Origin of the sequence: Streptomyces sp. NPDC047002 (assembly GCF_040704505.1) — a bacterium.
Lineage (GTDB): Bacteria > Actinomycetota > Actinomycetes > Streptomycetales > Streptomycetaceae > Streptomyces.
The window spans coordinates 1-57,062 of record NZ_JBEYWC010000036.1 but is presented as its reverse complement, the minus strand read 5'-3'; the positions used below and the strand labels follow the sequence as shown (position 1 = coordinate 57,062).

47 protein-coding genes (1 of these 47 running past the window's edge) are annotated in these 57,062 nt (G+C 75.2%); 31 read left to right on the top strand and 16 right to left on the bottom strand.

Going from position 1 to position 57,062, the window contains the following annotated elements; genetic code table 11:
- The 8 genes from AB0910_RS26620 to AB0910_RS26585 form a co-directional block, all read left to right on the top strand.
- On the top strand, nt 1-22 hold the 3' end of the coding sequence (locus AB0910_RS26620; protein WP_366747182.1) for a nicotinamide mononucleotide transporter family protein. It extends 641 nt beyond the left edge of the window; the window shows 22 of its 663 coding nt (coding positions 642-663); the start codon falls outside the window, past its left edge; its stop codon occupies nt 20-22.
- Nucleotides 19-1,317, top strand: coding sequence for a bifunctional 3,4-dihydroxy-2-butanone-4-phosphate synthase/GTP cyclohydrolase II (locus tag AB0910_RS26615; RefSeq protein ID WP_366747181.1), 1,299 nt, complete (start codon nt 19-21; stop codon nt 1,315-1,317). The genes AB0910_RS26620 and AB0910_RS26615 overlap by 4 nt, the downstream gene beginning before the upstream one ends.
- 61 nt (nt 1,318-1,378) lie before the next feature.
- On the top strand, nt 1,379-1,885 hold the full coding sequence (ribH, locus tag AB0910_RS26610; RefSeq protein WP_366747180.1) for a 6,7-dimethyl-8-ribityllumazine synthase: 507 nt from the start codon (nt 1,379-1,381) through the stop codon (nt 1,883-1,885).
- A 12-nt stretch (nt 1,886-1,897) separates the two neighbouring features.
- Nucleotides 1,898-2,170 (top strand): phosphoribosyl-ATP diphosphatase, encoded by a 273-nt coding sequence (locus AB0910_RS26605; RefSeq protein WP_345646486.1) that lies wholly within the window; start codon nt 1,898-1,900, stop codon nt 2,168-2,170.
- Between the two features lie 237 nt (nt 2,171-2,407).
- Nucleotides 2,408-3,253, top strand: coding sequence for an ATP phosphoribosyltransferase (gene hisG, locus AB0910_RS26600; protein ID WP_366747179.1), 846 nt, complete (start codon nt 2,408-2,410; stop codon nt 3,251-3,253).
- A 39-nt stretch (nt 3,254-3,292) separates the two neighbouring features.
- On the top strand, nt 3,293-3,817 hold the full coding sequence (locus tag AB0910_RS26595; RefSeq protein ID WP_366747178.1) for a PH domain-containing protein: 525 nt from the start codon (nt 3,293-3,295) through the stop codon (nt 3,815-3,817).
- Between the two features lie 182 nt (nt 3,818-3,999).
- Nucleotides 4,000-5,361, top strand: coding sequence for a hemolysin family protein (locus AB0910_RS26590; protein ID WP_366747177.1), 1,362 nt, complete (start codon nt 4,000-4,002; stop codon nt 5,359-5,361).
- Complete coding sequence (locus AB0910_RS26585) at nt 5,358-6,464, top strand: hemolysin family protein (RefSeq protein WP_366747176.1); 1,107 nt, start codon at nt 5,358-5,360, stop codon at nt 6,462-6,464. Before AB0910_RS26590 ends, AB0910_RS26585 begins: the two co-directional genes overlap by 4 nt.
- Nucleotides 6,465-6,533: 69 nt before the next feature.
- Here the strand turns inward: AB0910_RS26585 and AB0910_RS26580 are convergent, their stop codons facing one another.
- Complete coding sequence (locus tag AB0910_RS26580) at nt 6,534-8,435, bottom strand: AAA family ATPase (RefSeq protein WP_366747175.1); 1,902 nt, start codon at nt 8,433-8,435, stop codon at nt 6,534-6,536.
- Nucleotides 8,436-8,828: 393 nt separating this feature from the next.
- Nucleotides 8,829-9,458, bottom strand: coding sequence for a hypothetical protein (locus AB0910_RS26575; RefSeq protein WP_366747174.1), 630 nt, complete (start codon nt 9,456-9,458; stop codon nt 8,829-8,831).
- 220 nt (nt 9,459-9,678) lie between these two features.
- Here AB0910_RS26575 and AB0910_RS26570 point away from each other — a divergent pair, with 220 nt between their 5' ends.
- Together AB0910_RS26570 and AB0910_RS26565 are read left to right on the top strand one after the other, a co-directional pair.
- Nucleotides 9,679-11,043, top strand: a complete 1,365-nt coding sequence (locus AB0910_RS26570; RefSeq protein WP_366747173.1) for a C39 family peptidase — start codon at nt 9,679-9,681, stop codon at nt 11,041-11,043.
- A gap of 141 nt (nt 11,044-11,184) precedes the next feature.
- On the top strand, nt 11,185-11,967 hold the full coding sequence (locus AB0910_RS26565) for a TetR/AcrR family transcriptional regulator (protein WP_366747172.1): 783 nt from the start codon (nt 11,185-11,187) through the stop codon (nt 11,965-11,967).
- A 54-nt stretch (nt 11,968-12,021) separates the two neighbouring features.
- On the opposite strand, the gene AB0910_RS26560 is transcribed toward AB0910_RS26565, so the two are convergent.
- Nucleotides 12,022-12,462: a hypothetical protein gene (locus tag AB0910_RS26560; protein ID WP_366747171.1), complete on the bottom strand. Its 441-nt coding sequence runs from the start codon at nt 12,460-12,462 to the stop codon at nt 12,022-12,024.
- Nucleotides 12,463-12,669: 207 nt separating this feature from the next.
- Between AB0910_RS26560 and AB0910_RS26555 the strand changes: the two genes are divergently transcribed.
- From AB0910_RS26555 to fxsA, 4 genes are all read left to right on the top strand, one after another.
- Nucleotides 12,670-13,110: an Lrp/AsnC family transcriptional regulator gene (locus tag AB0910_RS26555; protein ID WP_366747170.1), complete on the top strand. Its 441-nt coding sequence runs from the start codon at nt 12,670-12,672 to the stop codon at nt 13,108-13,110.
- Between the two features lie 31 nt (nt 13,111-13,141).
- Nucleotides 13,142-14,782, top strand: coding sequence for an amidohydrolase family protein (locus AB0910_RS26550; protein WP_366747169.1), 1,641 nt, complete (start codon nt 13,142-13,144; stop codon nt 14,780-14,782).
- A 546-nt stretch (nt 14,783-15,328) separates the two neighbouring features.
- Nucleotides 15,329-16,153, top strand: a complete 825-nt coding sequence (locus AB0910_RS26545; RefSeq protein ID WP_366747168.1) for a polyprenol monophosphomannose synthase — start codon at nt 15,329-15,331, stop codon at nt 16,151-16,153.
- 72 nt (nt 16,154-16,225) lie between these two features.
- Nucleotides 16,226-16,816, top strand: coding sequence for an FxsA family membrane protein (gene fxsA, locus AB0910_RS26540; protein ID WP_366747167.1), 591 nt, complete (start codon nt 16,226-16,228; stop codon nt 16,814-16,816).
- 121 nt (nt 16,817-16,937) lie between these two features.
- Here fxsA and AB0910_RS26535 read toward each other — a convergent pair whose 3' ends face one another.
- The 4 genes from AB0910_RS26535 to AB0910_RS26520 all read right to left on the bottom strand — a co-directional run bounded on the left by AB0910_RS26535 (nt 16,938) and on the right by AB0910_RS26520 (nt 20,446).
- Complete coding sequence (locus AB0910_RS26535) at nt 16,938-17,312, bottom strand: RNA polymerase-binding protein RbpA (protein ID WP_030757047.1); 375 nt, start codon at nt 17,310-17,312, stop codon at nt 16,938-16,940.
- 268 nt (nt 17,313-17,580) lie between these two features.
- Nucleotides 17,581-18,975 carry an MFS transporter gene (locus tag AB0910_RS26530; RefSeq protein ID WP_366747166.1) on the bottom strand — a complete coding sequence of 465 codons (1,395 nt, stop codon included), beginning with the start codon at nt 18,973-18,975 and terminating at the stop codon, nt 17,581-17,583.
- A gap of 38 nt (nt 18,976-19,013) precedes the next feature.
- Nucleotides 19,014-19,775: a glycerophosphodiester phosphodiesterase gene (locus tag AB0910_RS26525; protein WP_366747197.1), complete on the bottom strand. Its 762-nt coding sequence runs from the start codon at nt 19,773-19,775 to the stop codon at nt 19,014-19,016.
- A 26-nt stretch (nt 19,776-19,801) separates the two neighbouring features.
- Nucleotides 19,802-20,446: a hypothetical protein gene (locus AB0910_RS26520; RefSeq protein WP_366747165.1), complete on the bottom strand. Its 645-nt coding sequence runs from the start codon at nt 20,444-20,446 to the stop codon at nt 19,802-19,804.
- Between the two features lie 100 nt (nt 20,447-20,546).
- On the opposite strand from AB0910_RS26520, the gene AB0910_RS26515 reads away from it, so the two are divergent.
- Nucleotides 20,547-22,046: a PLP-dependent aminotransferase family protein gene (locus AB0910_RS26515; protein WP_366747164.1), complete on the top strand. Its 1,500-nt coding sequence runs from the start codon at nt 20,547-20,549 to the stop codon at nt 22,044-22,046.
- Nucleotides 22,047-22,106: 60 nt separating this feature from the next.
- On the opposite strand, the gene AB0910_RS26510 is transcribed toward AB0910_RS26515, so the two are convergent.
- Nucleotides 22,107-23,777, bottom strand: a complete 1,671-nt coding sequence (locus AB0910_RS26510) for a hypothetical protein (protein WP_366747163.1) — start codon at nt 23,775-23,777, stop codon at nt 22,107-22,109.
- A 64-nt stretch (nt 23,778-23,841) separates the two neighbouring features.
- On the bottom strand, nt 23,842-24,036 hold the full coding sequence (locus AB0910_RS26505) for a hypothetical protein (protein ID WP_345655603.1): 195 nt from the start codon (nt 24,034-24,036) through the stop codon (nt 23,842-23,844).
- Between the two features lie 242 nt (nt 24,037-24,278).
- Here AB0910_RS26505 and AB0910_RS26500 point away from each other — a divergent pair, with 242 nt between their 5' ends.
- The 5 genes from AB0910_RS26500 (at nt 24,279) to AB0910_RS26480 (ending at nt 29,892) form a co-directional block, all read left to right on the top strand.
- Complete coding sequence (locus tag AB0910_RS26500) at nt 24,279-24,686, top strand: ankyrin repeat domain-containing protein (RefSeq protein WP_366747162.1); 408 nt, start codon at nt 24,279-24,281, stop codon at nt 24,684-24,686.
- Nucleotides 24,687-24,947: 261 nt separating this feature from the next.
- Nucleotides 24,948-26,363, top strand: a complete 1,416-nt coding sequence (locus AB0910_RS26495) for a HEAT repeat domain-containing protein (protein WP_366747161.1) — start codon at nt 24,948-24,950, stop codon at nt 26,361-26,363.
- 201 nt (nt 26,364-26,564) lie between these two features.
- A complete protein-coding gene (locus AB0910_RS26490) occupies nt 26,565-27,683 on the top strand; it encodes a glycosyltransferase family 1 protein (protein WP_366747160.1) in 1,119 nt (372 codons plus the stop codon).
- Nucleotides 27,680-28,921, top strand: coding sequence for a glycosyltransferase (locus AB0910_RS26485; RefSeq protein ID WP_366747159.1), 1,242 nt, complete (start codon nt 27,680-27,682; stop codon nt 28,919-28,921). Before AB0910_RS26490 ends, AB0910_RS26485 begins: the two co-directional genes overlap by 4 nt.
- A complete protein-coding gene (locus AB0910_RS26480) occupies nt 28,918-29,892 on the top strand; it encodes an SGNH/GDSL hydrolase family protein (protein WP_366747158.1) in 975 nt (324 codons plus the stop codon). The genes AB0910_RS26485 and AB0910_RS26480 overlap by 4 nt, the downstream gene beginning before the upstream one ends.
- A 38-nt stretch (nt 29,893-29,930) precedes the next feature.
- Here the strand turns inward: AB0910_RS26480 and AB0910_RS26475 are convergent, their stop codons facing one another.
- Genes AB0910_RS26475 through AB0910_RS26465 form a run of 3 tightly spaced genes read right to left on the bottom strand, consistent with a single transcriptional unit; the run spans nt 29,931 to nt 32,190 of the window.
- Entirely contained in the window at nt 29,931-30,785 is an 855-nt protein-coding gene (locus tag AB0910_RS26475) for a biotin-dependent carboxyltransferase family protein (protein WP_366747196.1), read from the bottom strand.
- A gap of 20 nt (nt 30,786-30,805) precedes the next feature.
- Nucleotides 30,806-31,429, bottom strand: coding sequence for an allophanate hydrolase subunit 1 (locus AB0910_RS26470; RefSeq protein WP_366747157.1), 624 nt, complete (start codon nt 31,427-31,429; stop codon nt 30,806-30,808).
- Entirely contained in the window at nt 31,426-32,190 is a 765-nt protein-coding gene (locus AB0910_RS26465; protein ID WP_366747156.1) for a 5-oxoprolinase subunit PxpA, read from the bottom strand. Before AB0910_RS26465 ends, AB0910_RS26470 begins: the two co-directional genes overlap by 4 nt.
- 154 nt (nt 32,191-32,344) lie before the next feature.
- Between AB0910_RS26465 and AB0910_RS26460 the strand changes: the two genes are divergently transcribed.
- The 3 genes from AB0910_RS26460 to AB0910_RS26450 all read left to right on the top strand — a co-directional run bounded on the left by AB0910_RS26460 (nt 32,345) and on the right by AB0910_RS26450 (nt 39,816).
- The gene (locus tag AB0910_RS26460; RefSeq protein WP_366747155.1) at nt 32,345-33,895 is read left to right on the top strand and encodes a hypothetical protein; all 1,551 of its coding nucleotides are present in this window, start codon (nt 32,345-32,347) and stop codon (nt 33,893-33,895) included.
- Between the two features lie 115 nt (nt 33,896-34,010).
- Nucleotides 34,011-34,916, top strand: a complete 906-nt coding sequence (locus tag AB0910_RS26455; RefSeq protein WP_366747154.1) for a hypothetical protein — start codon at nt 34,011-34,013, stop codon at nt 34,914-34,916.
- A 115-nt stretch (nt 34,917-35,031) separates the two neighbouring features.
- Nucleotides 35,032-39,816, top strand: a complete 4,785-nt coding sequence (locus AB0910_RS26450; protein WP_366747153.1) for a hypothetical protein — start codon at nt 35,032-35,034, stop codon at nt 39,814-39,816.
- A gap of 183 nt (nt 39,817-39,999) precedes the next feature.
- Here AB0910_RS26450 and AB0910_RS26445 read toward each other — a convergent pair whose 3' ends face one another.
- Entirely contained in the window at nt 40,000-40,500 is a 501-nt protein-coding gene (locus AB0910_RS26445) for a hypothetical protein (protein ID WP_366747152.1), read from the bottom strand.
- A gap of 449 nt (nt 40,501-40,949) precedes the next feature.
- Here AB0910_RS26445 and AB0910_RS26440 point away from each other — a divergent pair, with 449 nt between their 5' ends.
- The 6 genes from AB0910_RS26440 (at nt 40,950) to AB0910_RS26415 (ending at nt 48,336) form a co-directional block, all read left to right on the top strand.
- Nucleotides 40,950-43,697, top strand: a complete 2,748-nt coding sequence (locus tag AB0910_RS26440) for a nitrate- and nitrite sensing domain-containing protein (RefSeq protein ID WP_366747151.1) — start codon at nt 40,950-40,952, stop codon at nt 43,695-43,697.
- The gene (locus AB0910_RS26435) at nt 43,694-44,134 is read left to right on the top strand and encodes a roadblock/LC7 domain-containing protein (RefSeq protein WP_366747150.1); all 441 of its coding nucleotides are present in this window, start codon (nt 43,694-43,696) and stop codon (nt 44,132-44,134) included. The genes AB0910_RS26440 and AB0910_RS26435 overlap by 4 nt, the downstream gene beginning before the upstream one ends.
- A gap of 10 nt (nt 44,135-44,144) precedes the next feature.
- The gene (locus AB0910_RS26430) at nt 44,145-44,540 is read left to right on the top strand and encodes a DUF742 domain-containing protein (protein WP_366747149.1); all 396 of its coding nucleotides are present in this window, start codon (nt 44,145-44,147) and stop codon (nt 44,538-44,540) included.
- Nucleotides 44,521-45,180 (top strand): ATP/GTP-binding protein, encoded by a 660-nt coding sequence (locus AB0910_RS26425; RefSeq protein WP_366747148.1) that lies wholly within the window; start codon nt 44,521-44,523, stop codon nt 45,178-45,180. Before AB0910_RS26430 ends, AB0910_RS26425 begins: the two co-directional genes overlap by 20 nt.
- On the top strand, nt 45,167-45,712 hold the full coding sequence (locus AB0910_RS26420) for an NUDIX domain-containing protein (protein WP_366747147.1): 546 nt from the start codon (nt 45,167-45,169) through the stop codon (nt 45,710-45,712). The genes AB0910_RS26425 and AB0910_RS26420 overlap by 14 nt, the downstream gene beginning before the upstream one ends.
- Before the next feature lie 101 nt (nt 45,713-45,813).
- Entirely contained in the window at nt 45,814-48,336 is a 2,523-nt protein-coding gene (locus AB0910_RS26415) for an NACHT domain-containing protein (protein ID WP_366747146.1), read from the top strand.
- Nucleotides 48,337-48,655: 319 nt separating this feature from the next.
- Here AB0910_RS26415 and AB0910_RS26410 read toward each other — a convergent pair whose 3' ends face one another.
- Nucleotides 48,656-51,025, bottom strand: a complete 2,370-nt coding sequence (locus AB0910_RS26410) for a glycoside hydrolase family 31 protein (protein WP_366747145.1) — start codon at nt 51,023-51,025, stop codon at nt 48,656-48,658.
- Nucleotides 51,026-51,289: 264 nt separating this feature from the next.
- On the opposite strand from AB0910_RS26410, the gene AB0910_RS26405 reads away from it, so the two are divergent.
- Both AB0910_RS26405 and AB0910_RS26400 read left to right on the top strand, forming a co-directional pair.
- A complete protein-coding gene (locus AB0910_RS26405; RefSeq protein ID WP_366747195.1) occupies nt 51,290-53,269 on the top strand; it encodes an acetoacetate--CoA ligase in 1,980 nt (659 codons plus the stop codon).
- 117 nt (nt 53,270-53,386) lie between these two features.
- Nucleotides 53,387-54,295: a hypothetical protein gene (locus AB0910_RS26400; RefSeq protein ID WP_366747144.1), complete on the top strand. Its 909-nt coding sequence runs from the start codon at nt 53,387-53,389 to the stop codon at nt 54,293-54,295.
- Nucleotides 54,296-54,440: 145 nt separating this feature from the next.
- Here AB0910_RS26400 and ptsP read toward each other — a convergent pair whose 3' ends face one another.
- A complete protein-coding gene (ptsP, locus tag AB0910_RS26395) occupies nt 54,441-56,120 on the bottom strand; it encodes a phosphoenolpyruvate--protein phosphotransferase (protein WP_366747143.1) in 1,680 nt (559 codons plus the stop codon).
- 75 nt (nt 56,121-56,195) lie between these two features.
- Nucleotides 56,196-56,645: a PTS glucose transporter subunit IIA gene (locus AB0910_RS26390; protein WP_366747142.1), complete on the bottom strand. Its 450-nt coding sequence runs from the start codon at nt 56,643-56,645 to the stop codon at nt 56,196-56,198.
- Between the last annotated feature and the right edge of the window lie 417 nt (nt 56,646-57,062).

Genomic DNA, 57,062 nt, shown 5'->3' with positions numbered 1-57,062 from the left:
GCTTGGAGGCGCGACGGCATGACAGCAACGACCGCACCCGCCTGGTACACCGCGGACCGCGCGGAGGACCTCACCCTCGACCCGGTCGAGCGCGCCGTCGCCGACATCGCGGCGGGCCGCCCCGTCGTCGTCGTGGACGACGAGAACCGGGAGAACGAGGGCGACCTCGTCGTCGCGGCGGAGAAGGCCACCCCCGAGATCGTCGCCTTCATGATGTCCGAGTGCCGCGGCCTGATCTGCGCCCCCATGGAGGGCCCCGAGCTCGACCGGCTCGAACTCCCGCAGATGGTCGGCGAGAACACCGAGTCCATGCGCACCGCGTTCACCGTCTCCGTCGACGCGGCCCGCGCCCACGGCGTCACCACCGGCATCTCCGCGGCCGACCGCGCCACCACGCTCGCGCTCCTCGCGAGCGGCGCGGCGGGCCCCGCCGACTTCGTCAGGCCAGGCCACGTCTTCCCGCTGCGCGCACGCCCGGGCGGCGTCCTGGTGCGGGCGGGCCACACGGAGGCGGCCGTCGACCTCGCCCGCCTCGCCGGGCTGAGGCCCGCAGGCGCCATCGTGGAGATCGCAGGGGAGGACGGCACGATGCTGCGGCTGCCGCAGCTCGTCCCGTTCGCCCGCAAGCACGGCCTGACGATCATCTCCATCGAGGACCTGATCGCCTACCGGCGCAGCGCCGAGCCCGTGGTGCGCCGCGCTGCCGAGGTCCGGCTGCCCACCGCCTTCGGCCCCTTCACCGCGTACGGCTACCGCTCGGCGGCCGACGGCGTCGAGCACGTGGCGCTCGTCCACGGCGACCTCGGCGACGGCGAGAACGTCCTCGTGCGCGTCCACTCGGAGTGCCTCACCGGGGACGTCTTCGCCTCCCAGCGCTGCGACTGCGGCCCCCAGCTGCACGCCTCCATGCAGCGCGTCGTGGAGGAGGGCCGCGGCGTCGTCGTCTACCTGCGCGGCCACGAGGGCCGCGGCATCGGCCTGCTCTCCAAGCTCCGTGCGTACGAGCTCCAGGAGCGCGGCCTCGACACCCTCGACGCCAACCTGGAGCTCGGACTGCCCGCCGACGCCAGGGACTACGCGGCGGGCGCCCAGATCCTCCAGGACCTCGGCGTGCACAGCCTCACCCTCATGACCAACAACCCCGACAAGACCGACGCGCTCAGCGCCCACGGCCTCGTCGTGAGCGGACGCGAGCCGATGCCGGTCACCGTGGGCGAGCACAACCTGCGCTACCTGCGCACCAAGCGGGACCGCATGGGGCACGACCTGCCCTGGCTCGACACCGCGATCCCGGCATCGGCCTGCGGCAACCAGTGAGCAGCCGCCCCGCACGGGGCACCATCCACCCAAGCGAGCGACAGCAGGAACAGGGAGAGAAGTGAGCGGCAAGGGCGCGCCGGAACTGACCGTCAAGAACTGCGGCGACCTCAGGGTCGCCGTGATCGCGGCCAGCTGGCACGAGCAAGTGATGGACGGACTCGTCGACGGCGCCCTGCGCGCCCTGCACGAACTGGGCATCGACGAGCCCACCCTGCTGCGGGTCCCCGGCAGCTTCGAACTGCCCGTCGTCGCCAAGGCCATGGCCGACCGCGGCTACGACGCCGTCGTGGCGCTCGGCGTCGTCATCAGGGGCGGCACACCGCACTTCGACTATGTGTGCCAGGGCGTCACCCAGGGGCTGACGCAGGTCTCCGTCGACACCGGCGTCCCCGTCGGCTTCGGCGTGCTGACCTGCGACACGGAACAGCAGGCCCTGGACCGCGCCGGCCTCGAAGGCTCCTCCGAGGACAAGGGCCACGAGGCCGTCACCGCGGCCGTCGCCACGGCGACCATCCTGCGGACCGTCGCCGAACCCTGGCGGCAGGCGTCCGGCGCCTCCCGATAGAGTGGCGGCACCATGTCCAAGAAGACGTTCGAGGAGCTGTTCACCGAGCTCCAGCAGAAGGCCGCCCACGGCGACCCCGCGACCTCCCGCACCGCCGAGCTGGTGGGCAAGGGCGTCCATGCCATCGGCAAGAAGGTCGTCGAGGAGGCCGCCGAGGTCTGGATGGCCGCCGAGCACGAGGGCAAGGACGCGGCGGCCGAGGAGATCTCCCAGCTCCTCTACCACGTCCAGGTGATGATGGTCGCCCGCGGCATCGCCCTCGACGACGTGTACGCCCATCTCTGAGCCGCCGCCCTCCGCGCGACCCGGCACCCCGGATGCCGCGCGGACGGCGCGGCGGCCGCCACGCCCCCCCGCGGCCCGGCCCGGACACCCCGGCCGCCGCCCCGCACCTTCTCAGCACCTCTCCCGCACGCCACGCGCGCCGAGCTCCGGCGCGCCCGCGTCCCGCACCACCTGGCAGGGCACCGCGCCTGCGCCCGCACCAGCACATCCGACCCCGCACCGAAGGAAGCGTCTCCCATGCTGCGCATCGCCATCCCCAACAAGGGTTCACTGTCCGGACCTGCGTCGGCGATGCTCCATGAGGCGGGCTACCGGCAGCGCAAGGAGTCCAAGGAACTCGTCCTCGTCGACCCGGCCAACGAGGTGGAGTTCTTCTACCTCCGCCCCCGCGACATCGCGATCTACGTGAGCTCGGGCCGCCTCGACATCGGCATCACGGGCCGCGACCTGCTGGTCGACTCGGGCGCCGAGGCGGAGGCCATCCTGCCCCTCGGCTTCGCACGCTCCACCTTCCGGTACGCGACCAAGCCGGGCGCGGCTAAGGGCATCGAGGACTTCACCGGGATGACGATCGCCACCTCCTACGAGGGCATCGTCGCGGGGCACCTCGCCGACAGCGGCATCGACGCCTCCGTCGTCCACCTCGACGGCGCCGTCGAGACCGCCATCCAGCTCGGCGTCGCCCAGGTCATCGCCGACGTCGTCGAGACCGGCACCTCGCTGCGCAACGCGGGCCTCGAAGTGGTCGGCGAGCCGATCATGACCTCGGAGGCGGTCGTCGTGCGCCGCACCGGCGCAGCCGACGACCCCAAGGTCGACCGGTTCCTGCGCCGCCTCCAGGGCGTCCTGGTCGCCCGCACGTACGTGATGATGGACTACGACTGCCGCGCCGAGCACCTGGAGCGCGCCGTCGCGCTCACCCCCGGCCTCGAATCGCCGACCGTGTCGCCGCTGCACAACGAGGGCTGGGTCGCCGTCCGCGCGATGGTCCCCACCGTCGACGCGCAGCGCATCATGGACGACCTGTACGCGCTCGGCGCCCGCGCCATCCTCACCACCGCCATCCACGCCTGCCGGCTCTGACGGGGCCGCGGCACGACCACCGACGAAACGAGCGACCCGATGCCGCCGACCACACCGCCGGAGCAGGACCGGGACACCGTGCCCACAGCGCAGGACCCGCAGGGCCCGCCCGCCCTGCCGGTCACGTTCAGGCCACGGCGCACCCGGATCGTGGCGCTGTGCGTCGGCGTCGTCATGTTCGTCAGCATCACCGCGCTCGCCCTGCTCCTCGACAGCGCCGCACCCTGGGAGCAGGCGAGCTTCGTCGTGCTCGCCGCGCTGTTCCTCTGCGTCATCGCGGTGCTCGGCCGGCCCAAGGTCGTCGCCGAGGAGAGCGGGGTGACCGTGGTGAACCTCACACACGTCCGCACGCTCGCCTGGGCGGAGGTCCTGCGGGTCAATCTGCGGCAGGGTGACCCCTGGGTCTTCCTCGACCTCAGCGACGGCAGTAGCCTGCCCGTGATGGGCATCCAGCCCGGAATCGCACGGCAGGCGGCGATCCGCGACGCCCGCGCGCTGCGGGCCCTCGTCGAGTCCCGCGGCACCGGCAGCGAGTCGGGCGGCGCGGCGCCCGGGGCCCGCTGAGCCGTGCCCCCGCGGGCGCCGTCTTGTTTACTCTGTGGTGCGGGGCGCCGGGCGCGCCCCGCCCCGCATCCCCGGCCGGTCACGGCCCGCGGGGAAATCCTGCGAATAGAGGAGTGACTCCCTCCAGCAATGGACGGAACGTCCTGTAGTACCTGCGCCGCCCCCTCTCCGGAGGCGGCGGCATGATCGTCCCCCTGCTCCTGCTCGCGGCGGCGCTCGTCCTGATCCTCGCCAACGGCTTCTTCGTGGCCGCCGAGTTCGGCCTGGTCACTGTGGAGAGGGCGGACGCCGAGCGCGCCGCCGCCGCGGGCGACCGGCGCGCGGCGGTCGTCGTGAAGGCCGTGCGCGAGCTCTCCTTCCAGCTCTCCGGCACCCAGCTCGGCATCACCGTCACCTCCCTGGTCGTCGGCATGCTGGCCGAGCCCGCGCTCGACGACCTGCTCGCGCCGCCGCTGGCCGCGACGGGCCTGCCCGACGGCGCGGTCTCCGCGATCGCCGTGGTGGTCGGCATGCTCGTCGCCTCCGGCGCCCAGATGGTCATCGGCGAACTCGTCCCGAAGAACTGGGCGGTCTCACGGCCGCTCCAGGTCGCGCGGTTCGTCGCCGGGCCGCAGCACCGCTTCACGCTGCTGTTCCGGCCCGTGATCGCCCTGCTCACCGCCGTCGCCAACCGGATCGTGCGGACGCTCGGCGTCGAGCCTGCCGACGAGCTCGCCTCCGCCCGCACGCCGGGCGAACTGGTCTCGCTCGCCCGCCACTCCGCGCAGGCGGGCACCCTCGAACAGGACACCGCCGACCTGTTCGTACGGACCGTCGCGCTCGGCGGCCTCACCGCCCAGCACGTGATGACGCCCCGCGTGAAGGTCAGCGCGCTCCAGAGCGACGCGACCGCGGCGGACGTCGTGAACCTGACGCGCGCCACCGGCCTGTCCCGCTTCCCGGTCTACCGGGAGCGCATCGACGAGATCGTCGGCATGGTCCACCTCAAGGACGCGCTCGCCGTCCCCGCGCACCTGCGGCAGCGCACCCCCGTCACCCGGGTCGCCATCCCCGCGCTGCTGGTGCCCGAGACGCTGCCGGCGCGCCAGCTCCTCGCCCGGCTCCGCACCGAGCAGCCGATCGCCGTCGTCGTCGACGAGTACGGCGGCACCGCGGGTGTCGTCACCATCGAGGACATCGTCGAGGAACTCGTCGGCGAGGTGCGCGACGAGCACGACGACGAGGGCGAGGCGCGCCCCGAGATCGCGCCCGTGGCGCCCGAGGACGGGCGGCCCGCCTGGGAGGCCGAGGGCAGCACCCGCGTCCTCACCCTCAGGCGGATCGGCCTCGAAGCGCCCGAAGGGCCCTACGAGACGCTTGCCGGCCTCGTCGCCGACCTCCTCGGCCGCATCCCGGTGCCGGGCGACCGGGTGGAGCTGCCGGGCTGGCGGCTCTCCGTGCGCCAGGTCGACCGCTACCGCGCCGAGCGCGTACGGATCGTCCGCGCGGCCGCCGTGCCCGGGGCGCACGCGCCCGAGGCGGCGGCGGCTGGAGGCCGGCGATGACCCTCGTCCAACTGGTCTGCGCGGTGCTCCTCGTGCTCGTCAACGGATTCTTCGTGGCGGCCGAGTTCTCCCTCGTCTCCGTGCGCCGCAGCCAGATCGAGCCGTACGCGCGACAGGGCTCGGCGCGCGCCCGCAGGACACTCCACGGTCTTGAGAACCTGCCGCAGATGATGGCCGCCGCGCAGTTCGGCGTCACGATCTGCTCCCTGACGCTCGGCGCGGTCGCCGAGCCGACCGTGGCCCATCTGCTCGAACCCGTCTTCCAGGCGGCGCACGTGCCCGAGGGCGCCGTACACCCCGTGGGGTACGCGATCGCGCTGGTGCTCGTGTCGTTCCTGCATCTCGTCATCGGCGAGATGGTGCCGAAGAACCTCGCCATGGCGGCGCCCGACAAGGCCGCGATGTGGCTGAGCCCCTGGCTCGTCGCCTTCGCGCGGCCGTGCCGCCCGGTGACCACCGCGCTCGCCGCCTGCGCGCGGCTGGTGCTGCGGCTGTTCAGGGTGGAGCCCAAGGACGAGATCGACGCGGTGTACACCAGCGTGCAGCTGGTGCGCCTCGTGGAGGACTCGGGCCAGGCGGGGCTGCTCGAACCGGAGGCGCAGGAGCAGCTGGAGGACGCGCTCGAACTGGGCAGCAGGCCCGTCACCGATGTCCTGCTGCGGCGGGCGTCCCTGGTGACGGTCACCGCGGCCGTCACGCCCCGGGAGATCGAGGAGCTGACGGTGCGCACCGGCTACTCGCGCTTCCCGGTGTGCGCGGCGGCCGGCGGCGCCTTCATGGGCTACCTGCACGTCAAGGACGTCCTCGACCTGGAGGAGCCGGAGCGTGCCGTGCCCCAGTACCTGTGGCGCCCGATGACCACGTTGCGCGCCGAGCTCCCGCTGGACGACGCGCTCACCGTGATGCGCAGGGCGGCGACGCACCTCGCGCAGGTCGCGGACGCCTCCGGCCGGGTCGTCGGCCTCGTGGCGCTGGAGGACGTGCTGGAGACCCTCGTCGGGGAGGTGCGCGACCCCTCGCACCGGGCCGCGCCCGCGCCGCTGCCGGCCCAGGACACCGTCGCGGGCGGCGGCACGGGCCTGGCGCTCAGCCCGCGCCCGTGACCTGCCGAGTCCGCCGCCCGGCCCGTACCGCACGGGCCGGGCGGCGGGCGTGCGGGCCCGCGGCCCGGGTCAGCCGTCCCGCCCGTCCCCGCGGCGCCCCGCGAGCACCTCGCCGTACGCCTGCATCAGGTCGGGCAGCCGGAGCGTCGACAGGTCCTCGCGGGTCGGCGTGCCCGCGTATCCCGCGAGGCGCAGGTCGCGGTAGGCGCAGGACTTCTCGTACAGGGTCCGCAGGAAGCGGCCGTTGCCCAGCTCGTCGATCCAGCCCTCGTCCACCACGTGCAGGCTGAGCGAGCGCAGCTCGTCGAGCGCCTCCTCGTCCCACTGGTCGCCGCCCTCGGCCGCGAGGACCTCGCCGATGGCGGTCAGTTCGAGCGGCCGGTAGCTCGGAAAGTCCACCCGGGTGGTGAAGCGGGACGACAGGCCCGGGTTGGCGGCGAACAGCCGCTCCATGCCCTCGGGGTAGCCGGCCAGGATCACCACCAGGTCGTCCCTGTTGTCCTCGGCCCGCTTCAGCAGTACCTGGAGGGCCTCCTCGCCGTAGGCGTCGCCCTTGCTGTAGCCCGCGTTGGAGAGGCTGTACGCCTCGTCCACGAAAAGCACCCCGCCGATCGCGGAGTCGATCAGCTCGTTCGCCTTGACCGCCGTCTGGCCGAGGAACTCGCCCACGAGGTCCGCTCGTTGCGCCTCCACCAGATGGTCGCCGCCGAGCAGCCCGAGCGCGTAGAAGACCCGGCCGAGGATCCGCGCCACGGTGGTCTTGCCGGTGCCCGAGGGGCCGAGGAAGACGAAGTGCCGCTTCGGCGGCTGGACCGGCAGCCCCTCGCCGGCCCGCAGCCCGGCCATGTTCAACTGCGCGGAGAGCGCCCTGACCTGACGCTTCACCGGCTCCAGGCCCACCATGCGCTCCAGCTCCGCCAGCGCCTCGGCGAGCAGGGCCGGGTTGGCGGCCGCGAGGGGGAAGGCGGAGCCCGCGGCCGAGGACTGCCGCGGCGGCGGGTCCGTGCGCTCGCGTATCTCGTCGGGGGAGCGCGCGGGGGCGGGCGGCCCCGTGGCGCCGGGCACGGCGGAGCCGAAAAGCGGGTCCGCGGGGTAGACGGCGTCCTGCTGCTCGCCCTGCGGCTCCGCCACGGCGTCGAAGCCGGGGCCGGCCGGCGCGACGGGCACGGCGCCCGCCGGGTCGTAGGGGCCGTCCGCCGGGTCGTAGCCGTCGGCGTCGGCTATCGCGGCCAGCCGCGCTGCCGTGTCCATGAAGTACGGGTCCATCCGGTGCACCGCCCGGTACAGCGGTAAGGCTGCCGCGGTGCGGCCTGTGCCCTCATGGGCACGGGCCAGCCAGTAGCGCAGCTCCTTGCGCTGCGGCTGCTCGCTGCGGCAGCGCATCAGGGCGGTGGCGAGCAGCGGCTCCGCCTGCCCGTACATCTCCAGCCTGATACGGGCCATGCCGGCGAACAGGCCCGCCTCGGTGCCGAGTTGCGGGTCGTCGAGCAGCGGGTCCGTGCACCGGGCCAGCAGCTCCCAGTCCTTGACGAGGTAGGCGCGGCAGGCGTGCAGGAACCGCACCTGGGGGTCGGCCTGGGCGGGCGGCAGCGCGGCCAGCGCCTGGTCGAGCTCGGGGACCCGGCGGCTGTCGAGCCAGTGCGAGGCGTGGGCGAGCAGCAGGTCCCGCTCGGTCTCCAGGATCGGCTGGACCCACCAGCCCAGCCAGTACCAGGAGTTGAGGGTGCGTCCGTGCCGGGCCCGCTGCTCGCCGAAGCGGTCGCGACCCGCGTACATCCGCAGCAGGGCGGTGGCAGTGTCCGCGCGCAGGGCGTGCAGTCCGAGCCAGCCGTCGGCCATCCCGGGGTCGAACCGCACCGCGGTCCTGAACTCCTCCTCGGCCTGCTGGTAGGCGCCCATCGTGTACGCGTCGACGCCCCGCACCCACGCGAGGTCGGCCGGGGCCGCCATGCCCGGCGTACCGATGTCCATCCAGGTCCCCCACACACGCCGTGCCCCGTGGTGTCCCGGCGGGCGGCTGCCCGTCGGCCCCTGCTCAACCACCTCTGGGCGGACGGAATCTGACCGCACCGCAGTGCATCGTACCCACGTACGGCGGGGCTCCAAGCGGGCGGGCGCGCTCACCGGGAGGCCGTGGTGCGGTCACGTGGTGTGACAAAAACGGCCGGTGGGAGGCGCCTCTGCCGTGCGCGGACAGAACGAAGCCCCCGGTCACGGGGGAACGACCGGGGGCTTCGTGTCTCGGGCGGCCGCTCAAAAAAGCCGCACATTCAGAACGTAAGACCACCACCGCCCCGCGGTCAAGCCGCGCAGGAGGCAGCCGCGCACCGCCGCGGCGAGCCGTCGCGCTGCCGCGACACGCCGTCACGGAGTGTGAGGGCGAGGGGTGAGTGGGCCGCCCGCAGGGTGAGTTGTGAGCGCCCCACCGCTCACTCGTGCCACTCGATACCCCTCAGAAACCTCCCGCACCAGCGCGTCCGCGTACGGCAGCGACGGGTCGGCGGCGAAGTGCCGCGCCTCGGCGCGCACCCACCCGTCCCAGAACTCCGCGAGCGCGGGTCCGTCCCTGCGCCTGCCGCGCCGCCACGCGTCGTCGGCGCCCCGGTCCATCCACAGCAGCGCGGCGAGCAGCGGGCGCAGCCCGGCCCGGCCGGCGCCCACGCCCTCGACGAGGACGACCGGCGCGGGCGGCAGGCCCAGGGGCGCGGCGAAGCGGCGCGCCGCCCAGTCGTACGGCGCGTACCGCGCCTCCTGCCCGCGCGCCAGCGGTCCTGTCACCTGCCGGGTCAGCCGCGGCAGCCAGCCGAACGGCTCGTCGTGGCTCGCGAGGTCGTCGAGGCGCAGGACCGGGACGCCGCCGAGCGCGCCGGCGAGCCGGCCGGCGAAGGTGCTCTTGCCCGAGCCCGCGTGCCCGTCCACCGCCACCAGACGCACCGGCCCGCACGAGGGGCGCAGCGCGGCGACCGCGCCGGCCAGTGCGGGAAGGTCGTCCATCCCGCCAGCCTACGGGCGGCCGCCGCCGGCCTCCCGCGGGCCCCACGCGCCGCGGTGCCGCATCGCCGCAGGCAGTGCCACTGGTCCATGCCAATGACGGTCGGGGCGAGTCGGCGCGGAAGTGTGGCCCTACGGCCGGGGGAGAGGCGATAGTGGGCCCGAGCCGCACTGTTCGAACAGTCGTCACCGCGTTCGTCGCGCCCACTCCGACAGGAGTCGTATGACCATGCACACCTCGCGCAGAACCGTTCTTGCCGCAGCGATCGCGGCGGCAACCGCGGCGGGAACCCGGACCGCGTCGGCCGCCCCCGCGCCCACCGCCCCGGCCGCGGGCGGCGAAGCCCCCGCGGCGGACCCCGTCGACAACGCCTTCTGGTCCGGCCGCCAGGGCTGGCGCGCCGGCATGGGCCGCGGCACCCGCGTCGCGCCCGGCGGCGCTCAGGGGATCACCCTCGGCGAGGCCGTGGGCCGCACCGACTACGCGGACCCGCACACCGGCACCACCGCCACCTGGGAGTACGCCACCTGGACCGGGCCGCTCCACCGCCCCGCCGTGCCCGCCACCGAGATCGTCGCCCACTGGAACGCCGACACCCCAGCGGGCACCTGGCTCCAGGTGGAGCTCCAGGGGCGGTACACCGACGGCACCGCCACCCCCTGGTACGTGATGGGCCGCTGGACGGCGGGCGACGGCGAGGGCGACATCCGGCGCACCTCGGTCGACGGCCAGTCCGACGGCCACTCGTCCATCTCCACCGACACCTTCGCGCTCGACGACGAGGCGGGGGCGCTGCGCGTCGCCGCCTACCGGCTGCGGCTCACGCTCTACCGGAAGCCGGGCACCCGCGAGGCGCCCGTCGTGCGGCGGCTCGGTGCCATGGCCTCCGCCGTGCCCGCCCGCTTCACCGTGCCCGCGTCGAAGCCCGGCCTCGCGCGCGAACTGCGCGTCCCCGCCTACTCGCAGGACATCCACAAGGGCGAGTACCCGCAGTACGACAACGGCGGCGAGGCATGGTGCAGCCCCACCTCCACCTCGATGGTCCTCGACTACTGGGGCCACGGTCCCACCCGCACCGAGACGGCCTGGGTCGACCCCTCGTACGCCGACCCGCAGGTCGACACCGCCGCCCGCTACACCTACGACTACCAGTACGAGGGCTGCGGCAACTGGCCGTTCAACGCGGCCTACGCGGCGAGCCACGGGATGAACGCGGCCGTCACCAGGCTCGGTTCACTGGGCGACATCGAGACCTTCATCGCCGCGGGCATGCCGGTCATCACCTCGCAGTCCTTCCTCGCCTCCGAGCTGACCGGCGCGGGCTACGGCACATCGGGCCACCTGATGGCGATCGTCGGCTTCACCGCGGACGGCGACGTGATCGCCAACGACCCGGCGTCCGAAGACGACGCTGCCGTCCGCAACGTCTACCGGCGGTCCGAGTTCGAGACCATCTGGCTGCGCACCAAGCGCCACACCGACACCGGCGCCGTCGCCTCGGGCTCCGGCGGTGTCGTCTACCTCTACTGGCCGCCCCGGCCCACACCGGCGCAGGAGCGCGCCCTGAGGTCCTTCGGCCTGCTCTGAGCACGACCGGTGTGTTCCCGGCACACCACCCGGTGTGCCGGGAACACACCGAGTGGTGTGCGCGTCCCGGCACGACCTGCGGTGTCCCGCGGTAACCCCTGGGGCCTGCGGTGCGGCCTTCTCTGACATACTGCCAGTTCCGTGACGGCCGGAGGGCGGGACGCGCAGGTGAATCGTGGTCAGCAGAGCGGCGCTTCGTCCCGGTCGCAGGCTCGACGGAGCGAACTCATCGCCACCGGGCGGAAGTTGTTCGCGAACACCTCCTACGACGCCCTGTCGATGGACGACATCGCGAGCCACGCGGGGGTCGCCAAGGGGCTGATCTACTACTACTTCAAGAGCAAGCGTGGCTACTACCTGGCCATCGTGGAGGACTCCGTAAGCGAGCTGGTGACGCTCGCGTCGAGCGACCCGGGACTGCCGCGCGCCGTGCGGGTGCAGCGCACGGTCGAGGCGTACCTCCGCTTCGCGCAGGAGAACGAGTCCGCCTACCGCACCATCATCAACGGCGGGGTCGGGTTCGACACGCAGGTGCAGGCCATCAGGGACGCCGTGCGGCAGGGGCTCGTCCTCACCCTGGCCGAGGGCGCCTACGGCACGCAGGACATCCCCGCCATCGCCAAGCTCGCCCTGCTCGGCTGGCTCAGCAGTGTCGAGTGGCTGACCCTCGAATGGCTCGGCCACCAGGAACTCGCCCTGGAGATCCCGCGCGACCTGCTCGTGCGCATGCTCAGGCACACACTCGACACCATCGAGGAGTTCGCGCCCGAGTGCCCCTCGCCGCCGCCCGACCCCGACTGGCGCCCCGTGACGGGCCGGGAGCCCGCGGACGATGGGCAAGCTGCGGACGCGAACACGAACACGGGCCAGGGCGTGGACACCGATACCGCACAGGGCCCCGGCGCCCGACCCGAGGACAGCTGAACCCGGCACGCACCGACGCCTCTTGACGGTACGTCAGGGAGCCTTGACGGTGTGTCAGGCAGCCGCGATCCGCGGTGCCGTGTGCAGCGTCCGCGCACCCGCCGGCACCGTCCAGCGCACCGGACGCGAACCGGGGCCGCCGACGTGCGAGAACGGCTGCGTGCGCCAGTCGAGCCCCTGCGGCAGCGTCAACAGCAGCCCCGCCTCCTGCTCCTGGGGCCCGGCGTCCGCGTCGGCCGGCCCGGCGTCCGCCGCGGGAGTGCCCGTACCCGGGCAGACCGAGAGGGTGAACGGGCTCCAGCGGGTGGGGCACAGGGCGTGCTCGGGGAGGGTGTCCTCGTCGGCGAGCAGGGCGATCGGCTGCGCGCAGGAAGGGCAGACGACCCGGTACATCTCGAAGGTGTCGTCGGACCCGCCGTCCTCGGCGGCGAAGGTGAAGTCGTCGAACTCGACGGGCTTGGCCCCGGACGTACCGGTGCGCTTGAGGCTCTGCATGTGGAGTCATTCCCCCTTGGACGGGCCGACCAGGATCGTGTGGTCTCGACCACAGCAAGCACTTCCCGCCGCGTGCGCCGGGTAACCGCGGTGGCCGCCCGGAGCCATCGGCAGGCCCTGTGGTCTTCGTCACACGAGACGTCCATGGATCATCCCACCTCTGTTCCGGCTGTGCCGGGAGCGACCTGGGGGAATAGGTTGACCCGCATGGAGGAGCTGGATCGTCGTATCGTGGAGTTGCTCGTCAAGGACGGCCGGATGAGCTACACCGACCTGGGCAAGGCCACGGGCCTGTCCACGTCGGCGGTGCACCAGCGGGTCAGGCGGCTGGAGCAGCGCGGCGTGATCCGCGGCTACGCGGCCGTCGTGGACCCCGAGGCCGTGGGGTTGCCGCTGACCGCTTTCATCTCGGTCAAGCCGTTCGACCCGAGCGCCCCCGACGACATCGCGGAGCGGCTCTCCGGCATCGACGAGATCGAGGCGTGCCACAGCGTCGCGGGCGACGAGAACTACATCCTCAAGGTCCGGGTCGCCGCCCCGGTCGAACTGGAGGACCTGCTCACCCGCATCCGCACCCTCGCGGGCGTCTCCACCAGGACCACCGTGGTCCTCTCCACGCCCTACGAGGCGCGGCCGCCCCGGATCTGAGCGCGGCGGGACAGGGCGGGAGACTGTCCCCATGAACCCGAGCACCGCCCCCCAGAGCCACCCCCGCACCGTGCTGCTGCGCCGCGGCGAGGTGCACAGCCCCGCAGACCCGTTCGCCACCGCGATGGTGGTCGAGCGCGGACAGGTCGCCTGGGTCGGCTCCGAGGGGGCGGCCGACTCCTTCGCGAGCGGCGTGGACGAGGTCGTGGACCTCGACGGCGCGCTCGTCACCCCCGCCTTCACCGACGCACACGTCCACACCACGGCGACCGGACTCGCGCTCACCGGCCTCGACCTGACCGGAGCGCGCGACCTCGCCGGGGCGCTCGCCGCCGTCCGCGCCTACGCCGCCGCGCGCCCCGCCGACCGCGTGCTCCTCGGCCACGGCTGGGACGCCGCGCGCTGGCCCGGCCTGCGGCCGCCGAGCCGCGCGGAACTCGACGAGGCCACCGGCGGGCGGCCGCTCTACCTCACCCGCGCCGACGTGCACTCGGCCGTCGTCACCACCGCCCTGCTCGACCTGGTCCCCGGCGTCACGGCCCGCGCGGGCTACGCCCACGACGCGCCCCTCACCGGCGATGCCCACCACGCCGTACGAGCCGCCGCGCACGCCGCCATCACCCCGGCGAGGCGCGCCGAGGCGCAGCGCGCCGCGCTCGCCCGCGCCGCCTCCCTCGGCATCGGCTCGCTGCACGAGTGCGGCGGCCCCGAGATCTCCGACGAGGACGACTTCACCGCGCTGCTCGCGCTCGCCGACGCCGCGCCCGGCCCCCGGGTGCGCGGCTACTGGGCCGAGCCCGTCACCGGTGAGAAGGGCGCCAGGCGGGTGCGGGAGCTCGGCGCCCTCGGCGCGGCCGGCGACCTCTTCGTCGACGGCTCGCTCGGCTCCCACACGGCGTGGCTCGGCGAGCCCTACGCGGACGCACCGGGCACCGGGCAGCCGCAGCTCGACCGGGACGCCGTCGCCGCGCACGTGGCCGCCTGCACCGAGGCGGGCCTCCAGGCGGGCTTCCACGCCATCGGTGACGCGGCGCTCGCCGCGGTCGTCGCCGGGGTGCTGGCCGCCGCGGAGCGCCTCGGCACCGCCAGGGTGCGGGCCGCGCGCCACCGGATCGAGCACGCCGAGATGATGACCCCCGAGACGGTCGCGGCCTTCGCGGAACTGGGCCTGACCGCCTCCGTGCAGCCCGCCTTCGACGCGGCCTGGGGCGGCGACGACGGCATGTACGCGGCGCGCCTCGGCGCCGCCCGGGCCGCCACCCTCAACCCGTACGCCGCCCTGCTGAAGGCCGGCGTGCCGCTCGCCCTCGGCTCCGACGCGCCGGTCACGCCGCTCGACCCGTGGGGCACCGTGCGGGCCGCGGCCTTCCACCGCACCGCCGCACACCGGGTCTCCGTACGGGCCGCCTTCACCGCCCACACCCGGGGCGGCTGGCGGGCCTTCGGCCGCGACGACGCCGGGGTCCTCGTGCCGGGCGCGCCCGCCGACTACGCGATCTGGCGCACCGAGGAGCTCGTCGTCCAGGCGCCGGACGACCGGGTGGCGCGCTGGTCGACCGACCCGCGCTCCGGCACGCCGGGCCTGCCCGACCTGACGCCAGGACGCGCCCTGCCCGAGTGCCTGGAGACCGTCGTCGGCGGGGAAACCGTCTTCAGGCGACCGAACGAGTGACGTAGGGGCGCGCAGCGCCGCGCCGCCCGGACCGCCGTGCTCCCCGGCGACCTGCGGATCTTCGTCGCTGACCTGCTGGTTCCCGGCAACGGGCCAGGTGGTGCGCGTGTTGACAGCCGGGCGCCGGGGGCGGGTAGGTTCGGCGAGTCCACCACAGGACGACCGTCCGGCGTTCCCCGCGCCCTCGCCGAACGCCACTGGGTCAGGGGAGGCGTGCCGCACCGGCGCACCTCCGCTGGGAGCCAGGCCCAGCCCCGGCGCGGCGGCGGAGCGGGCAGGTTTCAGCCGGTCGGCGGGTGCGACCCGGGCGGGGTCCCGGCGTTCAGTAGACAACGGCTTTCGGTCGGCCCGCAGCCAGCGGGCCCCAGGTCGGCCCGAAGGACGCCGGGCCCCGGTCCGCAGCCGGTGCCACGGGCCCGGAGCTGCCGGGACGCCCGTACGCGCGAGGGCCGGCGGTGCCGTACGTCGACATGCCACCGTGGAAGCGACCCGCGCGCGCGTGCTCGCTATGGTGGTGCCCCGGCGCAGGACGACGAAGGGGCACTAGTGAACGACGGCGGTCAGAGGCGGTTCGGCCCGCTCGGCTCGGCCTTGGTGATCATCCCGACCTACAACGAGGCGGGAAACGTCGAGGCCATCGTCAAGCGTGTGCGCTCCGCGGTGCCCGACGCCCACATCCTGGTCGCCGACGACAACAGCCCCGACGGCACCGGCCGCATCGCCGACGGCCTCGCTGCGGCCGACGACAACGTCCACGTCCTGCACCGCAAGGGCAAGGAGGGCCTCGGCGCCGCCTACCTCGCCGGCTTCCGCTGGGGCATCGACCACGGCTACGGCGTCCTGGTGGAGATGGACGCCGACGGCTCGCACCAGCCCGAGGAACTGCCCCGTCTGCTCACCGCGCTCAAGGGCGCCGACCTGGTGCTCGGCTCCCGCTGGATGCCCGGCGGCCGGGTGGTCAACTGGCCGCGCACCCGCGAGCTCATCTCGCGCGGCGGCAGCACGTACTCCCGGCTGCTGCTCGGCGTGCCGATGAAGGACGTCACCGGCGGCTACCGCGCCTTCCGCAAGGAGACCCTCGAAGGGCTCGGCCTCGACGAGGTCGCCTCGCAGGGCTACTGCTTCCAGGTCGACCTCGCGCGGCGCACGGTCGAGGCCGGATACCACGTGGTCGAGGTGCCGATCACCTTCGTGGACCGCGAGGTCGGCGACTCCAAGATGAGCCGCGACATCTTCGTGGAGGCTCTCTTCCGGGTCACCGCCTGGGGCGTGGAGACCCGGGCCAACCGGCTGCTCGGCCGACGGGCCGTCGGCCGGGCGCGCACCGCGGGGGAGCCCCCTGCCGAGTCGCGGCCCGCCGAGTCCTCCTGACCGGTCCCGCCCGCCGTACACCTCCGCCGACCCCTTATGCCGTACGGACGTGACGCCAGGCACACTGGAGGCATGACCACCGCCATGCCGCAGGGAACGGCCCCCAAACGCTCGCGCGCCCGCGGGCTGCTGCCGCTCGCCGTCCTCGTCTGGATCGCCCTGGAGATCTGGCTGCTGACACTCGTCGGCGGCGCCACAAACGGGTTCGTGGTCTTCCTGATCATCGTGGCGGGCATCGTGCTCGGCTCCGTCGTCGTCAAGACGGCGGGCAGGCGCGCCTTCCAGAACCTGCGCTCCACCCTCCAGCAGGCACAGCGAGGCGGGGTCACCCCCGAGCGGAGCGCCGACTCCAGCAGGAACGGCTTCCTGATGCTGGGCGGCCTGCTGATCATGATCCCTGGGCTGCTCACCGACGCCGCCGGCCTGCTGCTGCTGATCCCGCCGGTCCGCGCCGTCGTGGGGCGCTTCGCCGACCGGTCGATGGAGCGGCGGATGCGCGCCGCGGTGCCCGGCGATCTCCAGGACGCCTTCCAGCAGGCTCAGCGGGCCCGGATGTCCCAGGACGGCACGGTGGTCCAGGGCGAGGTCGTGCGGGACGACGGAGCCCCTGGCCGCCGCGGCGGCCGCGACGACGAGGGGCCCCGCCCGCCCCTCACCCCCTGACGACAGGGAAAAGCCGCGGGGACGACAGGGAAAAGCCGCGGGCTGCGACACCGAGATCGTGTCGCAGCCCGCGGCTTGTCGTCTGTGCCGCCCGGCGCCCTGCCCGGGGAGCGGTCCTTGATCAGGCGGACTTCCGGCTGTCCCGCGGATGCACCGCGATGTTCATCGCACCCGACCGGAGCACGGCGAGCCGCTCAGCCAGGACCTCTTCGAGCTCCTCGCGCGTACGCCGCTCCATGAGCATGTCCCAGTGCGTACGGGCGGGCTTGCCCTTCTTCTCCTCGGGGCCCTCCCCGTCCACCAGGAGTGCCTGGGCGCCGCACGCCTTGCACTCCCACTCCGGCGGAATCTCCGCCTCTACCGAGAACGGCATCTCGAATCGATGTCCGTTCTGGCATGCGTACTCCACCGCCTGGCGCGGGGCCAGATCGATGCCGCGGTCCGTCTCGTAGCTGGTCACCACAAGTCGCGTGCCGCGGAGAGCTCGCTCACTCATGAATCGTGCCTCCCGGGCTTGTCGCCCACAGGACAAAGTGTCGCTGTCGTCGTCTTCCGGTCAACGTCCGGTCGGCGGTAAAGATTCCCGTTCCGGTGCTGCGTCGCCCGTCGTACCGCTGGTCCTCACTAGGTCTTCGCGTACCCGCCGCGGTCCGGTTCGTCACCTCTGGCACGAGATGTCACCCCGGATTTTCCGTACCGGACCACGCAGGAACGGTACGGCTGGCAGGCCAAACGCGTACACTACCGCCCTTTCGCCCCGGCGTCTAAATCCGTTCGGGCACGGTGTTGCCCGCGTCGGCCACCGCCTGCCTCACCGGTACCCGCGCGAGCAGGACGGAACCCACCACGAAGAACACCAGAAGTGAGACGATCGCCACCCGGTAGCTGCCGGTCAGCTGGTACGCGAGGCCGAAGGCGAGCGGCCCGAGCCAGCTCAGACCCCGGTCGCTCAGCTCGTAGGCCGAGAAGTACTCGGCCTCCTTGCCCGCGGGGACCATGTGCGAGAACAGCGACCGCGACAGCGCCTGGCTGCCGCCGAGCACCAGGCCGATCGCCGCCGCCAGGCAGAAGAACCAGACGGGGGACCCCGCGGGCAGGAAATAACCCCCCACAAGGATGAGGACCCATACGCCGAGCGACCCGAGGACCGTCCGCTTCCCGCCGTAGACCCGCGCGAGCCGCCCCATCGCGAGCGCCCCGGCGACCGCGAGCACCTGCACCAGCAGCACCGCGACGATCAGCGTGGACTGGCCGAGGCCCAGCTCGTCGGAGCCGTAGACCGACGCCTGGGAGATCACCGTCTGGATGCCGTCGTTGTAGATGAGGAACGCGAGCAGGAACGCCAGTGTCAGCGGATGGCGGCGCATGTCCCGCAGCGTCGCGGCGAGCTGCCGCCAGCCGGTGCCCGCCGCCCCCGCCGCCGTCGTCCCGCGCTCGGCGCCGCGGGCCGCCGCCCGCCGGTCGCGCAGCCTGCGCAGCGGCACCACGGTGAACGCGCCCCACCACAGGCCCGCGGAGGCCAGGCAGATCCGCACCGCCGTCGACTGCGAGAGGCCGAAGGAGTCGTGGCCCGAGTAGAGCACCAGGTCGAGGACGAGCACGAAGGCGCCCGAGGTGTAGCCGAAGGCCCAGCCGCGCGAGGAGACCCGGTCGCGCTCCTCCGGCTCGGCGATCTCCGGCAGATACGCGTTGTACAGCGCCGAGGAGACCGGAAGCGCCACGTTCGCCACGATCAGCAGCCCCGCGCCCAGCAGATAGCGGTCCCCGTCGAGGAAGAACATCCCGGCCGTGGCCGCGGCCCCCACGTACGCCGAGGCCGCGAGCAGCGGCTTCTTGCGGCCTGTACGGTCCGCCACCGCGCCCACCAGCGGCATCGCAAGCACCGCCAGCACGATCGATGCCGAGATCGTGTACGCGTACAGCGAGCCCGCGCGCACCGGGATGCCCAGCGGGTGGACGAAGCCCCCGGAGTCGGCCGCGGCGCGCGCCACCGAGGTGAGGTAAGGGCCGAGGAAGACCGTGATGACGCTCGTCGAGTAGACGGAGTTGGCGAAGTCGTAGAAGTACCAGCCGCGTTGCTCGCGTCTGCGGGCGCCGGGGCCCTCGTCGGCAGCCGCTCCTTCCGCCCTGGCCGTCTCGTGCGCGGGCCCGACCGCCACCTGCTTACCTCCCCGTACCCCGTGCCCCGCGCTTCCGGTCAGCGCCACACCCCGCGCGCCTCGAACACCGCCCGGAGCGTCTCCAGATGATCGGTCATGATGCCATCCACACCGAGATCGAGGAGCGCCCCCATCGGATCCGCCTCGTTGACCGTCCAGACGTGCACCTGGAGGCCCCTGGCGTGGGCACGCGCCACGAACCTGCGGTCCACCACCCGCACCCCCGCCTGCTCCACCGGCACCTGCGCGCACACCGCGCCCCTGCGCACCGGGAACGGCACCCCGAGCGAGGAGAGGCGCAGCCCGAGCACGCCGCGCACCCCGTACGAGGTGGCGAGCCGCGGGCCCGCGAGGCGCGCGGCGCGCGCCACCCGCGCCTCGGAGAACGACCCGACGCAGACCCGGTCCCAGCTGTCCGTCGCCCTGATCAGGTCGAGCAGGGGCACCAGCGCAGGCGGCGCCTTGACGTCGACGTTCCAGCGGGCGCCGGGGAACTCGGCCAGCAGGTCGGCGAAGAGGGGCAGCGGCTCGCGGCCCGCGACGCGGGCCCGCGACACCTCGGCCCACGACAGGTCCCCGATGCGGCCGTGCGCGTCGGTGACCCGGTCGAGGGTCGCGTCGTGGAAGGCGACGAGCCTGCCGTCCGCCGTCGCGTGCACATCCGTCTCGAAGTAGCGGTAGCCGAGCCCGGCGGCACGGCGGAACGCGGCCGCCGTGTTCTCGACCCCGCCGGCCGCGCCGCCCCGGTGGGCGAACGCCAGCGGCGTCGGACGGTCGAGGTACGGGTGGCGCGTGCGCATGCGGGTCACGGGCGCAGTATGGCCCCCTACGGTGTCGCACCGGCGACCGCGGGCGGGCGGCCGCTCGCCGCGGGGATGGCGAAGACGCGCAGGAACAGCTGCGCGAGCGGGCCGATCGCCAGCGCGTACGCGACCGTGCCCACGCCGAGCGAGCCGCCGAGCGCGAACCCCGCCGCCACCACCGCGACCTCGATCGCCGTGCGCACCAGCCGCACGGAGCGCCCGGTGGCCTGGTGCAGCCCCGTCATCAGGCCGTCGCGCGGGCCCGCGCCCAACCGCGCGGCGATGTAGAGGCCCGTGGCCGCGCCGTTCAGCACGATGCCGGCCGTCAGCAGGCCGACCCGGGCGGCCAGGGAGCGCGGCTCGGGCACCGCGGCGGTCGTCGCGTCGATGGCGAGCCCCACCACGAACACGTTGGAGACGGTGCCGAGCCCCGGCCGCTGCCGCAGCGGGATCCACAGCAGCAGGACGGCCGCGCCGATGACGATCGAGGCCGTGCCGATCGGCAGGCCCACCAGGCCGCCGACGCCCTGGCCCAGGACGTTCCACGGTTCGAGGCCGAGGTTCCCGCGGATGATCAGCGCGGACGACCCGCCGTACAGGGCGAGACCCGCGTACAGCTGGACGAGGCGGCGCGGCAGCCGCCGGTCTCGGTAAGGCGCAAGGGGCACGGCGTACCCTTTCCATGGCATCGGTGGACCGGTGAGCGCCAGCCTGTGGCAGGTCGGCCGGGGCCAACCATGGCCAATCCGGGGAAGGTGGACCGCACTCATGGCCCAGTGGACGTCGGCGGTCGGCGCGACCCAGCTCGCCAGGCAGCTCGCCGCGCAGCGCACGGCGGGGGCGGCGGTGCCCGCGGGCGGGCGCAGGCAGCCCGCCTACCGCGCCCTCGCCGACGGCATCAGGCTGCTCGTGCTGGAGGGCCGGGTGCCGGTCGCCGCGCGGCTGCCCGCCGAGCGCGAGCTCGCCGTGGCGCACGGCGTCAGCAGGACCACGGTCGCCGCCGCCTACGAGGCGCTGCGCTCCGAGGGGTTCCTCGAGTCCCGCAGGGGAGCGGGCAGCTGGACCGCGGTGCCGGCGGGCAACCCGCTGCCCGCGCGCGGCCTCGAACCCCTGCCGCCCGAGTCCCTCGGCTCCCTCATCGACCTCGGCACCGCCGCCCTGCCGGCGCCGGAGCCGTGGCTCACCCGCGCGGTCGGCGGCGCGCTCGCCGAGCTGCCGCCGTACGCGCACACCCACGGCGACTACCCGGCGGGTCTTCCGGTGCTGCGGCAGCTGCTGGCCGACCGGTACACGGCGCTCGGCGTGCCCACCATGCCCGAGCAGATCATGGTCACGACGGGCGCGATGGGCGCCATGGACGCGATCTGCCATCTCTTCGCGGGGCGCGGCGAGCGGGTCGCCGTCGAGTCGCCCTCGTACGCCAACATCCTCCAGCTGATGCGGGAGGCGGGCGCGCGGCTGGTGCCCGTCGCCATGGCCGAGGGCCTCGGCGGCTGGGACGTGCCGCGCTGGCGGCAGGCGCTGCGGGACGCCGCCCCGCGGCTTGCCTACGTCGTCGCCGACTTCCACAACCCCACGGGCGCGCTCGCCGACGAGGACCAGCGCAGGCAGCTCGTGGAGGCGGCGCGCTCGGCAGGCACGGTCCTCGTCGTGGACGAGACCATGTCGGAGCTCGCGCTCGACGAGGACGTCGCCATGCCGCGCCGGGTCTGCGCCTTCGACCCGGCGGGCAGCACGGTGGTCACGGTCGGCTCGGCGAGCAAGGCGTTCTGGGCGGGCATGCGGATCGGCTGGGTGCGGGCCGCGCCCGACGTGGTCCGCTCGCTCGTCGCCGCGCGCGCCTACGCCGACCTCGGCACCCCCGTGCTCGAACAGCTCGCGGTGCACTGGCTGATGGAGACCGGCGGCTGGGAGGAGGCGCTGCGGCTGCGGCGCGCGCAGGCCAGGGAGAACCGGGACGCGCTGGTCGCCGCGGTCCGCGAGGCGCTGCCCCGATGGGAGTTCGAGGTGCCCTCGGGCGGCCTGACCCTCTGGGTGCGCACCGGCGGCCTGTCGGGCTCGCGGCTCGCCGAGGTCGGCGAGCGCGTGGGCGTCCGGGTGCCGTCGGGGCCGCGGTTCGGCGTGGACGGCGCGTTCGAGGGGTACGTACGGCTGCCGTTCACGGTCACGGGCCCGGTGGCGACGGAGGCGGCCGCCCGGCTGGCCCGCGCGGTCGCCCTCCTGGAGTCGGGCACGGCCCCCCACGCGCCCCGCACCTCCGTGGCCTGAGCCCGGGCCGGGGCGGTGCCCGGGGCCCCGGCCGGCGCCCGAGCCCGCCGGGGCCCGGTGTCAGCCCTCGGCCGCCGCCACCGTCGCCGGGGCGGCCAGCCCCGCGCGCTCCTGCGGCGTCGGCTGCGCGTCCGGCTCGACGGGCTCAGCCGCCTCGCCCGGCCCGGGCCGCGCGGCGGTGGCCCGGTGCGCGGCCTGCTCCGGGGGCGCCTGCTCGGCCGGGTCGTCCTCGCGGCGCGGCAGCAGGGCGAGCACCGCGCGGCGCTCGGCGTCCGAGGCCGCGTCGTCGTACGGGTCGGGCGTGGCGGGCACCTGCACCCGCAGCACCTCGGAGGCGCCGAGGCGCGCATACCCGCGGCCCGGCGGGACGTCCGGCACGGGGGTGGTGTGCGGGGGCGCGCCGAGCACCGACTCGACCACGTCGGCCGGGAGCGCGCCGAGCGCCACCCGCGCGGGGGTGTGCGACGTGACCGTGTCGTCGACCCAGTCGAGCGCGTCGACGTGGTCGGCCACCACGACGGTCACCCCGGCGGCCCTGCCGTGCCGCAGCGGTACGGAGAGCAGCTGCTGCGGGTCGCGACCGCCGTCCGCGGCGGCGAGGTGGGCCAGCACGCTCGGCCGGTCGAACAGCACCCACAGCGGGCGCTTCACGTCCTCGGGCACCGGGCGGCCCGCCTGCCGCGCCTCGTTGGCCGCGACCAGCCGCCGCTCCGTCTCGCGTGCGGTCCACTCCAGCGCGGCGAGCGCCCCGCCGAGCGCCGACTCGACCGCGAGCACGCCGGGCCGCCCGGCGAAGGACGCGAACTCGCCTGCGCCGCTGCCCTCCACGATCACCACGTCGCCGTACGGCAGGGCCTGGAGGGCGACCGAGCGCAGCAGGCTGGTGGCGCCTGCGCCCGGCCGGCCGGCGACCAGCAGGTGCGGCTCGGTCGAGCGGGGTCCCGTGCGCCAGACCACCGGAGGCTCCTGGAGCGTCTCGCCGTCCGCCGTGACAGGGACCGTGCGCTGGACGGACGTGTCGTCGGTGAAGCCGAGCACCGTCTCACCGGGGACGGTGACGAAGCGCTGCGCGGCGATCGACGTGGACAGGGAGGGCAGCACGCTCATCACGAGCCGGTTGGCCTCCTGGTCCCAGGAGAAGTGGCACTCCCTGCCGCGCCCCGACTTGGCGTGCAGGAGCCGCTCCACGGTGGCGCGGGCGCCGGGGTCGCCGTCCGCGAAGTACGGCGGGTAGGACAGTTCGAGGCGGGTCAGGCGGCCCTCGTCGTCGAAGGCGTGGCCGCAGAAGGCGGCGTCCCACGCGCCGCCGTGCGCGTAGAGCGGGCCCGGGTCCTCCGGCACGGAGAAATACGGCACCAGCGCGTCGTACAGCGCCTGGAGCCGCCTGGTCTCCGCCTCGTCGGGCCCGGTCCGCCTCGGGGTGCGGTCGCGTCCCTTCCACGCGGCGAGCGCCATGACCGTGACGAGGGCGAGCAGCGGCCCGTAGGGCATGAGCGCGAGCACCAGCACGCAGGCCGCCACCAGGAACAGCGCGGGACCGCGCCGCTCCCTGGGGGTGCCGGCCCACTTCCGCCGTGCGGACACGGCGAGCAGCCGCAGACCACGGGAGACGGTGATCAGCGGGTGGAGGACGTCGGTGGCGCTGTCGGCGGCCGTGCGCGCCATCTCGCGGCCACGCGTGAGACGGGTGGTGCCGCTGCTCAGAATGCGGGGGAGTGGTCGCCGGGCCACAGCTGTCTCCTGGAGGTGCGGAAGGGATGCGACGAGCGCGGGGGAGGTGGCGGTCTGCCGGGCGTCAGAACTTGATCCCGCCCAGCAGCCCGGCGAGGCTCTCCCCTCCCGCCGTGATGCTCGGCGCGATGGCCGTGCCCGCCAGGTAGAAGCCGAACAGGGCGCACACCATCGCGTGGGACGCCTTGAGCCCGTCCTTCCTGAAGAAGAGGAAGACGATGATGCCCAGCAGCACGACGCCCGAGATGGACAGAATCATGAGTGTTCTCCTGGTTGAGGGGACAGTCACCATGAGGTGTTCCATCCTGACGGAAAGTATCTATATGACTAAAGGGGCAAATGAGTGAAAGGTTGGATTTATCACTCACATGGCGCAGCGGGTGGGCGTGCGGGCCCCGGACCTGCGCGGGTGGGTGCGGAACCCGCCCGCAGTACCCTTCCGTTCAGCCGTGAGCGGCCCGTGCCGTGCGGGCCGGCAGGCGGTGCGAGAGGCGGTCGACGATGAGTGGAAGCCCCACGGGGTCCGAGCCCGACCCCGACGTGGTCGAGCTGGCGGCCAAGGTCTTCGACCTGGCGCGCCAGGGAGCTGCCGAGACCCTCGGCGCGTACGTCGACGCGGGGGTGCCCGCGAACCTCACCAACGACAGGGGCGACTCCCTCGTCATGCTCGCCGCCTACCACGGGCACGCCGCGGCGGTGGAGGCCCTCCTCGCCCGCGGCGCCGACCCGGACCGCGCCAACGACCGCGGCCAGACGCCCCTGGCGGGCGCCGTCTTCAAGGGTGAGGACGCCGTCGTGCGCGCCCTCGTCGACGGCGGCGCCGATCCGGAAGCGGGAACTCCGTCCGCGGTGGATACGGCCCGCATGTTCGGGAAAGAGGACCTCCTGAAGCTGTTCGGGGCCGGCTGACCGGCGCCGCGGCCACCCGTGGCGCGCACCGCGCGCAGCCGGTCACGGGCCCCGCGGGAGGCACCGGGACGGGTCCGGCTAAATGTGGTCGCGGTGGCGAAAACGCTGGGTCATCATGACGACGAGCCCCCACCGGGCCACCGACGAGAGGCAGAGGAAATGGTCTACACCAAGCAGGCGACGACGGCGGGTCCCCCTTGTTGCCGCGCGGCCTAGGCAGGACTTCCGGTTGCGTCGACAGCTTGATGTGAGGCTCTCCCCATGTTCGATCCGGTCATAGCGCCGAGCGGCACCCTGCTCGGCCTGCTCCAGCGAGGCCGCGGCGACGGCACGCTGCACGCGCTCGCCGCCCCCCGGGCAGAGGCGCTCGCCGCCCTCAACCACTGCGTGCTCGACGACCCGCGCCACGACTGGCAGGCGGAGAACCGCTCGCTGTACTACGCGCGCCTCTACCTCGACCTGCACGGCGGCCTCGACGCGATCGACCAGCACCTCTTCCGCGCCGACGACCACCTCGACCCCGGCGAGGAGCGCACCGGGCTCGCGCTCGCCGTGCTCGGCCACCTCGCCTCGTACGGCAGGCGCGACGCGCTCGACCTGCTCCGCCGGTACGCGGCCTCGGGCGCCAACTGGGCCTGGGCCCTCGACGAGCTCGCGCTGCGCGACGACGACACCGGCCTGCGCTCCCTCGCAGAGCCGGTGCTCGCCCGCTTCCCCACAACCCCCGAGGGCGAGGCCGAGCTCGCCGCCGCCGTGCGCGACGCCTTCGAGCCGCGGCCCTGGCGGCTGTGGGCCGACGACGCGCGCGCCGCGGTCGCCGCCCGCGTCAGGGCCGCGGGCGAGCAGGGCTCCTTCGACCGCTGGCAGCGCCAGCTGCGCCCCGCGGGCCCGCGCCCCGGCTGGAGCGTCGAGGCCGTGCTCGAATGGGCCGAGCAGGGCCACGCGCGCGGCGGCGACCCGGCCCTGCCCGCCGCCCGCTGCCTCCTCGCCGTCGCAGGACCCGAGGACAGGGACGCGATCCTCGCCGCGGCCGCCGCCGCGCCCCCCGGGGCACGCGGCGCCTGCCTGCACTACCTCGCCCAGTCCTGTGACCCCGCCGCGCTCGACCTCATCGGTGCCGCGGCCGACGAGGCGGGCAGCGCGGCAGACGCCGCGATCGCCGCCTTCGAGCGGATGTGCTCCACCGCGGCCGTCGACCGCGCACGCGGCTGGGCGCGCCGCCCCGACGCCCTCGGCCGCGCCGCCGCAGGGGTGCTCGCCGTCCGGGGCGGCGCCCAGGACGCGGGGACCGTGCTCGGCGCGCTGCGCGAGACCGTCAGGGCCGAGGGGCCCGACGCCCCCGCGCTGTGGACCCTCGTCGACGGCACCGGCAGGCTCGGCATCGCCTGCGCCGCCCCCGTGCTGCGCCACGTCTACCGTGAGACCGCCTCCTCCCAGCTGCGCGGCCGCACCGCGCGCGCCCTCGCCGCCACCGATCCCTCGTACGCCACGGGCTTCGCCTTCGAATGCCTCTGGGACTGCGAGGAGACCACCCGCGAGATCGCCGCCCTGCACGCGGAGATGGGCGACGCCCGGGTCGCCGAGCGGCTGCGCAGGCTCGCCGCCGACCCGGTCGAGGAGGACGAGGTGCAGACCGCGGTCCGCAGCAGGTTCAACCCGGACGCGCCCGCGCTGTAGCCGGGGGCCGTGCGCCCGGGGTGGCCGCCCCGGGCGCACGGCCTGCGCGCTCGCGCCTGACCGGGGACGACACCGGGGACGGCACGTGGGTCCCGGCGGGACGCCCCCGCCGGGGCGGCGACGTCAAGTGCTCACAGGACGTTCCCCGCGCGGAAAGATCCACGTTGGCAGGGACACGTCCCGTCCGACGACAACACGGGTATGCGTGTCGTCATCGTCACCGAGTCCTTCCCGCCCGACGTCAACGGCGTGGCCCACTGCGCCCTCCAGACCGCCCGGCACCTGGTCGCCCGCGGCCACGAACCCCTCGTCATCGCCCCCGCGGTCGCGGGCGCGTCGGAACACGACGCGCCGTGCGACATCATCCGCGTGCCGTCCATGCCGCTGCCCGGCTACTCGCAGGTGCGGGTGGCCCTGCCGAGCCGCCGCCTGGCCGCCGCGCTCGCCGCACACCGCGCCGACCTCGTCCACCTCGCGGGCCCCTTCGTGCTCGGGGCGCGCGGCATGGCCGCCGCCGCCAGGATCGGGCTGCCCGCGGTCGCCGTCTACCAGACCGACATCGCCGGCTACGCCCGCACCTACGTCGGCACCGGGCAGTCCGCCGCGTGGCGCAGGCTGCGCGCCGTGCACTGCGCCGCCGATCTCACCCTCGCGCCCTCGACGGCCGCCGTACGCGACCTCGCCGAGCACGGCATACCGCGGGTGGCGCTGTGGCGCCGCGGCGTCGACACCGAGCGCTTCAGGCCGCAGCTGCGCAGCGAGGCCCTGCGCCGCTCGCTGGCGCCGCACGGCGAACTCCTCGTCGGCTACGTCGGCAGGCTCGCGCCCGAGAAACACGTCGAACTCCTGCGGGGCGTCAGCGAACTGCCGGGCATCCGCCTGGTCGTCGTCGGGGACGGGCCGAGCGAGACCACGCTGCGCGGGCTGCTGCCGCGCGCCGCCTTCCTCGGCCGCAGGACGGGCGACGAACTCGCCACACTGTTCGCCTCGCTCGACGTGTTCGCGCACACCGGTCCGTACGAGACCTTCTGCCAGACCGTGCAGGAGGCCATGGCGAGCGGCGTCCCCGTCGTCGCGCCCGCCGCGGGCGGCCCGCTCGACCTGGTCGACCACGGCGGCACCGGACTCCTCGTCACTCCCCAGGACGAGGATGCCGTCACCCGCGCCGTGCTCGACCTCGCCCACGCGCCCGTGCTGCGGGCCGCGTTCGGCGCCGAGGGGCGCGCCCGGGTGCGCGAGCGCACCTGGACGGCGATCGGCGACGAACTCCTCGGCCACTACCACGCCGTACTCGACGCCCGCACGGCGGTGGTCGCATGAGCGGCCTGCGCATCGTCAGGATGGCCAACTTCGTCACGCCGTCCTCCGGGGGCCTGCGCACCGCGCTCCAGGAACTCGGCAGCGGCTACCTCGCGGCGGGGCACGAACCCGTCCTCGTCGTCCCCGGCGAGACCGCGTCCGACGAGCAGACCGTCCAGGGCCGGGTGATCACCGTCCCGGGACCCGTACTGCCGGGCACCGGCGGCTACCGCGTCCTGACCGCCCGCAGGCGCGTCCGCGAGATCCTGGAGGACCTGGCGCCCGACCGGCTCGAAGTCTCCGACCGGACCTCGCTGCGCTGGACCGGCGAGTGGGCGCGCCGCCACCGCGTGCGCTCGATGATGGTCTCCCACGAGACCGCCGACGGCGTGCTGCGCACCTGGGGCGTGCCGGGGCTCGCGGCGGGGCGCGCGGCCGACCGGATCAACCGGCGCAGCGCCTGGGCCTACTCGAAGATCGTCTGCACCACCGAGTGGGCCGAGCGCGAGTTCCTGCGCATCGGCGTGCGCAACGTCCTGCGCGCCCCCCTCGGCGTCGACCTGGAGCGGTGCGCTCCGCACCGGCGCAGCGCGGGGCTGCGCGCCCGCTGCCTGAGCGCCTTCGACGGCGACTGCGACGTCCTGCTGCTGCTCGGCTCGCGGCTCTCCGTCGAGAAGCGGCCGGGCACCGCGCTCGACGCGCTCGACGCGCTGCGGGCCCGCGGGGTGCGCGCGGTGCTCGTCGTCGCGGGCGAGGGGCCGCTGCGCCCCGGTCTGGTCCGCAGGGCGCGCGAGCGGCGGCTGCCGGCCCTCTTCCTCGGACACGTCGCGGACCGCCAGGCCATGGCCGACCTCCAGGCCTCCGCCGACCTGTGCCTCGCGCCGGGGCCCGCCGAGACGTTCGGGCTCTCCGCGCTCGAAGCGCTCGCCTGCGGCACGCCCGTGGTCGCCAGCCGCTCGTCCGCGCTGCCCGAGGTGATCGGCGACGCGGGCGTCGCGGCCGCCGACAGCGGCGAGGCGTTCGCCGACGCGGTCGAGGAACTCCTCGCGCGGCCCGCGGCGCAGCGGCGCGCCGCCGCCCGCGCGCGGGCCGAACTCTTCGGCTGGGACGCCTCGGTGGCCGCGTTCCTCGCCGCGCACGAGGCGCAGGCCGCGCCCGTACGGCAGGAGGAGGGGGAACCGGGCGGGCGGCGGCCGGGGAGCGGCCTGGCGTCCTTGCCGCCCGTCGCGGTGACGGGGAAGGACGGGACGCCCGCATGAACGGGGTGCGGTTCGCCGCGCTCGGGGACTCCCTCACCTCAGGGATCGGCGACCCCGTCGAGGGCGGCTGGCGCGGCTGGGCGGCGCTCCTCGGCGAGGGCCGCACGGTCTTCGGGAACTTCGCGGTCAGCGGCGCGCTCACCGCGGACGTGGAGGAGTCCCAGACCCCGGCGGCCCTGGACTTCGGCGCCGACCTCGCGTCCGTCGTCGTGGGGGTCAACGACACGCTGCGCGCGGCCTTCGACATCGAGGACATCGCGGTCAGGCTCGACCGGGTGTGCCGCGCGCTCGCGGGACAGGGCGCCGTCCTGCTGACCGCGTGCCTGCCGGAACCCGGCGCCATGCTCGGCCTGCCGGGGCCGCTCGCCCGCCCGCTGGCGCGCCGTCAGCACGCCCTGAACGCCGTGGTGCACGCGCTCTCGGCCCGCTACGACGCCGTGCACCTGCACATGTCCGACGCCGTGTGGGTCGCGGAGCGCGGGCTGTGGAGCGCGGACCGGCTCCACCCGGGGGAGCGCGGCCACCGCCTGATCGCGGCACGCTTCCACGGCCTGCTCGCGGAGCGCGGGCTCCGGCTCGGCGCGCCGCCCTCGCTCGCCGCCGACCGTCCGCCCCCGAGCAGGCGCGAGTCCCTGCGGTGGCTGGCCACCAAGGGGTCGGCCTGGGTGGCGCGCCGCTGCCGCGACCTGCTGCCCGAACTGCTGCGGCTCGCGGCTGCCGAGACCCGCCACGCGGCCCGCGGCACGACCCGCCGCCTCGACGCGGCCGCCGACCGCTCGCTCGCCCTGGCGCTCGCCGCGCTCGGGCCCGAACCCGCAGGGCCCGGGGAGCCGGTGCGGGACGCGGCGTCCGGCACGAACCCGGAGGACGGCGGTACGGCGGCGACACCGCGCCGCGAACAGGACCCGTACGGCGCGGTGGACGCCCGCCGCGCCCCCGCGCCCACGGACTTCGGCCTCCTGCCGGGGTGAGTCGGGCCCTCTCCGGCCGGGGCCGAAGGGCCCAGGGGTCACCGGGGCGTGCGGGTCGGGACGAAGCGGACCGGGGTGCCCGGTACGGCCTGGGCCGCGGCCGGGAGGTCCGCGGCGCGGACGACGCCCACCACCGGGTAGCCGCCGGTCGTCGGGTGGTCGGCGAGGAACACCACGGGCCGCCCGTCGGGCGGCACCTGGATCGCGCCCGTCACCATGCCCTCGCTCGCCAGCTCGCCGTCCCGCGCGCGTTCGAGCCGCGGGCCCTCCGTGCGCAGTCCGATGCGGTTGCTCGCCGACGAGACCAGGAACGCGCCGTTCGCCAGCGTCCTCAGACCGTCGGCGGTGAACCAGTCGGCGCGCGGCCCGAGCCGTACCCGCAGCACCAGTTCGGCCGGGGGAGCGGGCCACGGGATCGCGTCGACCGGGGCACCGGGACCTGACGGTACGCCAAGCGGCAGCACGTCGCCGTCCCGCAGGGGCGCGGGGCCGAGCCCCGAGAGCAGGTCGGCGGAGCGGCTGCCGAGCACCGGCTCCACCGCGATCCCGCCGCCGAACGCCACGTACGCCCGTACGCCCGACACCGCGGGCCGCACGTCGAGCAGGGCGCCTGCCGGCACCAGCACGGGCGCGCCCCATGCCGCAGGGCGCCCTGCCACCAGGACCGGGCCGGGCGCGCCCGCCACCGCGACCGTCACGGCGCGGTCGGGGCGCAGCGCGCAGCCGGTCAGCGTGGTCTCCAGGACGGCTGCCCCGTCCGCGTTGCCGACGAGGCGGTTGGCGAGCCGCGCGGCGGGCGCGTCCAGCGTGCCCGCGTGCGGCACGCCGAGATGCGCGTGCCCGGGCCTGCCCAGGTCCTGCACCGTCGTCAGGGCGCCCGCACGCTCCACCATGAAGCCGCCCGCGGCGCCGCTCACGCGTCCACCGCCACGAACCGCACCCGGGTGCCGGGCGCGAGCAGCGCGGGCGGCACCCTGTCCTGGTCCCACAGCACCGCGTCCGTCGTGCCGATCAGCTGCCAGCCGCCCGGCGAGGAGCGCGGGTACACCCCGGTGTACGGGCCCGCCACCGCCACGGACCCCGCGGGCACCGAGGTGCGGGGCGTCGCCCTGCGCCGTACCGCGTACCGCTCACCGAGGCCGGTCAGATAGCCGAAACCGGGCGAGAAGCCGCAGAACGCCACCCGGAACGGCGTCGCCGCGTGCAGCCGCGCCGCCTCCCGTGGGTCCACTCCCCACATCTCCGCGACATCGGCGAGGTCGGGGCCGTCGTAGCGCACCGGCACCTCGACGGAGGCCGCGTCCACCCGGTCGGCGGCCGCGAGCCGCCAGCCGGACACCTCGGCGGCGAACCTCGCGGGGTCCGCGAGCCCGTCGAGCAGCACCGTGCGCTCCGCCGGCACGATCTCGCCCACGGCGGGCAGCGTGCCCGCGGCCCGCCTGCGCAGCAGCTCGCCGTGGAGCGCCGCGGTCTCCTCGCCGTCCGCCAGCTCGACCAGCAGCGCGTGGTCCCCGACCCGCACCGCACGCACGCTCATGCGAACGGCTCCACGCGCACCCCCGCCGACTCCAGCGTCCCGCGCACCCGCCGCGCGAGCTCCACGGCGCCCGCCGTGTCGCCGTGCAGGCACAGCGACCTGGCCCGCACCGCCACCCGCTCGCCGGTCAGCGCCGTCACCTCGCCCGCCGTGGCCATGCGCACCGCGCGCTCCACGACCGCGTCACCCCCGCTGACCACCGCGCCCTCCTGCGTGCGCGGCACCAGCGTGCCCGCCGCCGTGTAGGCGCGGTCGGCGAACGCCTCGGCCACCACCACAAGCCCGGCCTCCGCCGCGTGCGCGAGCAGCCGCGACCCCGGCAGCCCGAGCACCGGAAGGCCGCCGCCCGCGAGGAGCACGCCCTCGACCACGGCGGCCGCCTGCCCGTCGTCGTGCACCGCGCGGTTGTACAGCGCGCCGTGCGGCTTCACGTACGCCACCTCGGCGCCCGCGGCCTGCGCGAACACCCGCAGCGCGCCGATCTGGTACGCCACCTCGGCGGCCAGCTCGGCCGCAGGCACGTCCATCGACCGCCTGCCGAAGCCCGCCAGGTCCCGGTACGAGACCTGCGCGCCGATCCGCACGCCGCGCTCCGCGGCCCACGCGCAGACCCGGCGCATCGTCAGCGGGTCGCCCGCGTGGAAGCCGCAGGCCACATTGGCGCTCGTGACGACCGAGAGCAGGGCCTCGTCCTCCGTCAGGTGCCAACGGCCGAAGCCTTCCCCCAGGTCGGCGTTAAGATCGATGCTCCTCGACTCCATTGCGTCATCTTCTCAGGTCAGATGGCGCCGGGGCGCGGCGGGTGAGCGCGGCGCGGCCGGCGCCCCGCGCGCCCCACCCGGCGGCCCCGGCCGGTCCTGCGCCGGTTCTGCGCCGTTTCGACCCCTGTCGGTGCCAGGACCTAGTCTGTGCACCGTGACTTCGCCCGCCCCGACGGAACCAGCCCCGTCCCAGTTCAGCACCGGGCCGCGGCCCGCGCAGGGCCCGGCGGCCGACGAGGGCCTCGCGCGCCGCCTGCGCGCCCTCGCCTGCACGGCCCCGCTCCACGACCTGGACGCCCGCAAGGCCAACCTCGCGGGGGAGTACGGCGTGTACGCGATGGCCGAGGTCGCGCTCGCCGCGATCGACCTGGTCACCCTGCACATGGACTTCGACACGGGCGCCGACCACGACCAGATAGTGGTCAGGCTGCTGCCGCGCGTCGCCGCGCAGGCGCCCGGCCGTCCCGCCGCAGAGCACGAGCGGGTGGCCCGCTGGGTCCTGGAGAACCTCATCAACGTCGGCAGCGTCGACCGCGGGTTCCGCGCCGTGTACGGCACGTTCGGCACGGACGGCGTCTACCGCCGCAGGGACTACGACTTCAAGCTCATCGAAGAGGTCCCGGGCGACGGCGGCAGCGTCTACCTGCGCACCACGGACGAAGCGGTCAACGTCCTCGTGGGCGCGCTCGACACGGACGTGACGAGCGCGCAGATCGCCGCCGAGGTCAAGCTCGAGGTGCTGATCAGCCGCGGCCGCCTCGCCGACGCGCAGCTCGCCGCCGAGCAGGCCAGATACCGCACCGTGCAGTACGCGGAGACCCTGCGCAGGACCCTGGAGGCCACCCGGCGCAACGTGCGCGCGGTCGACTGGCTGCGCACTGTGCCCGACCTGATCGACGAGGCGCTCGACCACGTCGCCGACCGCTACCGCCACGAGAACGCGATCCTGACGAACATCCGCAAGGCGCGCGACGAGGCGGAGACCGGCGGCGACCCGAAGACCGCGGAGCACAAGCGGCGCGCCGCCGAGCTCGTCGACATCGTCAAGGACTGCATCCGCCGCCACACCCAGCTCCAGTCCAGGCTCCTGGAGGCCGGGCCGCTGTTCCGCGCCGAGCAGGACAGACAGGCCTTCGCCACGCCCGCGGCCCGCGTGGGCCTCGACCTGTACGGGCAGCTCGTTGCGCCGCTGCTGCCGCTGCCCGTCGCGGACGCCGGCCGGGTCACCGACGCGTACTTCGCGCACGGCACGGGCCTGCGCACCCCCGCGGCCGTCCGCGTCGGCGACCTCGTCGACATGCTGCTCACCCCGCCCGTCGAGCGGGCCCACCTGGGCGCCGAGATGCCGGAGCCCGACCTCGTCACCACCCCGGACGACAGCAGGTTCAGCGAGCAGCAGCTCGCGGACGCCATGGAGTTGCTGACCCTGGAGCCCGACGCGCCGCGCCGCCTCTCCGGCCTGCTCGCCGAGGCCCGCCGCCGCGACGGCGGGGGCGAGCTGGCGCACCTGATCGTGCTGCTCGCCGTGCACGCGGCGAGCCCGCCGGTCGGCACGGCGTACCGGCAGGGGGAGGAGCGCCTGCTGTTCGCCGTGGACGACGGCACCCCGCTGGACGACGAGGACTTCGGCGGCGCCGACCTGATCCTCGGCACGGCCCTCCTCGACGCCGCCGCCATGGCCACGGCCCGGACGGAGGCCGCATGAACCCGCCGCGGCGGCACGCTCCCGCGCCGCCACGCCCGCGCGGCCCCGCAGCCCGTTCCGCCGCCGGTGCCCGCGCGGGCGCCGGGGGTCCTTGTCCGTCCGAGGAGCCACGTACGTGACCGACCAGCACGCGACCGAGACCGACCCGTGGGCCGAGCCGGGTGCTCAGGCCGTCGAGCGCGCGGGGTCAGGGGCGGCCGCCCCGGTGACCCCCGCCGACGCGGCGGACGCGGCCAGGCTCGTGTCCTTCGGGCTCCAGCCCCGGCTGCTGCCCGCGCGCGACGCCGAGTACACAGAACTGCTGCGCCGCTACCGCGAGGACCCCGCGTTCGCGCGGATCGCCGACGCGGTCGCCGCGGGACTCGGCCTCGTCGTGCTCGAGGTCTCGCCCCGCGCCGGCATGGCCGTCACCGCGGCCGAGGACTCCGTCTTCGCCGTCCGCATGGGCGACTACGCGCGCCGCGCCGCGACGGACTCGGCCGACCGGTTCCTGCACGGCCTCGCCCATCTCGCCGTCGCCGCGCTCGCGTTCCCCCGCCCCGAGGACCTCGCGGACGACGGCTACATCGGCCGCATCACCGTCAACGGCGTGGACGCGTTCGTCCGCCAGGCCTGTCGCAGGCTGGAGGAGCGCGCCGACGAGACCGGCGAGAACACCGACCCCGCGAGCGACGCGCCCGGTCTCGAAGCGGCCTGGCGGGTGTACGCGCGCCGCAGCGCGACCGGCGCGACCAAGGACGCGCGGCGCCTCGCCGGCTCGACCACCGGCATCGTCGGCAAGGCGGTCGCCTTCCTCACCGAGTCCGGGTTCCTCCAGCGCACCGGCGACGACGCGGGCGGCGCGTACCGCACGACCGCCCGCTACCAGCTCCAGGTCAGGGACATGGCGGGCTCCGCGGCCCTCACGGAGCTCGCGGAACTCGGCGTCGTACCCGTCTCGGACGGCACGGCGACGCTGCTGCCGCCCGAAGGCGACGACGCCGGACTCGTCGCGGACGCCGGACTGCCCTTCCACTCCTGACCGCCGGGTTCCGCCCGCCCGCCACGACGGGCCCGGCGCCCCGTTCACCGACCGACCGCCCCCGCCCGCCCACCGACCGACCGCCCCCACGCACCGTTCACGAGAGACCGCCGCCATGTACGAGCTGTCCAGGGTCCGCCTCTACTCCATCGGGCCCGCAGGAGCGCGCTACGCCGACACCGTGCTCGACCTGCGCGGCGTCGGCGCCGCCGTGCCGGCGCCCGCGCCCGTGCAGACCGAGTTCTTCGCGGACGAGCCGGCGGGCCCGCCCCGCCGCCCCGCGCCCGCGGGCGTGCTGTTCCTGGAGAACGGCGGCGGCAAGTCCGTCCTGCTGAAGCTGATCTTCTCGGTCATGCTGCCCGGCCACCGCAACACCCTCGGCGGCGCGAGCTCCGGCGTGCTGCGCAAGTTCCTGCTCGCCGACGACTGCGGCCATGTCGCCCTGGAGTGGCAGCACACCCTCACCGGCGAACTCGTCGTCGTCGGCAAGGTCAGCGAGTGGCGGGGCCGCCAGGTCTCCAACGACCCGCGCAAGTTCGCCGAGGCCTGGTACTCCTTCAGGCCCGGCCCCGGGCTCGGCCTCGACGCGCTGCCCGTCGCCGAGGCCCAGTCCGTGCGGCCGCCCGACGAGGGCACCTCGGGCGCGCGGGGCCGCCGCCGCACCATGAAGGGCTTCCGCGACGCCCTCACCGAGGCAGGCAGGTTCTACCCGCACCTCGACGTCCACTGGGAGGAGATCCACGACCGCTGGAACGAGCACCTCGGCGACCTCGGGCTCGACCCCGAACTCTTCCGCTACCAGCGCGAGATGAACGCCGACGAGGGCGAGGCCGCCGGCCTCTTCGCCGTCAAGAAGGACTCCGACTTCACCGACCTGCTGCTGCGCGCCGTCACCGACACCCGCGACACCGACGGCCTCGCCGACCTCGTCGGCAGCTTCGGCGGCAAGCTCGGGCGGCGCGCGGAACTCACCGCGGAACGCGACTTCACCGCGGGCTCCGTCGACCTGCTCGGCCGCATCGTGGAGGCGGCCGGGTCACGCGCCCGCGCCCGCGAGATCCACACCGCGTCCGAGCGCAGGGCCCGCACCCTGGTACGGCGCCTGTCCGCACGCGCCGCCGACGAGCGCACCCGCACCGCCGACCTCGCGGGCCGGGTCACCGCCGCCGCGCACACCGTCACCGAGGCGGAGGGCGCCCGGCTGCGCAGTTCCCTCGTCGCGGCCGAACTCGCCTACCGGCACGCTTCGCTCGCGCTCGCCGCCGCCGAGAAGCGCGCCGCTGCCCAGCGCCGCGACCTCACAGAGGCCCGCACCCTGAACTCCGCCTGGCAGGCCGCTGAGGCCGTGCTGCGGCACCGCGCCGCCGCCGACAGGTCCGCCCGCGTCGCCGCGGCGATCCGCGAGGCCGAACGCGACGCGGCGCCCGCGCTCGCCGCCCGCGCGCGAGCCGCGGCCGATCTCGTACGGGCCCTGCACGCCGCGGCGGACGACGCGGAGGGCCTCGCCAACGAGGAGGAGGCACGCTCGGCGACCCTCCAGGAGACCGGCGAGGCCGCGCACCGCGACGCCACGGACGCCGCCACCGCGGCGCAGCGCGCCCGCAGTGAGACCGAGCACCTGCGCCAGCGCCTCGCCGAGGTCGAGCAGGAGACCGCGGAGGCCGTACGCGCGGGGTGGCTCGACGACAGCGCGCCCGACGCCGACCCTGCGCGCGCCGCGCTCGCGGCGAGCGACGCCGAGCGGACGGCCGCCGCCGCGGGCGAGACCGCACGCGGCACCGCGCGCGCGGCCGCCGAGCGGGCCCGCGAGGCAGCGGCCGCAGAGTCACGCGCCGACCTCGCCGCCGCCCGCGCCGCGGACGCCGCGGACGCCGCGGAGCGCGCGTACGGGGCCGAGCGCGGCGCCGCCGAGTCGATCGCGGCCGACGAGCGCCTCACCGAACTGCTCAGCCTGCCCGCCGCCAGGACCGCCGGCGTGCCGGGCCCGCGCAGCGGCGCCGACACCCCGGGGGCCCCCACCCCCGCGGCCGAGGGTCCCGCGCAAGGGCCCTTGTCGGCCGACGAGTTCGACGCCCACGCCGACGCCCTGCGCGACTTGCTCGACCAGGGCGTCGCAGCCGCGGAGCGCCGCCTCTTCGACCTGCGGACCGCGGCCGCGGACGACTCCCGCATCCTGGGCGCGCTCGGCGACGGCGGGCTCCTCCCGCCGGGTCCCGACGTCCTCGCCACCGTCGAGCACCTCGGCGAGCACGGCATCCCCGCCCTGCCCGGCTGGCGCTACCTCGCCCAGTCCGTCGACCCCGCCGACCACGCCGCCGTGCTCGCCACCCGGCCCGAACTGGTCGACGGCGTCGTCATCACCGACCCCGCGTCGCACGCGCGCGCCCGCGACGTCCTCGCCGACGCCGCCCTGCTGCCCCGCTCCACCGTCGCCGTCGGCACCGCGGCGGCGCTGCTCGCCCCGGTGCCCAGGGCCGGCGACACCGGCGGGGACGACGAGGTGGCTGTGTTCCTCGTACCGCCCAACCCCGCCATGCACGACGAGCACGCCGCCGACGAGGAACGCCGTGCCCTGCGCACCAGGGCCGCGGCACGCGACGACGAGATCAAGGAGGTCGCGGCCCGGCTCGCCGCCGACCGCGCCCTCGCCGCCCGCATCGGCTCCTGGCGCGCCGACTGCCCGCAGGGTGCCCTCGCCGACCTCGCCGCGTCCGCACGTACCGCACGGGAGACCGCCGAGCGCGCCGCAGCCGAGCTGACCGAGGCGCGCACCGCACGCGCCGAGGCCGAGCAGGCGGCCGCCGACACGGGCCGCGCCGCAGAGGACGCGCAGGAGGCGGCGCAGCGCGCCCGCCGCGCCGCCGACGCCCTGCAGGGACTCGCGTCCCGGCTGCGCGACCGCACCGCCTGGCAGGCCAGGCTCCGCGCCCTCGCCGACGACGCCGCAGAGGCAGAGGCCCGCGCAGGGACCTGCCTCGACCTGGCGCGCGCCGCCGACGAGGACCGGCGCGCCGCACAGCGCGCCGCCGACGACGCCCGCCGCACCGCCCGCACCCTGCGCGCCGAGCGCGCCGAGATCGCGGGCGCCCCGGAGAACCTCCCCGACCGGCCCGACGACGCGCCCCGCGTGCCGCTGCCCGACCTGCGCGAGGCGTACCGCGCCGCCTCCCAGCTCTACGAGAAGGTCGGCGTCGGCGCCGATCTGCGCGCCGAGCAGGCACGCGCGGAGAGCGACGAGAGCGCGGCGCTCGCCGAGCTCGACCGGCTCAGCAACAAGGTGCGCACCCGCGCCGCGCAGCTCCTCGCATCGCCGGAGGGCGCCGACGGCCCCTCCCGGCAGGCCGCGGCCGCCCGCGCCGAGTCGCTCGTGCAGATGCTGGAGTCCCGCGCGTCCGCCGCGAGCGAGCAGCTCGGCCGGCTGCGGGGCGAGGCGGAGCGCCTCGCCCCCGAGACCGGCGAGAGCCACACCGGCCTCCCCGACGACCAGGCGCCCGCCGACGCGGACCAGGCCCAGGCGCTGCTGCGCACCGCCACCGCGGAACTGGCGGAACGCACCGACGCGGTCGGGACCGCGCGCGCCGCCCACGACGAACTCCTGCGCACCCACCGGGCCGCGGAGGACGCCGCAGGCGGCTTCGACGAGACGGCGGCCCTCCTGCGCGACCTGCTGCGCGGCGCCCCCGCGGAGGAAGAGCAGGCGGGCCAGGGCGACGAGCAGCCCCAGCAGCCGGAGCCGTACGCGGGCGGCCTGGACGCCGCGCGCCACGACGCGGCCGAGGCCCGCAGGTCGCTGCGCGGCTGCGCCCAGGACCTGTCGGCCGCGGAGGCCGCGGTGCGCGAGGCGAGCGACATCCTCGTACGGCACGCCAACGCCACCCGCTACGAGCAGGTGCGCACCCCGGCGCGGCAGCAGATCCGCGAACTGCCCGCCGCCGCGCTCCCTGAGCACGCGGAGCGCTGGGCCGAGGCGTTCGCGCCCCGGCTGCGCGTCCTCACCGACGAGCTGGCCCAGTTGGAGCGCAACCGCGACTCGATCGTGGACCGGCTGCGGGGCCTGGTGGAGTCGGCGATGGCGACGCTGCGCTCGGCCCAGCGGCTCTCCCGGCTGCCCGAGGGCCTCGGCGAGTGGTCGGGCCAGGAGTTCCTGCGCATCCGCTTCGAGGAACCCGACCGCGCGACGCTGTCGGAGCGGCTCGGCGAGGTCGTGGACGAGGCCACGAGGGCCGCCCTCAAGAAGAACTCCGACCTGCGGCGGGACGGGATGTCACTGCTGCTGTGCGGCGTGCAGGCGGCGCTCCAGCCGAAGGGCGTCGCCGTGGAGATCCTCAAGCCGGACGCGGTGCTGCGCGCCGAGCGGGTGCCGGTCGGGCAGATGGGCGACGTGTTCTCCGGCGGCCAGCTGCTGACCGCGGCGATCGCCCTGTACTGCACGATGGCCGCGCTGCGCAGCAACGACCGCGGCCGCGACAAGCACCGGCACGCCGGCACGCTGTTCCTCGACAACCCGATCGGCCGGGCCAACGCGACCTACCTGCTGGAGCTCCAGCGCGCCGTCTCCGACGCGCTCGGTGTCCAACTCCTCTACACCACAGGCCTCTTCGACACGACGGCGCTCGCCGAGTTCCCCCTCGTGATCCGGCTGCGCAACGACGCGGACCTGCGCGCGGGCCTGAAGTACATCAAGGTCGAGGAGCACCTGCGGCCCGGCCTGCCCGCGCCCGAGCAGGACGGCGGGCAGGTGCACGGCGAGATCACCGCGACGCGCGTCTTCCGCAGGACCCCGGCGCAGGAGGCCGGGCCCCGCAGGGGCGCACCGGCCGCCACCGTCCCGCCGCAGCAGCCCCACGCGCCGGAGGAGCAGGGCGAGGCCGTCCCGCAGGACAGGACCCAGGACGCCTGAGGTCGCGCCGCACGGGCGGAACGGCGGCGAGGGCGCGTACGTCCCGCACACGGCGCTGCCCTGCCACGCCCTCGGCACGGTGCGGCCGTGCCCGCGCCGCACGGGCGCCGTACCAGCGGCGACTCTGCCTGGCGCGCCCCCTCAGCGGTCGGGGCGCGCCAGGCCCCAGCGGCCGGAGGCGGCTCAGCGGAGCGCCGGGGAGTGCGGCGCGTGGCGCGGGCGGTGGCCGGCCCGCGCGCGCGGCGCGGCGCGCCCGGGCCGCCGCGCCGCGCCGCGTATCGCACGCTCCTCCTCGCGCTGCGCCTCGCGCGCCGCCCGGCGGGCCGCGCGCCGCTCCCTGCGCAGCCTCCGTGCCGTGCTGCTCGGCACGGACACCACGCCGTGCCGCTGGTTCCACACCTGGCGCGTCACCCACACGTCGAGCACCGCCCAGGTCGCGCCGACCGTCGACGCGATGGCGGCGACGACCATCGGGAACGCGAGCCACGAGTCGGCGAGCGTCGCCAGCAGCGCCACCATCGCCTCGACGAGCGTCACCGACGCCACGAGGACCGCGCGCACCGCCGCGGTCCTGACCGGATCGGGCAGCCGGTAGCGGACGGCGGGCTCCTCCACCCACAGGCCGCGCGTCACCCCCGTGAGGCCGCCGACCGACGCCGCCCCACCCCGTTCGTCCCTCTTCATGGACCCTCACTCCCCATCGGAATCCACCCGCACACCGACTGCCCGGCAACGGTCGGGTCACTCATGGCGCACGCCGCGACGCAGTGCGCCACACCTCTGTACGACAAGACGCCGACCGCGTCCCGGGAATTCCCGCCATCCCGCCAAGAAGGCCGTGATCGCGCTCTGTTCACCCCGTATCCGGCCATGTGCGTGCAGCCCGGCACGCTCCGCGCCCCGCCGGGGGTGACGGGACAAGCGCGCCGCGTGAAGGTTTTGCGTCCATGTTTGAACCGGTGAACGCCGTTGACCAGTAACTTCGTTGGAAAGAACACAGTGGGGATCCGGCAAACCGGGACAAGAGCCCGTCGAACAACCCTTCGTGGACGATCCGCTGTGGGACACGCCTTCGAGTTGCTGGTGTGACAGTAGTAGGCTCACGCGGGTTGCTGACGGAGCTGGGGGAGGCCATGCGCTTTCGCGGGAAGTCCATCCGCAGGAAGATCGTGGCGCTGCTGCTCGTGCCGCTCATATCGGTCACGGCCCTGTCCGCGCTCTCCGGCGTGCTCACCGGTCGCGAGGCCCTCGACCTGCGTCATCTGAAGAACGCGGTGGCCCAGGTCGGCGACCCCGTCCAGAGCGCCGCAGCCGCGGTCCAACAGGAGCGGTTCGACACGCTCATCCACCTCGCCGCGCCCCACGACGCCGACACGGCACAGCAGCTGCGGGCCGACAGGACCGCCACCGACCACGCGGTCGCCGCCGTGCGCAAAGGCGACTCGTCGAAGCTGCGCCGCAGTCTCGACGGCACCGCGCGCAAGCACCTCGACGCGTTCATCGCGGCGACCCGCAAGCTCCCCGGCGTCCGCGCCGACGTCGACAGGGCGAGCGTCAGCCGCAGCCAGGCGCTCGACTTCTACGCGGGCGTCGTCGACCCCGGCTACCTCTTCCTCTCCACCGTGTACGGCAAGGAAGACGTGGACGGCGACAACCAGGGCCGCGCCCTCGTCGGCATCTTCCAGGCGCAGGAGATGTTCTCCCGCGAGAACGCCCTCGTCACCTCCGCCCTCGTCGCGGGCGAGCTGAGCCCCGCCGAGCGCCGCAGCGTCTCGGGGCTCGTCGCCGACCGTCAACTGCTGTACACCACCAGCCTCGCCGACCTGCCGGCCCAGGAGGCGGCGGTGCTGCGCGCGTACAACACGGGACCGGCCAACGACAAGCTCGCGATGCACGAGAACGAGATCGCGACCACCGGCGCCATGGTCAACGACCGCACCATGACGGCGCAGCAGTGGCGCGACCTCACCCAGTTCGTGGTGGACGGCATCCACAAGGAGAGCGCCAAGGCCGACGCCCTCTTCCGGCAGCATGTCGCCGACGGCCGCCGTGTCGTGTACCTGCGGTTCTTCGCCGCGACCGCGCTCGGGCTGCTCGCGCTCATCGCCTCGATCGTGGTGTCCGTGCGGGTGGGCCGCGCCCTCGTCCACGACCTGTCGGAACTGCGCAAGGAGGCCAACGAGTCGGCGGGTGTGCGCCTGCCGTCCGTGATGCGCCGCCTCGCCGCCGGCGAGCAGATCGACGTGGAGACCCAGGCCCCGAAGCTCACCTACGAGGACCACGAGATCGGCCAGGTGGGCCAGGCCCTCAACACCCTCCAGCGCGCCGCGGTCGAGGCCGCCGTCAAACAGGCCGACCTGCGCCGCGGCGTGGCCGAGGTGTTCGTCAACCTCGCCCGCCGCAACCAGGTGCTCCTGCACCGGCAGCTCGGGCTCCTCGACGCGATGGAGCGCCGCACCGAGGACACCACCGAACTCGCCGACCTGTTCCGCCTCGACCACCTCACCACGCGCATGCGCCGGCACGCCGAGGGCCTCGTCATCCTCTCCGGGGCCGTGCCGTCCCGGCAGTGGCGCAAGCCGGTCCGCCTGATGGACGTCGTGCGCGCCGCCGTCGCCGAGGTCGAGGACTACGAGCGGATCGAGGTGCGCAGGCTGCCCAGGATCGGCGTCGGCGGCCCCGCCGTCGCCGACCTCACCCACCTCCTCGCCGAACTCCTGGAGAACGCCACGGTGTTCTCACCCCCGCAGACCGCCGTGCAGGTCAGCGGCGGCCGCACGGCGGGCGGCTTCACGCTGGAGATCCACGACCGCGGTCTCGGCATGGCGCCCGAGGCCCTGCTCGAAGCCAACCTCAGGCTCGCGGAGACCCCCGAGTTCGAGTTGTCCGACACCGACAGGCTCGGCCTGTTCGTCGTCAGCCGCCTCGCCCAGCGGCAGAACGTACGGGTCTCCCTCGAACCGTCCCCGTACGGCGGCACCAGCGCGATCGTCCTGCTCCCCGCCGCGCTGCTCACCGAGGCGCCGGACGCGGAGACGGGGACCTTCGACCCGACGCCCGCGCAGGCGGTGCCCGTCGCCCGCCTGCGCACCGAGAGCGGCATCAGGCTCGCGCCCCGCGCCCCGGCGCGGGAGCCCGGCCGCGGCGCCGGGCCCGCCGCCCGCGACGCCGGGGCGCGCGACGGCGCGTTCCGCGAGAGCCCCGCCCGCGAAGGCGGCTACCGCGAGGGGGCCTTCAGGGAGGGCGGTTTCCGCGAAGACCTCGCGGGGGACGGCGCGTTCCCCGCCCCCGCGGCCGACGGCGACGGCGCGTTCCCGGGCTCCGCGGCCCGCGACGACGCGGGGGCGCGCGCCAGGGCCGCCGCGCAGGACCACGACGACCAGCACCAGCAGGCCGCGCCCCCCGGCCCCCCGGCCGAGCGCGTCCCGCCGCAGCTGCCCCGGCGCAGGTCGCCCAAGCTCGTCGCCGACCGCGGCAGGCGGCTCGACGAACAGCCCGGCAGGGCGCACCCCGAGCAGCCGCCCGCCGCGGGCCCGGCGCAGGGGCCGGGGGAGCGGCAGCAGGGCCGGCCCGCGGACGGCCAGGCAGGCGGTCCCCAGGCGGGCGGTCCCACGGGCGGGCTCCCACGCCGGGTCCGGCAGGCCAACCTCGCGCCGCAGCTGCGGGATTCGGCCCAGCGCGCGGCGCCCCCCGGCGCCGAGCGCAGGCAGGCGCCCCGGGACCCGGAGCGCGACGCGGAGGCCGTACGCAGCAGGATGGCCTCGCTCCAGCGCGGCTGGCAGCAGGGCCGCCTCCAGAACGAAGCCGAGGAATCCGCCGGCAGGACCGGCCAGGGCCCCGGCGGCACACCAGGAACGACATCGGAGGGGAACGGTCGATGACCGCACCGTACGCACCACGAGGCGCCGCCCACTCGGGAGGCGGCCGCGAACTCGACTGGCTCCTCGACGAACTGGTGGAGCGCGTCGCCAGCATCCGCAAGGCGCTCGTGCTCTCGGGCGACGGGCTCGCCACCGGCGCCTCCAAGGACCTCGGCAGGGAGGACGGCGAGCACCTCGCCGCGGTCGCCTCCGGCTTCCACAGCCTCGCCAAGGGCGTGGGCCGCCACTTCGACGTGGGCCAGGTCCGGCAGACCGTCGTGGAGCTCGACGAGGCGTTCCTCTTCGTCACGGCGGCGGGCGACGGCAGCTGCCTCGCCGTGCTCGCCGACGCCGACTCCGACGTGGGCCAGGTCGCCTACGAGATGACCCTCATGGTCAAGCGGGTGGGCACCCACCTCGCCACGGCCCCCCGCACCGGCCTGCCCGCCGGGGGATGAGCACCTGCGCATGAAGGAAACTGGTCGGGACCCCCAGGCGTGGTTCGACGGCGAGGCCGGGCCCGTGGTGCGGCCGTACGCCATGACGCGTGGCCGCACCGAGACGGCCGGTCAGCACCGGCTCGACCTGATCGCGCTCGTCGTCCCCGAACCCGCAGCAGAGGAGCCCGGACTCGACCGGAACCTGTCGCCCGAGCACCTGGAGATCGTCGAGCGGTGCCTCGACGCACCCCAATCGGTCGCGGAGCTCGCCTCCGGACTCGACCTGCCCATCGGGGTCATCCGGGTGCTCGTCGGCGACCTCGTCGAAGACGAACTGGTTTATGTATCCCGCCCCGTTCCGCCGGCCGAGCTGCCGGACGTGAACATTCTCCGCGAGGTGATCAATGGCCTTCGGGCGCTCTAGCTCGTCCGGCGGCGCCGTCCCGCCAGACCGGGGCGGGGTCGGCATCCCCGCAACCGGCCGAGCCCCCCGTACGCAGCCCGTCACCCTGAAGATCCTCGTCGCCGGCGGCTTCGGGGTCGGCAAGACGACCCTCGTCGGCGCGGTCAGCGAGATCAGGCCCCTGCGCACCGAGGAGATGCTGACCGAGGCGGGCCGCCCCGTCGACGACGTGCAGGGCGTCGAGCGCAAGACCACCACCACGGTCGCCATGGACTTCGGGCGGATCACGCTCCGCGGCGACCTGGTGCTCTACCTCTTCGGCACGCCGGGACAGGACCGCTTCTGGTTCCTGTGGGACGAGCTGGCGCAGGGGGCGCTCGGCGCGGTCGTCCTCGCCGACACCCGCCGCCTCGCCGACTCGTTCGCCGCCGTCGACTACTTCGAACGGCGGCGCATCCCGTTCACCGTCGCCGTGAACCACTTCGACGGCGCCGACCGCTATCCGCCCGAGTCCGTGCGCGACGCGCTCGACCTCGACGCGGGTGTCCCGCTGGTGATGTGCGACGCCAGGGACCGAGAATCGGTCAAGGAGGTCCTGGTGACGGTCGTGGAACACGCCATGACCCTGGCGACCGGGCCGAGCGAGCATGTCCCCACCTGACAGGTTCACGAAGATCGCGGAGCCCGGCTCGCACTGCGCGGACTGCGGCACCCGCTACCCCACGCCCACCGGATGGCCCCGCACCTGCCCGGCCTGCGGCGCCACCGCCTACCGCAACCCGCTGCCCGTCGCGGTCGCGCTGCTGCCCGTCACCGACGAGCAGGGCACCGCGCTCGTCGTCATCCGCCGCACCATCGCACCCCAGCGCGGCGGCCTCGCCCTGCCCGGCGGCTTCATCGACGCCGACGAGAGCTGGCAGCGGGCCGTCGTCCGCGAACTCCGCGAGGAGACCGGCATCGAGGCCCCCGAGGAGGACGTGCGCCTCGCAGACGCCCTCAGCTCGGACGACGGGCACCTGCTCCTCTTCGGGCTCCTCCCGGCCCGCAGGGCCGACCTGCTGCCCCCGTCGAGGCCCACCGACGAGACCTCGGGCACCCACCTCCTGCACGGCCCCCGCGACCTCGCCTTTCCCCTCCACACCGCGGCCGTGCGCAACTGGTTCGCCGGCCGCTACCCGCAGCGCACCTCCTGACCCGGCCGCCGACCGGCCCGCAGAAGGGCCGAAGCGGTCGACGGCGGCGTGCAGGGCCCGTACGGTGAACGGCGGGCGCCTGGGGGAGTGAGGGCAGCGGCATGGAGCGGCCGGTCGTGCACAACACCTTCTCCGGCCATGCCACGTACGTCATCCAGGCCGGGGAGATCCACGGCGACGTGCACATCGGGCCAGGCCGCGCGGGCACGCCGCGCGGCCGCGCCGCGGCCGAGCTCGCCGACGCCTCGCTCGCCGGGCTGCGCGAGGAGGCGGTGGCGCGCGGCCTCTCCCGCAGGGCGCGGCTCGCCGTGCGCTGGACCGCGGACCAGGCCGTCTCCGACCACCCGGAGAACGTCGGCGCTCCGCCGCCGCTGCCCGACGCCGCGGCCGAGGACGGCCTCGCCCGGCTCGCCGCCGCCTACCGGGCCCTGCCCGTACGGCGGTTGGTGCTCCTCGGCGGCCCGGGCGCGGGAAAGACCTCGCTCGCCGTCCTGCTGGCCATGGAGCTGCTCGCCACCCTCACCGACGACGAACCCGTGCCCGTCCTGCTTCCCGCCGCGTCCTGGGAGCCGGGCAAGGAGCACTTCGACACCTGGTTCGCGCGCCGTGTGCTGCGCGACCACGGGACGAGTGGCGCCCTGAAACCCCGGCTCGTACGGGAGCTGGTGCGCGACCGGCTCCTCCTGCCGGTGCTCGACGGCTTCGACGAACTGCCCGCCGCGCTGCGCGCCGACGCCCTCGCCGGACTCGCCCGCGCGCTCGGCGACGACGCGCCGCTCGTCCTCACCTCGCGGACGGACGCGTACGCGCGGGCCGTGGCCGAGACCGGCGTCCTCGGCGCCGCGGCCGTCATCCGCGCCGAGCCCGTGCCGGGCACGGCGGCGGCCGGGTACCTGCGCACCACCTCCCAGCCCCGGCACGCGCCGCGCCTGGCGCCCCTGCTCGACGACCTGGCGCGCCACCCGGACGGCGTCGCCGCGTCCGCGCTCGGCACGCCGCTCTCGCTGTGGCTCGCCCGCACCGTCTACGCGCGGGACGGCGCCGACCCCGGCGAACTCCTCGACCGCTCCCGCTTCCCCGACGCCGTCTCCGTCGAGCGGCACCTGCTGGACGCCCTCGTCCCCGCCGTCCTACGCGCCGCCGCCCGGCCGCAGGCGCCCGGCGCGCCAGGACCCGCGCGGCGGCGCTGGGACCCCGGCGCCGCCGAGCGCCACCTGGCGTTCCTCGCCGCGCACCTGACACGGAACCGCACCGGAGAGCTCGCATGGTGGCGGCTGCACCGCGCGCGGCTGCCCGCGGCCCTCGAAGTGCCTGCGGCCCTCATCGCCGGGCTGCTCGTGCTGCTGTGCCTCCACCCACTGGCGGTGGCCGCGGCAGGCGGCGATCCTGCGCGGCTGCACCGGGTCGCGGCGGGCGCGGCGGTGGCGGCCGGCTGCGCGGTCGTGGGTGCCGCCACCGCCAAGGCCCTCACGGCGCGCGGCGGCGACCTGCCGCGCAGACCGCTGCTGCTGCGCGGCATCCTGCGCCCCCGGCTCGCCGCGGCGCTGGCGCTCGCCGCCGCCTGCGCCTGCGTGGACGGACTGCTGCTCGGCGGCGGTTCGCCGCTGTTCCTCTGCGTCGGCCTCGCCCTGCCAGGACTGCTGATGCTGGCCCTCGGCGTGCCCGCGGACACGGACCGCGCGCCCGGCGCCCGGCAACTCCTGCGCGACCAGCGGCTGAGCACCTGGCTCATGCTGCTTCTGGCCTGCCCGGCGCTCGGGGTGGTCGCCATGGCCGCCGTACCGGAGGATCCGCTTCCGGCCGCGGCGGCCGACCATGCGCGGCTGTGCACCTGGGCGGCGGGCGCGCTGGCGGGCGCGGCGGTGGTGCTGCTGGTCAGCCCGTGGACCCGCTGGCTGTTCGCGAAGGCGCTCCTCGCGGCCGCCGGCCGCACCCCCTGGTCCCTGCTCGCCTTCCTGGAGGACGCCCGCGCCCTGGGGCTCGTACGCCAGGCCGGCGGGGCGTACACCTTCCGCCACGCCCGCCTCCAGGCGCGGCTCGCCGCACGCCACGGCCGGGGCCGCGCCTGGGCGCGGCCGCTGCCGGACGACGGGCAGCCCTGCGCGCGCTTCGCCGGCCACACCGGCGCCGCACTGCGCCGCGGACGGGCCCGCCTCTACGTGCTGCCGTGGGGCTTCGCGCTGGCACGCGTCGCCCAACTGTCCTTCGAAGGCGGCTGGGACAGCGCGGGCTCCTGGCTGCTGATCGGGATTCTGCTGCTCCTGCCCGTCGCCGTCGACCTGGCCGCACCGCGGGCCGCCCGGCGGCGGAGCCTCCTGCGCCTGGACGCCCACGGCGTCGAGGTGACGACCCGCGGCACGCGGCTCGCCTGCCCCTGGACGGACGTCGTCGAGGCCTCCGTCGATCTCGTCGACCCACACGACCGGGGCGCGGGCCTCCCCATGCTGCACCTGCGCCTGCGGCCCGGCGCCCCGCCCCCGCCGGGCACCCGCCCCGACGACACGGGCCGCATCGCCGTATGGCCGCTCGGCCGCGCCGCCGAGGCCACGGTCCCACCGGAACTCGACCGCGCCCTGCGCCACTACGCGGGCCCCCGCTGGACCCCCTGGCAGTGGGAGGAGTGAAAGGCGGTGTACCGAAGACCCCGCCCTGCACGCAACGCCCGGCTCCAGGCGCTCTTGTACGACAGCGGCGGACCCGCCCACCACTTCACCGCACGCACGGCAGCGGACACCGCCGATCACCACGCCGACGCGCCCCGACCGTCCACGCGACCCCGCCCCGGCCGTCCGCAAACGCCTCGCCGTCGTCCCGCGGGCGCCCGTGCGCAGAACACCGACTGCCGAGCAGCCGCGCCGCGCAGCGCGTACGAACCACGGCGCACCACACGAGCGCGTACCGGCCCGGCGCACCACACGCCCCCGGCGCCGGCGCCGAGCAGCCTCACAGGCCCCGTATCCGGACCGGCCACTCCGGTGGCTGTGCGCCTGCCTCTGTCGTGCGGGACACCCGTACCTCGCCGCCTCGCAGCTGGACCGTACAGCGCTCGGGTTCCGGTTCCTTCCAGCCGTCACCGGGGTCACGCACCACCAGGCCGCCGCCCGTGCGGCCCGGCGCCGGCGCCCACACCTCCAGCTCCGTCCCGCCGCCCGGCGCCCGTACCGGCAGCACCGCGCCGGCCCGCGCCAGCACCGGCACCCGGGAGAGCGGCGCGGCGAGCCGCACCGGCCCTGGGCCTTCGTACGGCCGCCCGTCCGAGGTGTCGTACCACCGGCCGCGCGGCAGCCGTACGACCCGGTGCCGCGCCCCCTCTTCGAGCACCGGCGCCACCAGCAGCGCGTCCCCCAGCAGGAACGCGTCCTCGACCTCGCGCAGCGCCCGGTCCTCCGGATGCCCCCACCACACCGGGCGCACGTACGGCGCCCCCGTCAGACCCGCGAGGCCCGCAAGCGTCACGAAGTAGGGGAGCAGCCGCTCCCGCTCCCGCAGCGCGGCCCGCGCGTACTCCGACACCTCCTCGCCGAACTCCCACGGCTCCCTGCGCGCCCCGGCCGCCCCCGACGTACGGAACAGCGGCAGATACGCGGCCAGTTGGAACCAGCGCAGATACAGCTCGGGCGGCACGGCCCCGCAGGACCCGCCCACGTCGGACCCCGAGTACGGCACCCCGCACAGCCCGAGCCCCAGCACCCGCGCGAGCGAGGCCCGCAGCCCCGCCCAGTCCGGCGCGGCCCCGCCCGACCAGGTGCCGCCGTACCGCTGCGTCCCTGCCCAGCCCGAGCGCGACACCACGAACGGCCGCTCGTCGGGCCGCAGCGCGCGCAGCCCATCGAACGCGGCACGGGCCATCGCGAGCCCGTACACGTTGTGCGCCTCGCGGTGGTCGCCGCCCGCGCCCTCCAGCGCGTGCCGCGCCGACCTCGGCAGCGCCCGGTCGCCGAACGGCGCGTACGACTCCGGTTCGTCCCCGGTGTGCCACGCCCCCGAGAACCCCTGCGCCGACCGCTCCCCGTACAGCTCGGCCCACCACCCGCGCACCCCGGCCGCCGTGAAGTCCGGATACACCACCCACCCACCGCCGCCGGTCGCACCGCGCGCCGTACGCCCCACGGCCCCCTGCGCCACGCCGCGCACCTCGCGGCCCGTCGCGTCGCACAGGAACGCCCCCCGTGCGCGGCCCTCCGCGTAGACCGGGTCCGCCGGGTCCGCGCGCACGGCGGGATCGACCACCGGCACCAGCCGCGTCCCCCGCGCCCGCAGCTCCCCGGCGAGCGCCGCCGCGCCCCCAGGGGACGTGCCCCGGGCGCCTTCGCGCCCCACCGCCAACTCGACCGCCGACAGCGGCAGACCGCGCTCCAGATGGTCCGCGACGACCCGCCGCACCGCATGCTCCCCGCACGGCCCGCCGAGCCCGTGCCGGTGGCCGAGCGCCCAGGCGGGCGGCATCACCGGCGCGCCCGTCAGCCGCGCCCAGCAGCCGAGCACCCGCGTCGGCGTCCCCGTCATCACCCAGCACCGCAGCGGCCCGCCCTCCATCCGCAGCTCGCTCGTGCCCGGCCGGTCGTGCCCCGAGCCCGCGCCCTCCCGGCCCTCGTACAGCGTCACCAGCCCGTCCCACGTGTTGTCGTAGAACGCCAGATGCGTGCCGCCGTCCGCCACCACCAGCTGCACCGGCATCGTCACCGACCCCGCCACCTCGCACGCACCGGCCCCCGCAGGCCGCGGGCCGGTGTTCCACAGCCGGTACGCGCCGTCCCGCAGCCGCAGCCCCGAGGCCCGCCCGCCGAGCCCGAAGAACCGCGCGTCCGCCGCCACCTCCGACCGCTGCGACCACCGCGTCCCCGCCCCGCCCGGCGCCTCCCACCAGCGCGGCGGCCGCTCACGCCGCAGCACCACACCCCCCGGCGTCCGCACCTCGATCGTGCCGTCGTGCGCCACAGCGACCGTCACCCGCTCCGACACCACCCGCCAGCCGCCGTCCGTGTCCGGTTCGAGCAGCGCACGTGGATCGGCCTCGGGCGGGGGCCCCGCCAGCGCGTACGACGGCTCGGGCCCCGCACCGTCCCAGGCCCAGAACACCGCACCACCGAGAGCCACCCGTAGGGACAGCCGCGCCCTGGCGAAACGCAGCGACCCGCCGCCAGGCCCCGGCTCAGCACCGGCGACCCGGCCGGGCACCCTGGCACGCCCGGCGCCCCGAGGCGGCAGCCCCCTCGCGTCCGTACGCCGGTGCCGCCACGCCGAGCGTGCCCCCATCAGCCCCCTGACCGAACCCGCCTCCCTCATCGAACGCACCAGTTCACGACCGTCCATGCCGATCAGCCTGCCATCCGTTCCGCGCGCCCGACGCTCCGTTCAACTGCCGTTCACCCAGCGGCCGTCCAGCGGGCAGACGGCTCCGCACCCCGGCCGCCCACGCGGACACCACGCGCCGCCCGCAGGACGGCACCGGCGGGCGGAACCTGGTGCGCGGGACGATCACGTGGCATCGTCCCTGTCAGCCGCGGACCGCGCGCCAAGGACCCGCGCACCCGTGTCACACTCAGCGTCGAGCCAGGTCGGGAGAGCCGCACCATGATCGCAGAACCCACCCCCGCCCCCCTCTGGCAGCCCAGCCCCGAGCGCATCGCCGCCGCGCAGATCACGCGCTTCCAGGAGTGGGCCGCCACCCACCACGGAGCACCGGCCGAGGGCGGCTACCCCGCCCTGCACCGCTGGTCCGTCGAGTCCCTCGACGCCTTCTGGGCCGCCGTCGCAGAGTGGTTCGACATCCGCTTCGCCGCCCCCTACGAGCAGGTGCTCGGCGACCGGGCCATGCCCGGCGCCCAGTGGTTCACCGGCTCCACCCTCAACTACGCGGAACACGCCCTGCGCGCAGGCGAGGACCCGGCACGCGCCGACCTCCCCGCACTCCTCCACGTCGACGAGACCCAGCAGCAGTCCCTCACCACCTGGCGCGAACTGCGCCACCAGGTCGGCTCGCTCGCCGCGCACCTGCGCGACCTCGGCGTCCGGCCCGGCGACCGGGTCAGCGGCTACCTCCCCAACGTCCCCCAGGCGATCGTGGCGCTGCTCGCCACCGCGGCCGTCGGCGCCGTATGGACCTCCTGCGCCCCCGACTTCGGCGCGCGCAGCGTCCTCGACCGGTTCCAACAGGTCGAGCCCGTCGTCCTGTTCGCCGTCGACGGCTACCGCTACGGCGGCAGGACCCACGACCGCGGCGATGTCGTCGCCGAACTGCGGGCCGAACTGCCCACCCTGCGCGCCGTCGTCCACGTACCGCTCCTCGGCACCCGCGCGCCCGAGGGCGCACTCGACTGGGCGGACCTCGTCGCAGGCGAGACCGAACCCGTCTTCACGCACGTGCCGTTCGCCCACCCGCTCTGGGTGCTGTACTCCTCAGGCACCACGGGACTGCCCAAGGCCATCGTGCAGTCCCAGGGCGGCATCCTCCTCGAACACGTCAAACAGCTCGGCCTGCACTGCGACCTCGGCCCCGACGACCGGTTCTTCTGGTACACCTCCACAGGCTGGATGATGTGGAACTTCCTGGCCTCGGGACTCCTCGTCGGCGCCACCCTCGTGCTGTACGACGGCAGCCCCGCCCACCCCGGCGCCGACGCCCAGTGGGACGTCGCGGAACGCACGGGCGCCACCCTCTTCGGCACCTCGGCCGCCTACGTCATGGCCTGCCGCAAGGCCGGCGTCCACCCGGCACGCGACCACGACCTCAGCCGCCTCGCCTGCGTCGCCACCACCGGCTCACCGCTGCCACCCGACGGCTTCCGCTGGCTCCACGACGAGCTCGGCCCCGAGGTGTGGATCGCCTCCGTCAGCGGCGGCACCGACGTGTGCAGCTGCTTCGCAGGCGCCGTCCCCACCCTGCCCGTCCACACCGGCGAGCTCCAGGCCGCCGCCCTCGGCACCGACCTCCAGGCGTGGGACCCCGAGGGACGCCCCCTGACCGGCGAGGTCGGCGAGCTCGTCGTCACCGAGCCCATGCCCTCGATGCCCGTCCGCTTCTGGAACGACCCCGACGGCAGCCGGTACCACGACAGCTACTTCGACACCTACCCCGGCGTCTGGCGCCACGGCGACTGGATCACCCTCACGGACAGGGGCTCCGTCGTCATCCACGGCCGCTCCGACTCCACCCTCAACCGCCAAGGCGTCCGCATGGGCTCGGCCGACATCTACGAGGCCGTCGAACGCATCCCGGAGATCCGCGAGTCCCTCGTCATCGGCATCGAACAGCCCGACGGCGGATACTGGATGCCGCTGTTCGTCCACCTTGCCGAGGGCGCCGTACTCGACGACGACCTCGTCGCCCGCATCCGGCAGACCATCAGGACCGACCTCTCGCCCCGCCACGTGCCCGACGAGGTCATCGCGGCCCCCGGCATCCCCCACACCCTCACCGGAAAGCGCATCGAGGTCCCCGTCAAGCGCCTCCTCCAGGGCACCCCGCTCGACCGCGCCGTCAACGCCGGCTCCGTCGACAGCCTCGACGTCCTGCGCTTCTACGAGCGGATCGCCCGCGACCGCGCCGACCGCTGACCGCCTGTCAGACCCCCTCGCTACGCTGAGTGAAAACGCGGCGCGCCTGCACACGGCGCGTCACCGTCCGCGCGCCCCGCCGGGGGCGCGCGGGCCCGCACCACACCAGGGGGAGCCATGACAGCACGCACAGAACACCCCGGCAGGCCCACGGCCAGAGCACTGCGCAGGGCGCTGCGCCGCGAGGTCCCCACCACCGTCGGCCTCCTCGCCGACGAGGAGGACTTCACGGCCATGCGCGCCTACCGCACGTTCCCCTTCGACGACCACACCGCCTACCTGCGGCACACGGAAGCCCTCATCGGCCGGCTCGCCACCGAAGGGCTCCACACCGACATCGCCCTCTTCGACCCCGTCGACTACGCCTGGCACTGCACCGACACCGGCCGCGACCCCGACGCGCCCGCCCACCGCGCCCGGTACACCGCGTCCATCTCCGCCGCAGGCGGCGCCGTCCTCACCTACACCGGCCAACCCCTCGACCTGCTGCTGCCCGCGCTCGCCGACACCGCGGTCCGCCGCGCGACCCATGCCTACGCCACAGCCGTCCTCGCCGACCTCGGCACCTGCGCCGCATGCCACCAGGACATCGGCGGGGCAGCCCTCGACCACGCCACCGCGCTCCTGCACCGCCTCCTCGAACGCGCGGGACCCGGCACCCACCACCTGGTGTGCAGCACCCCGGCAGGCGAGGACCCGCTCACCGCCGCCCTCACCGCCGACCGCACCACCGCCACGGCCCCTGCGGCCGACTGGGGGGCCACCGAGTTCAGCACGGTCCTCGCCGTGTCCGTGGCCCTGGACACCCCGGCGGGACTCGTCATGCGCACCAGCGCCGAGGGCACACCCGACCGCCTCCGCGGCTGGCGCCTCGCCCGGGGACGCCTCGTGCCGCTCTCCGCCGCCGAGGTCTTCAACGCCTACTGCACCGACGCCGAGACCGGCGAACCCATCGGCCCCGAGCCCGGAGTCGACTACCGCGCCGGATTCGAACTCGGCCCCGACATGGGGGAGTTCGGCCACTGACCCGGCGACATCACACCCCCGGCCGCCGCCACGGCGAAGGGCCGCCCACCGGCACACCCGGCGGACGGCCCCAAGACCTGATGGCTCCGACGACCACGTCCGCCCGGCGGGCGCGCGACCACGCGCGCCCGCCGGGCGGAAGGACTCAGCGCTGCGCCTCGCCCGTCAGCACCGCCTGCGCGGCCTCCCTGGCCTCCGCCGCGGAATCCGTCGCACGCGCGGCGGCCGCCGCACGCTCGCACTGCGCCAGCGTGTGCTGCGCCAGCGCCGAGCGCACATACGGGATCGACGCGGCGCCCATCGAGAGCGACGTCACCCCGAGGCCCGTCAGCACGCACGCGAGCAGCGGATCCGACGCCGCCTCCCCGCACACACCGCAGCTCTTGCCCTCGGCCCCGGCGCTCTCGGCCGCGAGCGCAACCAGGTCGAGCAGCGCGGGATGCCACGGATCCTGGAGCCGCGACACCGCACCGACCTGCCGGTCGGCGGCGAACGTGTACTGCGCCAGGTCGTTCGTCCCCAGCGAGAGGAACTCGACCTCCTGCAGGATCGACCGCGCCCGCAGCGCCGCCGAAGGGATCTCCACCATCGCACCGAACTTGGCCCGCAGCCCCGCCTCGCGGCAGGCGTCCGCGAACGCCTTCGCGTCCGTGCGGTCCGCCACCATCGGCGCCATGACCTCCAGATACACCGGAAGCCCCTCGGCCGCATCCGACAGCGCGGCCAACTGCGTCCGCAGCACCTCGGGATGGTCGAGCAGACTGCGCAGCCCCCGCACACCGAGCGCCGGGTTGGGCTCGTCGGCCGGCGTCAGGAAGTCCAGCGGCTTGTCCGCGCCCGCGTCCAGCACCCGCACCACGACACGCCCCTCGGGAAACGCCTCGAACACCTGCCGGTACGCCTCCACCTGCTTCTCCCGCGACGGCGCCTGCTTGCTGTCGTCGAGGAACAGGAACTCCGTACGGAACAGCCCCACGCCCTCGGCACCGGCCTCCACCGCGGCCGCCACATCGGCGGGACCGCCGACATTGGCGAGCAACGGCACCTTGTGCCCGTCCGACGTCGCACCGGGACCCGTCGCGGACCCCAGCACGGCCCTGCGCTCCGCCGCCACCTGCTCAAGCTGCGCCCTGCGCTCGGCCCCCGGCTCCACGAACACCTCGCCCGTGCTGCCGTCCACCGCGACCGAAGCGCCCTCCGACAGCTCGGTCGCCCCGGCCAGCGCCACCACGGCGGGCACGCCGAGCGCACGCGCCAGGATCGCGCTGTGACTCGTCGGACCGCCCTCCTCGGTGACGAACCCGAGCACGAGCGACGGGTCGAGCAGCGCGGTGTCCGCGGGCGCGAGATCGCGCGCGACCAGCACGTACGGCTCGTCGCTGTCCGGCACGCCCGGCATCGGAACCCCCAGCAGCCGGGCGACGATACGATTCCGCACGTCGTCCAGGTCCGCGACCCGCCCGGCCAGGTAGTCGCCCGCGCCGGCGAGCAGCTCGCGATACGAGGCGAACGCGTCGTACACGCCACGCTCCGCGGAACTCCCCACGGCGATCCGGCGCTCCACATCCGCGATCAGCTCAGGATCCTGCGCCATCATGGCCTGCGCCTCCAGCACGGCCTGCGCCTCACCGCCCGCGAGGTTCCCCCGGGCGATCAGATCGGCGGCCACGGCCTCGACGGCCTGCCGGGCCCGCCCCTGCTCGCGCTCGGCCTCCCCGGCGGGGATCTGCTTGGCGGGCGGCTCAAGAACGGCCGTCCCCATGTGCCGGACCTCGCCGATCGCCACCCCGTGGCTGACACCGACGCCGCGCAGCGTTGTCTCCATTTCACCGTCTCCGATAGTGCGATGGCCCCCTGCATCGCGATTGATGTGCGGCACAGCAGCGAACGGGTAGCCCGCTCACCGCCAGTCGAACAGAGTCTCCCCCGTGGCGACCTCTCCGCTCTCCCGCAGCTCGGACAGGGAGTCCGCGGTCGCTTCGAGCGCCACGACGGGACAGATGGGCGACTTGCCCGCCGTCTCGACGTCCGCAGGGTTCCAGCGCACGACTGCCTGGCCGCGCGCCACGGTGTCGCCCTTGTTCACCAGCAGCTCGAAACCGGCGCCGTTGAGCTGCACGGTGTCGATCCCCAGGTGGGTGAGGACGCCGTGACCGTCGGAGTCCACGACGACGAACGCGTGCGGGTGCAGCGACACCACGATCCCGTCGACGGGGGACACGGCCTCGGTGGCCCCACGCAGCGGGTCGATGGCGGTGCCGGGCCCGACCATCGCCCCGGCGAACACGGGGTCGGGCACGGCGGCGAGGCCGATGGCGCGGCCGGGCAGCGGAGCTGACACGAGGGGCATGGGGACCTCCCAGTGGGCGGAGTGTTGTGGAGTCCGCCGTCACTGTGAGTAGCAAAGACGGCGTGCTGCTCAGAGACTAAGTCATGGTTAGCGACGGTTCCGCATGGCAGGTCGAGGCGTGGGGCGGGGACCCGATTTGCCTGCGCCGACAGGCCCCCTGTACTGTCATAGCCTGCCTGGCACCGACACGACGGACGCGAATGCGGACCGTGAGCCGGAGGCCGGCGGAACACTCATCAAGCTTCACCGCTCGAACAGAGCGCTGATTCCGCATGTTTGCGGAAGGGCGGTCAGGGAAGACGGAAAAGCCTGATAGAGTTTGGAAACACCGAAGGGAAAGCCCGGAGGAGCCCTGTGAGGGGGTCCGAAGGAAGCGTCCGTTCCTTGAGAACTCAACAGCGTGCTAAAAGTCAACGC

What these genes read in the sequence shown, in the direction of transcription:
- AB0910_RS26575 (WP_366747174.1), bottom strand. Translation starts at nt 9,458, where the DNA reads ATGGACGACCTTCCCGCACTGGCCGGCGCGGTCGCCGCGCTGCGCCCC.
- AB0910_RS26615 (WP_366747181.1), top strand. Translation starts at nt 19, where the DNA reads ATGACAGCAACGACCGCACCCGCCTGGTACACCGCGGACCGCGCGGAG.
- AB0910_RS26585 (WP_366747176.1), top strand. Translation starts at nt 5,358, where the DNA reads ATGACCCTCGTCCAACTGGTCTGCGCGGTGCTCCTCGTGCTCGTCAAC.
- AB0910_RS26590 (WP_366747177.1), top strand. Translation starts at nt 4,000, where the DNA reads ATGATCGTCCCCCTGCTCCTGCTCGCGGCGGCGCTCGTCCTGATCCTC.
- AB0910_RS26550 (WP_366747169.1), top strand. Translation starts at nt 13,142, where the DNA reads ATGAACCCGAGCACCGCCCCCCAGAGCCACCCCCGCACCGTGCTGCTG.
- AB0910_RS26595 (WP_366747178.1), top strand. Translation starts at nt 3,293, where the DNA reads ATGCCGCCGACCACACCGCCGGAGCAGGACCGGGACACCGTGCCCACA.
- ptsP (WP_366747143.1), bottom strand. Translation starts at nt 56,120, where the DNA reads ATGGAGACAACGCTGCGCGGCGTCGGTGTCAGCCACGGGGTGGCGATC.
- AB0910_RS26415 (WP_366747146.1), top strand. Translation starts at nt 45,814, where the DNA reads ATGGAGCGGCCGGTCGTGCACAACACCTTCTCCGGCCATGCCACGTAC.
- AB0910_RS26445 (WP_366747152.1), bottom strand. Translation starts at nt 40,500, where the DNA reads ATGAAGAGGGACGAACGGGGTGGGGCGGCGTCGGTCGGCGGCCTCACG.
- AB0910_RS26505 (WP_345655603.1), bottom strand. Translation starts at nt 24,036, where the DNA reads ATGATTCTGTCCATCTCGGGCGTCGTGCTGCTGGGCATCATCGTCTTC.
- AB0910_RS26490 (WP_366747160.1), top strand. Translation starts at nt 26,565, where the DNA reads ATGCGTGTCGTCATCGTCACCGAGTCCTTCCCGCCCGACGTCAACGGC.
- hisG (WP_366747179.1), top strand. Translation starts at nt 2,408, where the DNA reads ATGCTGCGCATCGCCATCCCCAACAAGGGTTCACTGTCCGGACCTGCG.
- AB0910_RS26440 (WP_366747151.1), top strand. Translation starts at nt 40,950, where the DNA reads ATGCGCTTTCGCGGGAAGTCCATCCGCAGGAAGATCGTGGCGCTGCTG.
- AB0910_RS26560 (WP_366747171.1), bottom strand. Translation starts at nt 12,462, where the DNA reads ATGCAGAGCCTCAAGCGCACCGGTACGTCCGGGGCCAAGCCCGTCGAG.
- AB0910_RS26515 (WP_366747164.1), top strand. Translation starts at nt 20,547, where the DNA reads ATGGCCCAGTGGACGTCGGCGGTCGGCGCGACCCAGCTCGCCAGGCAG.
- AB0910_RS26450 (WP_366747153.1), top strand. Translation starts at nt 35,032, where the DNA reads ATGTACGAGCTGTCCAGGGTCCGCCTCTACTCCATCGGGCCCGCAGGA.
- AB0910_RS26555 (WP_366747170.1), top strand. Translation starts at nt 12,670, where the DNA reads ATGGAGGAGCTGGATCGTCGTATCGTGGAGTTGCTCGTCAAGGACGGC.
- AB0910_RS26435 (WP_366747150.1), top strand. Translation starts at nt 43,694, where the DNA reads ATGACCGCACCGTACGCACCACGAGGCGCCGCCCACTCGGGAGGCGGC.
- AB0910_RS26425 (WP_366747148.1), top strand. Translation starts at nt 44,521, where the DNA reads ATGGCCTTCGGGCGCTCTAGCTCGTCCGGCGGCGCCGTCCCGCCAGAC.
- AB0910_RS26480 (WP_366747158.1), top strand. Translation starts at nt 28,918, where the DNA reads ATGAACGGGGTGCGGTTCGCCGCGCTCGGGGACTCCCTCACCTCAGGG.
- AB0910_RS26410 (WP_366747145.1), bottom strand. Translation starts at nt 51,025, where the DNA reads ATGGACGGTCGTGAACTGGTGCGTTCGATGAGGGAGGCGGGTTCGGTC.
- AB0910_RS26475 (WP_366747196.1), bottom strand. Translation starts at nt 30,785, where the DNA reads ATGGTGGAGCGTGCGGGCGCCCTGACGACGGTGCAGGACCTGGGCAGG.
- AB0910_RS26495 (WP_366747161.1), top strand. Translation starts at nt 24,948, where the DNA reads ATGTTCGATCCGGTCATAGCGCCGAGCGGCACCCTGCTCGGCCTGCTC.
- AB0910_RS26485 (WP_366747159.1), top strand. Translation starts at nt 27,680, where the DNA reads ATGAGCGGCCTGCGCATCGTCAGGATGGCCAACTTCGTCACGCCGTCC.
- AB0910_RS26525 (WP_366747197.1), bottom strand. Translation starts at nt 19,775, where the DNA reads ATGCGCACGCGCCACCCGTACCTCGACCGTCCGACGCCGCTGGCGTTC.
- AB0910_RS26430 (WP_366747149.1), top strand. Translation starts at nt 44,145, where the DNA reads ATGAAGGAAACTGGTCGGGACCCCCAGGCGTGGTTCGACGGCGAGGCC.
- fxsA (WP_366747167.1), top strand. Translation starts at nt 16,226, where the DNA reads ATGACCACCGCCATGCCGCAGGGAACGGCCCCCAAACGCTCGCGCGCC.
- AB0910_RS26605 (WP_345646486.1), top strand. Translation starts at nt 1,898, where the DNA reads ATGTCCAAGAAGACGTTCGAGGAGCTGTTCACCGAGCTCCAGCAGAAG.
- AB0910_RS26400 (WP_366747144.1), top strand. Translation starts at nt 53,387, where the DNA reads ATGACAGCACGCACAGAACACCCCGGCAGGCCCACGGCCAGAGCACTG.
- AB0910_RS26465 (WP_366747156.1), bottom strand. Translation starts at nt 32,190, where the DNA reads ATGGAGTCGAGGAGCATCGATCTTAACGCCGACCTGGGGGAAGGCTTC.
- AB0910_RS26570 (WP_366747173.1), top strand. Translation starts at nt 9,679, where the DNA reads ATGACCATGCACACCTCGCGCAGAACCGTTCTTGCCGCAGCGATCGCG.
- AB0910_RS26535 (WP_030757047.1), bottom strand. Translation starts at nt 17,312, where the DNA reads ATGAGTGAGCGAGCTCTCCGCGGCACGCGACTTGTGGTGACCAGCTAC.
- AB0910_RS26500 (WP_366747162.1), top strand. Translation starts at nt 24,279, where the DNA reads ATGAGTGGAAGCCCCACGGGGTCCGAGCCCGACCCCGACGTGGTCGAG.
- AB0910_RS26580 (WP_366747175.1), bottom strand. Translation starts at nt 8,435, where the DNA reads ATGGACATCGGTACGCCGGGCATGGCGGCCCCGGCCGACCTCGCGTGG.
- AB0910_RS26420 (WP_366747147.1), top strand. Translation starts at nt 45,167, where the DNA reads ATGTCCCCACCTGACAGGTTCACGAAGATCGCGGAGCCCGGCTCGCAC.
- AB0910_RS26390 (WP_366747142.1), bottom strand. Translation starts at nt 56,645, where the DNA reads ATGCCCCTCGTGTCAGCTCCGCTGCCCGGCCGCGCCATCGGCCTCGCC.
- AB0910_RS26470 (WP_366747157.1), bottom strand. Translation starts at nt 31,429, where the DNA reads ATGAGCGTGCGTGCGGTGCGGGTCGGGGACCACGCGCTGCTGGTCGAG.